General features: G+C 73.9%; 50 protein-coding genes and 2 pseudogenes (1 of these 52 cut by a window edge). 25 read left to right on the forward strand and 27 right to left on the reverse strand.

Features of this window, described 5'->3' with window-relative positions:
• The 10 genes from AB0H75_RS27235 to AB0H75_RS27280 form a co-directional block, all read right to left on the reverse strand.
• A partial coding sequence (locus AB0H75_RS27235) for a hypothetical protein (protein ID WP_367800825.1) occupies positions 1–235 on the reverse strand: 235 nt, incomplete at its 3' end.
• Positions 236–599: 364 nt separating this feature from the next.
• Positions 600–1,187: a single-stranded DNA-binding protein gene (locus tag AB0H75_RS27240; RefSeq protein WP_367800827.1), complete on the reverse strand. Its 588-nt coding sequence runs from the start codon at positions 1,185–1,187 to the stop codon at positions 600–602.
• Between the two features lie 329 nt (positions 1,188–1,516).
• Positions 1,517–3,145: a GTPase gene (locus AB0H75_RS27245; protein WP_367800829.1), complete on the reverse strand. Its 1,629-nt coding sequence runs from the start codon at positions 3,143–3,145 to the stop codon at positions 1,517–1,519.
• A complete protein-coding gene (locus AB0H75_RS27250; protein ID WP_367800831.1) occupies positions 3,142–5,910 on the reverse strand; it encodes an AAA family ATPase in 2,769 nt (922 codons plus the stop codon). Before AB0H75_RS27250 ends, AB0H75_RS27245 begins: the two co-directional genes overlap by 4 nt.
• Before the next feature lie 47 nt (positions 5,911–5,957).
• Positions 5,958–7,190: a uroporphyrinogen-III C-methyltransferase gene (cobA, locus tag AB0H75_RS27255; protein WP_367800833.1), complete on the reverse strand. Its 1,233-nt coding sequence runs from the start codon at positions 7,188–7,190 to the stop codon at positions 5,958–5,960.
• 79 nt (positions 7,191–7,269) lie between these two features.
• On the reverse strand, positions 7,270–8,283 hold the full coding sequence (gene speB / locus AB0H75_RS27260; RefSeq protein ID WP_367800835.1) for an agmatinase: 1,014 nt from the start codon (positions 8,281–8,283) through the stop codon (positions 7,270–7,272).
• A gap of 25 nt (positions 8,284–8,308) precedes the next feature.
• On the reverse strand, positions 8,309–9,379 hold the full coding sequence (gene cobT / locus AB0H75_RS27265) for a nicotinate-nucleotide--dimethylbenzimidazole phosphoribosyltransferase (protein ID WP_367800837.1): 1,071 nt from the start codon (positions 9,377–9,379) through the stop codon (positions 8,309–8,311).
• A gap of 26 nt (positions 9,380–9,405) precedes the next feature.
• The gene (locus AB0H75_RS27270) at positions 9,406–10,245 is read right to left on the reverse strand and encodes a sirohydrochlorin chelatase (protein ID WP_367800839.1); all 840 of its coding nucleotides are present in this window, start codon (positions 10,243–10,245) and stop codon (positions 9,406–9,408) included.
• Positions 10,246–10,315: 70 nt separating this feature from the next.
• Positions 10,316–11,494 carry a precorrin-6Y C5,15-methyltransferase (decarboxylating) subunit CbiT gene (locus AB0H75_RS27275; protein ID WP_367800841.1) on the reverse strand — a complete coding sequence of 393 codons (1,179 nt, stop codon included), beginning with the start codon at positions 11,492–11,494 and terminating at the stop codon, positions 10,316–10,318.
• A gap of 85 nt (positions 11,495–11,579) precedes the next feature.
• Entirely contained in the window at positions 11,580–12,668 is a 1,089-nt protein-coding gene (locus AB0H75_RS27280; RefSeq protein ID WP_367800843.1) for a GNAT family N-acetyltransferase, read from the reverse strand.
• 77 nt (positions 12,669–12,745) lie between these two features.
• Between AB0H75_RS27280 and AB0H75_RS27285 the strand changes: the two genes are divergently transcribed.
• Together AB0H75_RS27285 and AB0H75_RS27290 are read left to right on the forward strand one after the other, a co-directional pair.
• Entirely contained in the window at positions 12,746–13,153 is a 408-nt protein-coding gene (locus tag AB0H75_RS27285; RefSeq protein WP_367800845.1) for a DUF2795 domain-containing protein, read from the forward strand.
• A gap of 3 nt (positions 13,154–13,156) precedes the next feature.
• Positions 13,157–14,167 (forward strand): Vms1/Ankzf1 family peptidyl-tRNA hydrolase, encoded by a 1,011-nt coding sequence (locus tag AB0H75_RS27290; protein WP_367800847.1) that lies wholly within the window; start codon positions 13,157–13,159, stop codon positions 14,165–14,167.
• On the opposite strand, the gene AB0H75_RS27295 is transcribed toward AB0H75_RS27290, so the two are convergent.
• Genes AB0H75_RS27295 through AB0H75_RS27305 form a run of 3 tightly spaced genes read right to left on the reverse strand, consistent with a single transcriptional unit; the run spans position 14,157 to position 16,874 of the window.
• On the reverse strand, positions 14,157–14,765 hold the full coding sequence (locus AB0H75_RS27295) for a lactate utilization protein C (RefSeq protein WP_367800849.1): 609 nt from the start codon (positions 14,763–14,765) through the stop codon (positions 14,157–14,159). The two genes, AB0H75_RS27290 and AB0H75_RS27295, sit on opposite strands and share 11 nt — an antisense overlap.
• A complete protein-coding gene (locus tag AB0H75_RS27300; protein ID WP_367800851.1) occupies positions 14,752–16,146 on the reverse strand; it encodes a lactate utilization protein B in 1,395 nt (464 codons plus the stop codon). Before AB0H75_RS27300 ends, AB0H75_RS27295 begins: the two co-directional genes overlap by 14 nt.
• A complete protein-coding gene (locus tag AB0H75_RS27305) occupies positions 16,143–16,874 on the reverse strand; it encodes a (Fe-S)-binding protein (RefSeq protein ID WP_367800853.1) in 732 nt (243 codons plus the stop codon). The genes AB0H75_RS27300 and AB0H75_RS27305 overlap by 4 nt, the downstream gene beginning before the upstream one ends.
• A gap of 86 nt (positions 16,875–16,960) precedes the next feature.
• On the opposite strand from AB0H75_RS27305, the gene AB0H75_RS27310 reads away from it, so the two are divergent.
• Positions 16,961–17,647, forward strand: coding sequence for a FadR/GntR family transcriptional regulator (locus tag AB0H75_RS27310; protein WP_367800855.1), 687 nt, complete (start codon positions 16,961–16,963; stop codon positions 17,645–17,647).
• 110 nt (positions 17,648–17,757) lie between these two features.
• Here AB0H75_RS27310 and AB0H75_RS27315 read toward each other — a convergent pair whose 3' ends face one another.
• Entirely contained in the window at positions 17,758–19,116 is a 1,359-nt protein-coding gene (locus AB0H75_RS27315) for a sulfatase (protein WP_367800857.1), read from the reverse strand.
• 153 nt (positions 19,117–19,269) lie between these two features.
• Between AB0H75_RS27315 and AB0H75_RS27320 the strand changes: the two genes are divergently transcribed.
• Positions 19,270–20,271, forward strand: coding sequence for an LLM class F420-dependent oxidoreductase (locus AB0H75_RS27320; RefSeq protein ID WP_367800859.1), 1,002 nt, complete (start codon positions 19,270–19,272; stop codon positions 20,269–20,271).
• A gap of 98 nt (positions 20,272–20,369) precedes the next feature.
• Positions 20,370–20,507 (forward strand): hypothetical protein, encoded by a 138-nt coding sequence (locus AB0H75_RS27325; protein WP_367800861.1) that lies wholly within the window; start codon positions 20,370–20,372, stop codon positions 20,505–20,507.
• Here the strand turns inward: AB0H75_RS27325 and AB0H75_RS27330 are convergent.
• On the reverse strand, positions 20,474–20,983 hold the full coding sequence (locus AB0H75_RS27330; protein ID WP_367800862.1) for an NUDIX domain-containing protein: 510 nt from the start codon (positions 20,981–20,983) through the stop codon (positions 20,474–20,476). The genes AB0H75_RS27325 and AB0H75_RS27330 overlap by 34 nt on opposite strands.
• Entirely contained in the window at positions 20,980–22,341 is a 1,362-nt protein-coding gene (locus AB0H75_RS27335) for a hypothetical protein (RefSeq protein WP_367800864.1), read from the reverse strand. The genes AB0H75_RS27330 and AB0H75_RS27335 overlap by 4 nt, the downstream gene beginning before the upstream one ends.
• Positions 22,342–23,430: 1,089 nt before the next feature.
• Here AB0H75_RS27335 and AB0H75_RS27340 point away from each other — a divergent pair.
• Positions 23,431–23,952 (forward strand): annotated as a pseudogene (locus AB0H75_RS27340) (SUMF1/EgtB/PvdO family nonheme iron enzyme); the annotation flags it as partial.
• Between the two features lie 342 nt (positions 23,953–24,294).
• Here the strand turns inward: AB0H75_RS27340 and AB0H75_RS27345 are convergent.
• Positions 24,295–24,732: an NUDIX domain-containing protein gene (locus AB0H75_RS27345; protein ID WP_367801366.1), complete on the reverse strand. Its 438-nt coding sequence runs from the start codon at positions 24,730–24,732 to the stop codon at positions 24,295–24,297.
• A gap of 48 nt (positions 24,733–24,780) precedes the next feature.
• Between AB0H75_RS27345 and AB0H75_RS27350 the strand changes: the two are divergent.
• Positions 24,781–25,602 (forward strand): annotated as a pseudogene (locus AB0H75_RS27350) (hypothetical protein); the annotation flags it as partial.
• 229 nt (positions 25,603–25,831) lie between these two features.
• Here AB0H75_RS27350 and AB0H75_RS27355 read toward each other — a convergent pair.
• Both AB0H75_RS27355 and AB0H75_RS27360 read right to left on the reverse strand, forming a co-directional pair.
• The gene (locus AB0H75_RS27355) at positions 25,832–27,766 is read right to left on the reverse strand and encodes an FtsX-like permease family protein (protein WP_367800866.1); all 1,935 of its coding nucleotides are present in this window, start codon (positions 27,764–27,766) and stop codon (positions 25,832–25,834) included.
• Positions 27,763–28,443: an ABC transporter ATP-binding protein gene (locus AB0H75_RS27360; protein WP_367800868.1), complete on the reverse strand. Its 681-nt coding sequence runs from the start codon at positions 28,441–28,443 to the stop codon at positions 27,763–27,765. Before AB0H75_RS27360 ends, AB0H75_RS27355 begins: the two co-directional genes overlap by 4 nt.
• A 93-nt stretch (positions 28,444–28,536) precedes the next feature.
• On the opposite strand from AB0H75_RS27360, the gene AB0H75_RS27365 reads away from it, so the two are divergent.
• Both AB0H75_RS27365 and AB0H75_RS27370 read left to right on the forward strand, forming a co-directional pair.
• Positions 28,537–29,187 carry a response regulator gene (locus tag AB0H75_RS27365; RefSeq protein ID WP_367800870.1) on the forward strand — a complete coding sequence of 217 codons (651 nt, stop codon included), beginning with the start codon at positions 28,537–28,539 and terminating at the stop codon, positions 29,185–29,187.
• A 67-nt stretch (positions 29,188–29,254) separates the two neighbouring features.
• Positions 29,255–29,941, forward strand: a complete 687-nt coding sequence (locus AB0H75_RS27370) for a DUF4328 domain-containing protein (protein ID WP_367800872.1) — start codon at positions 29,255–29,257, stop codon at positions 29,939–29,941.
• Positions 29,942–29,975: 34 nt separating this feature from the next.
• Here AB0H75_RS27370 and AB0H75_RS27375 read toward each other — a convergent pair whose 3' ends face one another.
• From AB0H75_RS27375 to AB0H75_RS27385, 3 genes are read right to left on the reverse strand one after another with little or no spacing between them, the layout of a single operon-like run.
• A complete protein-coding gene (locus tag AB0H75_RS27375) occupies positions 29,976–33,557 on the reverse strand; it encodes a DNA polymerase III subunit alpha (protein WP_367800874.1) in 3,582 nt (1,193 codons plus the stop codon).
• Positions 33,557–33,823: a DUF6504 family protein gene (locus tag AB0H75_RS27380; protein WP_367800876.1), complete on the reverse strand. Its 267-nt coding sequence runs from the start codon at positions 33,821–33,823 to the stop codon at positions 33,557–33,559. Before AB0H75_RS27380 ends, AB0H75_RS27375 begins: the two co-directional genes overlap by 1 nt.
• 58 nt (positions 33,824–33,881) lie before the next feature.
• Positions 33,882–34,712 (reverse strand): GntR family transcriptional regulator, encoded by an 831-nt coding sequence (locus AB0H75_RS27385; protein ID WP_367800878.1) that lies wholly within the window; start codon positions 34,710–34,712, stop codon positions 33,882–33,884.
• A gap of 112 nt (positions 34,713–34,824) precedes the next feature.
• Between AB0H75_RS27385 and AB0H75_RS27390 the strand changes: the two genes are divergently transcribed.
• The 7 genes from AB0H75_RS27390 to AB0H75_RS27420 all read left to right on the forward strand — a co-directional run bounded on the left by AB0H75_RS27390 (position 34,825) and on the right by AB0H75_RS27420 (position 41,481).
• The gene (locus tag AB0H75_RS27390; RefSeq protein WP_367800880.1) at positions 34,825–35,979 is read left to right on the forward strand and encodes an ABC transporter substrate-binding protein; all 1,155 of its coding nucleotides are present in this window, start codon (positions 34,825–34,827) and stop codon (positions 35,977–35,979) included.
• Complete coding sequence (locus AB0H75_RS27395) at positions 35,976–36,812, forward strand: ABC transporter permease (protein ID WP_367800882.1); 837 nt, start codon at positions 35,976–35,978, stop codon at positions 36,810–36,812. Before AB0H75_RS27390 ends, AB0H75_RS27395 begins: the two co-directional genes overlap by 4 nt.
• Positions 36,800–37,657, forward strand: coding sequence for an ABC transporter permease (locus tag AB0H75_RS27400; protein WP_367800884.1), 858 nt, complete (start codon positions 36,800–36,802; stop codon positions 37,655–37,657). Before AB0H75_RS27395 ends, AB0H75_RS27400 begins: the two co-directional genes overlap by 13 nt.
• On the forward strand, positions 37,654–38,805 hold the full coding sequence (locus tag AB0H75_RS27405; protein WP_367800886.1) for an ABC transporter ATP-binding protein: 1,152 nt from the start codon (positions 37,654–37,656) through the stop codon (positions 38,803–38,805). The genes AB0H75_RS27400 and AB0H75_RS27405 overlap by 4 nt, the downstream gene beginning before the upstream one ends.
• On the forward strand, positions 38,795–39,517 hold the full coding sequence (locus tag AB0H75_RS27410) for an HAD family hydrolase (protein ID WP_367800888.1): 723 nt from the start codon (positions 38,795–38,797) through the stop codon (positions 39,515–39,517). The genes AB0H75_RS27405 and AB0H75_RS27410 overlap by 11 nt, the downstream gene beginning before the upstream one ends.
• Before the next feature lie 48 nt (positions 39,518–39,565).
• Complete coding sequence (locus AB0H75_RS27415) at positions 39,566–40,843, forward strand: ATP/GTP-binding protein (protein ID WP_367800890.1); 1,278 nt, start codon at positions 39,566–39,568, stop codon at positions 40,841–40,843.
• 62 nt (positions 40,844–40,905) lie between these two features.
• Positions 40,906–41,481 carry an RloB family protein gene (locus AB0H75_RS27420; protein WP_367800892.1) on the forward strand — a complete coding sequence of 192 codons (576 nt, stop codon included), beginning with the start codon at positions 40,906–40,908 and terminating at the stop codon, positions 41,479–41,481.
• A gap of 48 nt (positions 41,482–41,529) precedes the next feature.
• Here AB0H75_RS27420 and AB0H75_RS27425 read toward each other — a convergent pair whose 3' ends face one another.
• The gene (locus tag AB0H75_RS27425) at positions 41,530–42,123 is read right to left on the reverse strand and encodes a TetR/AcrR family transcriptional regulator (protein WP_367800894.1); all 594 of its coding nucleotides are present in this window, start codon (positions 42,121–42,123) and stop codon (positions 41,530–41,532) included.
• Positions 42,124–42,254: 131 nt separating this feature from the next.
• On the opposite strand from AB0H75_RS27425, the gene AB0H75_RS27430 reads away from it, so the two are divergent.
• From AB0H75_RS27430 to AB0H75_RS27455, 6 genes are all read left to right on the forward strand, one after another.
• A complete protein-coding gene (locus AB0H75_RS27430; RefSeq protein WP_367800896.1) occupies positions 42,255–43,820 on the forward strand; it encodes an ABC-F family ATP-binding cassette domain-containing protein in 1,566 nt (521 codons plus the stop codon).
• Positions 43,814–44,704, forward strand: a complete 891-nt coding sequence (locus tag AB0H75_RS27435; protein ID WP_367800898.1) for a virginiamycin B lyase — start codon at positions 43,814–43,816, stop codon at positions 44,702–44,704. The genes AB0H75_RS27430 and AB0H75_RS27435 overlap by 7 nt, the downstream gene beginning before the upstream one ends.
• Before the next feature lie 110 nt (positions 44,705–44,814).
• Positions 44,815–45,762, forward strand: a complete 948-nt coding sequence (locus AB0H75_RS27440; RefSeq protein ID WP_367800900.1) for a quinone oxidoreductase — start codon at positions 44,815–44,817, stop codon at positions 45,760–45,762.
• A complete protein-coding gene (locus tag AB0H75_RS27445) occupies positions 45,759–46,448 on the forward strand; it encodes a LysE family translocator (protein ID WP_367800902.1) in 690 nt (229 codons plus the stop codon). Before AB0H75_RS27440 ends, AB0H75_RS27445 begins: the two co-directional genes overlap by 4 nt.
• 337 nt (positions 46,449–46,785) lie before the next feature.
• Positions 46,786–47,631, forward strand: coding sequence for a patatin-like phospholipase family protein (locus AB0H75_RS27450; RefSeq protein ID WP_367800904.1), 846 nt, complete (start codon positions 46,786–46,788; stop codon positions 47,629–47,631).
• 45 nt (positions 47,632–47,676) lie between these two features.
• Positions 47,677–48,696: a 1-acyl-sn-glycerol-3-phosphate acyltransferase gene (locus AB0H75_RS27455; RefSeq protein ID WP_367800906.1), complete on the forward strand. Its 1,020-nt coding sequence runs from the start codon at positions 47,677–47,679 to the stop codon at positions 48,694–48,696.
• On the opposite strand, the gene AB0H75_RS27460 is transcribed toward AB0H75_RS27455, so the two are convergent.
• Positions 48,641–50,128 carry a cobyric acid synthase gene (locus AB0H75_RS27460; RefSeq protein ID WP_367800908.1) on the reverse strand — a complete coding sequence of 496 codons (1,488 nt, stop codon included), beginning with the start codon at positions 50,126–50,128 and terminating at the stop codon, positions 48,641–48,643. The genes AB0H75_RS27455 and AB0H75_RS27460 overlap by 56 nt on opposite strands.
• Positions 50,129–50,263: 135 nt before the next feature.
• Between AB0H75_RS27460 and AB0H75_RS27465 the strand changes: the two genes are divergently transcribed.
• The gene (locus tag AB0H75_RS27465; RefSeq protein WP_367800910.1) at positions 50,264–51,592 is read left to right on the forward strand and encodes an MFS transporter; all 1,329 of its coding nucleotides are present in this window, start codon (positions 50,264–50,266) and stop codon (positions 51,590–51,592) included.
• A gap of 63 nt (positions 51,593–51,655) precedes the next feature.
• Here the strand turns inward: AB0H75_RS27465 and AB0H75_RS27470 are convergent, their stop codons facing one another.
• Positions 51,656–52,003 carry an antitoxin gene (locus tag AB0H75_RS27470; protein ID WP_367800912.1) on the reverse strand — a complete coding sequence of 116 codons (348 nt, stop codon included), beginning with the start codon at positions 52,001–52,003 and terminating at the stop codon, positions 51,656–51,658.
• Between the two features lie 63 nt (positions 52,004–52,066).
• A complete protein-coding gene (locus AB0H75_RS27475) occupies positions 52,067–53,422 on the reverse strand; it encodes a lanthionine synthetase LanC family protein (protein ID WP_367800914.1) in 1,356 nt (451 codons plus the stop codon).
• A gap of 65 nt (positions 53,423–53,487) precedes the next feature.
• Between AB0H75_RS27475 and AB0H75_RS27480 the strand changes: the two genes are divergently transcribed.
• Positions 53,488–54,435 carry a sulfotransferase gene (locus AB0H75_RS27480; protein WP_367800916.1) on the forward strand — a complete coding sequence of 316 codons (948 nt, stop codon included), beginning with the start codon at positions 53,488–53,490 and terminating at the stop codon, positions 54,433–54,435.
• 85 nt (positions 54,436–54,520) lie between these two features.
• On the opposite strand, the gene AB0H75_RS27485 is transcribed toward AB0H75_RS27480, so the two are convergent.
• Positions 54,521–55,417, reverse strand: coding sequence for a hypothetical protein (locus AB0H75_RS27485; protein ID WP_367800918.1), 897 nt, complete (start codon positions 55,415–55,417; stop codon positions 54,521–54,523).
• 122 nt (positions 55,418–55,539) lie between these two features.
• On the opposite strand from AB0H75_RS27485, the gene AB0H75_RS27490 reads away from it, so the two are divergent.
• Positions 55,540–56,473, forward strand: the 5' portion of a protein-coding gene (locus AB0H75_RS27490) for an LLM class flavin-dependent oxidoreductase (protein WP_367800920.1). 182 nt of this gene lie beyond the right edge of the window; 934 of the gene's 1,116 nt are visible here — the first part of the coding sequence; the start codon lies at positions 55,540–55,542; its stop codon lies beyond the right edge, outside the window.

Here is a 56,473-nt window from a genome sequence, read left to right on the forward strand (position 1 = left end):
TCGGACTGATCTCTTCGAAGATCTCCTCAAGGCCCGACTGGGTCGGGACGTCCTTGCGCCCGGCCTGACGAGCCGCCTCTACCCGGGCCTTCCACCTCTCGTTGCCGAGCAGCCAATCGAAGGACTCGGTCTGCACAGCGAGAAGATCAGGAACTTCGAGCGGCTCCTGGATACGCGCGAAAGACACGCGACGGGGACCAGCGGGTACGGCGGAGGCGTTGCGCGAGGCTGCCAACAGATGTCCTTCCGAGGGCTCGCGGCGGACTGACTACACGCACGCCAGACAACCTCGCGATGTGAGCGAGCATCGTGGGTCGCCGAAGAAGGCAGCGTGGAAGCATGAGCGTACTCGCTCTTTCCTCATTTGTCTATGAATCTTTCCACGCTAACGCAGACCCATATCCCTCGGTCGCATTTTCATGATGACGCACGGTGCTCCTCCTGTCAATCTCCCAGTCGGTTGGTGGAGGGTTGCCTCGCTGCCCGGCACGGCTGATGGTCCTGGTGGGGACGGGTGGGCGGGACCGGGGCGCGGGGCGGGAGCCGGGACTGTGACCGGCGTGTCCCCACACCCACCCGACCGCCGCCGGAGCGCGGGGCTACGCCGCTGCTCGTTCTTCCGCGAGCAGCGGCTCGGGCTGGTGGTCGTGCTCGCCGGCCGGTCGTTCGCCGTCGTGCTCGGGGCCCGCCGCGCCGAGGACGCGGACGGCCGGGTGGTCGGTGGCCAGCGCGGAGCGGCGGGCCGGCTGGGTGGCCATGGCCCAGTCTTGGGTCTCCTCGTCGAGGCGGTCGCGCATCTCCTTGCTCATCGAGGTCGCTCCGGCGCCCCGCTCCGGCTTGGTGAAGACGCCGGTGCCCCAGCGCAGGTCGTGGCCCACGGCGCTGGCCTCGATCTCGGGCATGAAGCGGCGCTCACCCTCGGCGCCGAACTCGCGGATGCGCAGCCGGCCGGAGACCACGACCGGCTGCCCGGCCCGTACGGACGTGGCGACGTTGTCACCCAGGGCGCGCCAGCAGCGGACCGTGAAGCAGACGCGCTCGCCGTCGGTCCACTGGCCCGCCTTCCTGTCGAAGTAGCGGTGCGAGGTGAGGACCTTCAGCGAGGTCACCCGGAGGCCGTCCTCGAAGGTGTACTGCCTGGGCTCTGCCGCGACGTTGCCGGTGAGCGTGATGTGGATGTCGTTCATCTCGTGCCTTCCCCTGCGGCCGGCGGGCGGGGTGCCCGCGCTCTGGCAACAAGGTGCCGCAGAAGGCGGTCGGCGCGAGCGGGCGAACGCGATTCTGTGGATGACGGTGTCCGGGCGGGGCGAGCCTGTGGACAAGGGACGGCAAGGGACGGGCAGAGGACGGACAAGGGACGGCAAGGGACGAGCAAAGGGCGGACCAGGGCCAACGAGGCGGACAAGAGGCCGCATCGGGCCCGCGGGCGGGACACGTCGGAGGACAACCCGCGGGCGGGACACCTCAGGACAGCCCGCGGGCGGGGAACCTCAGGACAGCCCGCGGGCGGGGAACCTCAGGAGGACAGGTCGCGCAGGGCCGTGTAGAACGCGTGATGGCGGGTCAGCTCGCGTTCGACCGGCTCGACGACCATCGTGGCCGACACGGCTGCGACGCGGCGGCGCATCTCGCGTTCCAGGCGCTCGCGTTCCCGCGAGGCCCCCAGCTCCACGAAGTTGCGGGACGCGATGCCCGACAGCGCGCCCAGCCCCAGGACCGAGGCCATCATGAGGCCCACCCACGGCAGCGTGGCACTGTCGCCCAGGAGCTCCAGCGACGGCGGCAGCGAGCCGGGCACGAGAAGGCCGGCCGCCAGCCAGACCACCCCCGCCAGGAACATCGCGACCAGCACGTACTGCCACACCTTGAGCGCCCACCACCAGCCGGGCACCCGGTCGAGCCGCGGCGCCACCTCCGCGAGATCCTCGGTCAGCGCCTTGGGCAACTGCTTGGCCTTGGACCTGGCGGCCCGGTGTACGGCCGTGCGCCACACCGGGTGCATGCTCATGGACAGGCCGTCGGCCAAGGCGTGCACCGCGTTGGCGACCTCGGCCGACTGCGCGCTCACCGAGCCGGTCGTGATGCCCCGGATCTCCTGGCGCACGTCGTCCAGGCGCAGGCTCTTGAGCGGATCGGCGCGGAACCTGCCGGCCCAGCGCGGGTAGGGCCATCCGACCCAGCGGGCGGAACGCTCGGCGTAGACGTTCTCCAGGGCGTCGCCCACGGCCGGCACGCCGACCGCGTCGCACAGCGCGTCCGTCAGGCCCATTCTGCGGGCCTCGTCCACGGCGCTCGGCGCGGACAGCGCCTCGCCCAGCGGCATGACCTCGGCGATGCGCTGCTCCAGCCGGTGCAGATCGGCCTCCAGCTTCTGGATGGCGGCGCGGCGGCGGGCGACGGCGGTCGCGATGACGCTCTTGAGGCTCTCGATGCCGCGCCCGGTGACCGGCGAGGTCGGGACCACGCTGGGATGCTCGACGCCCTCGCGGCGCAGCAGGTCGTTGAGGTCGATGAGCAGCTCGGCCAGCTCCTCGGTGGCGAGCTTGTCGGCCTGGTTGAGTGCGAACACGGTCACCGCGTCGTGCCCCGCCAGCTCCGTCACGTAACGCCGGTGCGTGGAGGCGTCGGCGTACTTCTGCGGGTCGAGCACCCACACCACCAGGTCGGCCTGGCCGATGAGCCGGTCGGCCTCGGTGTCGGCGAGCGCCCTGATCGAGTCGTGGTCGGGCAGGTCGAGCAGGATGAGCCCGTTGAGCTGGGTGTCGCCCTTGTCCAGCGCGCTGACCCGGGAGAAGCGGTGCCGCGACTGGACGCGCAGCCAGTCGAGCAGCGGCGCCGAGCCCTCCAGCCCCCACACGCAGGCGTGGGTGCGCCCGGTGGTCGGCCGGCGCACGCCGGTCGGCGACAGCTCCAACCCGGAGATGGCGTTGAACAACGACGACTTGCCGCTGCCCGTGCCGCCCGCGAGGGCCACGACGGTGTGGTCGGGAGAGAGCTTCAGGCGCTCGCCGGCCCGTTGCAGCAGCGCCGTGGCGTCGTCGAGCAGCTTCTGGTCGAGCCGGCCCTGGCCCAGCTCCACCACCTTGGTGAGCGCGGTCAGCCGCGAGGCGAGCCCCGGCCTGGGAGTGGTCGTGGTCGTGGTCATCGGGCGACCTCGAGGTTGTACGCCGCCTGGTAGAGGCGGGTCGCGACGGACTCGTCCGGTACGCCCGCGGAGTCGAGCGCTTGCACGTAACGCATGGCTTCCTCGTCGAACAACATGCTGATCCTGGCCCGCAGGTCGCTCAGCGCCTTGGCGCCGATGCCGCGCAGCGACTCCGCGCCGAGCAGGGCGTTGACCAGGCGGTGCGGCACGCCCTCGCCGTTCGCGCCGCTGAACATCGCCACGGTGAAGATCAGGGAGAGCGAGTCGGGGTCGAACGACACCACCTTGGACACCGACCGCTTGGCCACACCCTCGGTCCGTACGAGCTCGCTCAGGTGATCCTGCCAGGACGCGATGGCCCGGCCGGCGTTGCGCACGAAGTCGTCCGAGGGCCGGTCCAGCCTCTCGCCGAGCTTGCCGCCCAGCTCGGCGCGGTGCCGCCAGCGCGCCACCACCTCCTCGGTGGCCCGGTTGGCGGCGGCGACGATCACCGACTCCAGGCCGGCGCGGATCGCCGCCTTGAACGCGATCACCCGCTCGGGCGCCTGCCTGGCCGACCGGCCCCGCCTGCGGAGCTGCAGCGAGCGCATGAGGTCGCCCGAGCCGGCGAACTCCTGCCACCGGGCCAGCACCTCGCCGTGGAGCAGCGAGCCGCTCTTGGCCGCCTTGTCGATGTCGCTCAGCGCGCCGAAGAAGGCCGCCTCCACGTCCTTGCGCAGCTCCGCCCGGAACGCGACCTGCGCCTCCAGATGTTTGGCCAGCGCCGGTACGCGGATGCGGAAGCTGTTGAGCACGCCGTTCAGCGTCTCGCGGACGGCCTGGGCGCGGCGCTCCTCGTCCACCGACAGCTCGGCCAGCCACAGGCGCAGGTCGGTGACCTCGCTGTCGGGCAGCCTGCCGTCGGTGACCGTCGACTCGTGGATCACGAACCGGTCGATCTCCCCCATGCCGTACTCGGTGAGCATGCGGACGAAGTGCTTCAGCACGACATCGACCGACTTGCGCTGCACGCGGGACAGGACGATGGCCAGCCGGGCACCGCGCTCCTTGGCCAGCTTGAGCAGGCTCCAGGCGGGCGCGTCGGCGTAGCGGGCCGCCGTGGTCACGAAGATCCACAGGTCGGCGGCGTCGAGCATGCGGTGGGCGATCTCATGGTGCTCCTCGACGACCGAGTCGATGTCGGGGGTGTCGAGCAGTGCCACGCCCTGCGGGAGCTTCTCGGTCGAGACGAGGACGAGGCCGTTCATGCCGGTGCCGGGGCCGCCGGTGCCCGCTCCGGCTCCGATCCCTGCTCCGATTCCTGCTCCGGCTCCCGCTCCTGTCGGGACGATCGGGCCGGGGGTGGGCTGGTCGAGGCGTTGCAAGGTGCCGAGCAGCTCGCCCTCGGCGAACCACTCGCGGTCGTCCGGATGACACACCAGGACGGGGGTGCCGGTGGTCGGGCGGCGGATGCCGGTGCGGGAGACGTTGCGCTCGGCGAGGCTGTTGACCAGCGTGGACTTGCCCGCGCCGGTGGAGCCGGCCACCACGATCAGGGCGGGGGCCGTGCTGGTGCGGACCCTCGGGAGGACGTAGTCGTCCAGCTGGGCGAGGAGGTCGAGGCGGGCCTGCCTGGCTTCCTTGACGCCGGGGAGGTCGAGGCCCAGGCGTACGTCGGCGACGCTCTCCCTGAGCTGGTCGAGTGCGGTCGTGAGCGCTTCCACCAGCTCCGGGGGCAGGGCTTCGGCGCGTGGGGGGTCGCCGCCGTCCTGGGGTGATGCGGCCCCAGTGCCGGTCTCGGTGTCGGTGTTGGTCTCGGCGCCGGTGTCGGTGTCGGTGTCGGCGGGTGGAGGGTCCTCGTCGAGGGTGGACTCGCCGTCCGGGGTGGATTCGTCGGCGGGAGTGGCGGAAGCGGGCTTCTCCTGCGGTGTTTCGTCCGGGTCGCCGGCTTCGGCTCGGGGCTCGGGCTCGTCCGTGGGCGGGTCGGCTGGGGACGGGTCGGCTGGGGACGGGTCGGCAGCCGGCGCGTCGGAGGTCAGCTCGGGCTCGGTCTCGCCGGCGTCGGTGGCAGCGGTGGCGGGCTGCTCGGTGTCGGAGGGGGTTTCGTCACCGAAGGCCGGGGGCTGCTCCTGGTCGGCCGGGGGCTCGGGGTCGGCCGGGGGCTCAGGGTCGGCCGGGGGCTCGTCGGTGAGGGGGGCGCTCGGTGAGGCGGGCTTCGTGAAGAGGGAGGGGCCGCCGGTAGCGGTCGGGGCGGCGACGACGGCGGGCCCGGGAGCGTCGGTTGACAGGGGGGCGTCCGCGGGCGCGGGGGCGTCCGTAGGCGCGGGGACGGCTGCGGGGGTGGCGGCGGGTGCGGGGCCGGTCGGGGCGGGGGCTTTCGGCTCGGGGCGGGAGGTGGGAGGGGTCACGGGGGTGCGAGGGGTGAAGAAGTCGAGGTGGTCGGCGGGTTCGCCCGGGTTGTCCCGTGCGACGCGGCCGGGCCGGGTGCCGGAGCGCTTGGGCAGGGGCTCGCGGGCCTCTTCCGGTGCACGGCCGTCCCCCGGCGCGCCGGACGCTTCGGAGACACGCGGCTCTTCGGCGGCACCGGACTCTCCGAAGGCGCGGGGCTCCCCGAAGGCGCGCGGCTCTTCGGCGGCGCGGGGCTCTTCGGAGGCGCGGGGCTCTGAAGGGCGCGGTTCCGGGGCGCGCTGCTTCGGGGTGTGGGGCTGGGGGGACTTCCTGGTGTCGCCGGCGGGGGTGAAGGCGTCGAAGGTGTCGTCGTCGTCGCGTACCGGGGGGAAGCTCAACGTCTGCTCCCCCGGCGATTCCGGCTGCCCGTCATCCATGGCCGTGTTCACGGCAGGCGCTCCGCTCGAACCATCTCGACCTCCTGGCCGACCCTGACGACGTCCCCGACGACGACGATCGCCGGCGGTCGTATCCCAGCCGCGGACACGCGGTCGGCCACGGTGGACAGCGAGGCGGTGACCGCCCGCTGGGTCGGAAGGGTACCGTCCTGCACCACCATTACGGGAGTCTCCGGCGAACGTCCGTCGCGAACCAGCGCCTCGGCCACCTTCGCCAGCCGTTCCATGGCCATCAGCAGCACCAGCGTGCCCTGGGAGCGCGCCAGGGCGGGCCAGTCGACGGTGGATCTGGGGTCGTCGGGCGCGACGTGCACGGAGATCACGTGGAACTCCTGGCTGACCCCCCGATGCGTCACCGGCACCCCGGCCGCCGCGGGGACGGCGACGGCGCTGGTGATGCCGGGAACGACCAGCACGGGGATGCCGGCCTCGGCGCAGGCGATCATCTCCTCGCCGCCCCGCCCGAAGACGAAGGGGTCGCCGCCCTTGAGCCGTACCACGAACTTGCCCTGCCTGGCGCGGTCCACGAGCACGTCGTTGATCGTCTCCTGCGACAGCGAGCGGCCGTAGGGGACCTTGGCGGCGTCGATCAGCTCGACGTCGGGGGCGAGCTCGTCGAGCAGGGGGCGCGGCGCGAGCCGGTCGGCGACGACGACGTCGGCCTGCGCCAGCAGCTGGCGCCCGCGTACGGTGATCAGCCCGGGGTCGCCGGGGCCGCCGCCGACGAGGGCGACGCCGACCGGTTTGGTGCGGTTGCGGCGGGCATCGACGGTGCCGTCGCGCAGGGCCTCGACGACGGCGTCGCGGATGCCGGCGGCCCGCCGGGGGTCGCCGCCCGCGGTGACGGCCACGCTGATCTCGTCGACCCGGCCGGCGGCGGGTGTCCAGGCGGCGGAGGCGTCCTTGTCGTCGGCCCGCACGCACCACACGCGCTTGGCCTCCGCTTCGGCGGCGACCGCGGTGTTGACGGACCTGTCGTCGGTGCAGGCCTGGACGAGCCAGGCGCCGTCGCAGTCGCCGACCTCGTACGGCCGGGCGTGCCAGGTGATCCGCCCGGCGGCGATGAGGTCGTCGAGGGCGGGGGTCACGCTGGGGGACACGACGGTGACCTCCGCACCGGCCTCCAGGAGCGCGGGCACGCGCCGCTGCGCGACGTGGCCGCCGCCCACGACGAGCACCCGGCGGCCGGAAAGCCGCAGGCCGAGGAGGTAGGGACCCATGAGGGGAATCTCCCGTTCGCGCAGGTTGTGTTAAGAGGTAAACCTACCGGCTCCGCATCCGTCATTTGCTGCGCACGGGTCAACGACCATCGAGGAGAGGCTGCCTGGGGTCCCAACGTGGGCCGCCCTCGTCGTCCTTGCGGCGTCTGGCCATCGCCGACAGCGCCTCCAGGACGACCCGGTTGCCGAGGTAGGCGGTGATGTCGGCGTGGTCGTAGGGCGGGGCCACCTCCACCAGCTCCATGCCGGCGACGGGCAGCTCGTAGCAGATGCGGCGCACGGCGTCGAGGAGCTGGCGGGCGCTCAGGCCGCCGGGCTCGGGCGTGCCGGTGCCGGGCGCGTGGCCGGGATCGCAGACGTCGATGTCCACGGACAGGAAGACCTGGTCGCACTCGTCGAGCGCGATCCGGAACGACTCGGTCAGCACCTCCTCCAGCCCGCGCGCCACGATCTCGGTCATCTCGTACGAGCGCATCCGCTGACCGGCCATCCACGACAGCGTCTCCGGCTCGGGCCAGTAGCCGCGCAGGCCGATCTGCAGGAACCGGTCGCCGCGGATGGCGCCGGACTCGATGAGCCGCCGCATGGGCTGCCCGTGGCCGTAGAGGTGGCCGAAGGCGATGTCGCCGGTGTCGGCGTGCGCGTCGAAGTGGATCATCGAGGTACGGCCAGGCGCGTACGCCCGGGCGGTGCCCCGCGCGTCGGGCAGCGCGATCGTGTGGTCGCCGCCGAGCACCAGCGGCACCGTCCCGGAGGCGGCGACGCGGTGCACCGCCTCCTCGATGGCCCGCAGCGAGCCCTCGACGTCACCCGAATAGCACTCGACGTCGCCGGCGTCGAGCACGCGCAGGTCCTTCAGCGCGTCCACGCGCAGCGCCAGGCTCGGACGGGAGCCGTCGTGCGGCAGGTAGCACGCCTGCCGCAGCGCCTGCGGCCCGAACCTGGCGCCCGGCCGGTTCGAGGTGCCGCCGTCGAAGGGGGCGCCGAGGATGACGACGTCGGCGCCCGCGTAGGACGCAGGATCGCCGAGGTCGCAGCGCTCGACCCCCAGGAACGTGTAGTCGGGACCGTACATCGCGCCGTATCGGGACACGGCTCACCTCCCATGAGCGACATCCTTACACGGGCTTCTCCGTGACCCCGGCACTGTCGAACGTCGCCACGTCGTGCATGACCCGCACGGCCGCGCACAACATGGGGTGGGCCAGCAGCGCGCCGGTGCCCTCGCCGAGCCGCAGCTCCAGGTCCACCAGGGGGCGCAGCCCGAGGTGGGCGAGGGCGGCGGCGTGGCCGGGCTCGGCCGAGCGGTGGCCGGCCACGCAGTGGTCGAGCGCGGCCGGGTCCAGGGCGGCGGCGGCGAGGGCGGCGGCGCCGGCGATCACGCCGTCCAGCAGCACCGGCACGCGGGCCGCCGCGCCGCCCAGGATGAAGCCGGCGAGGGCGGCGTGCTCGAACCCGCCGACCGCGGCCAGCGCCCGCAGCGCCTCGCTGGCCGAGGAGGTGTCGGCGGGCAGCCCGTTGACGCGCAGCGCCTCGCGGACGATCCGGACCTTCCGCTCGTAGGTCTCGTCGTCGATGCCGGTGCCGCGGCCCGTCACCTCGGCCGGGTCGGCGCCGGTGAAGACGGAGACGAGCGCGGCCGAGGCGGTGGTGTTGGCGATGCCCATGTCGCCGGTGACCAGGCAGCGCGCGCCGCCGGCGACCAGGTCGCGGGCCACCGTGATGCCCGCCTCCAGCGCCCGCACGGCCTGGTCCACGGTCATGGCGGGCCCGCGCGACAGGTCGGCGGTGCCGTAGCCGATCTTCCGCTTGACCAGCGCGGGCGCGTCGGGCAGGTCGGCGGCGACGCCGACGTCCACGACGGTCACCGACACCCCCGCCTGGGCGGCGAAGGCGTTGGCGACCGCGCCGCCGGCCAGGAAGTTGGCCACCATCTGCACGGTGACCTCCTGCGGCCAGGGCGTGACGCCGGCGGCGTGCACGCCGTGGTCGGCGGCGAAGATGGCCAGCGCGGCGGGCGCCGGCAGGGGCGGCGGGCAGGCGCCGGCCGCACCCGCCAGGCGGACCGCGACGTCCTCCAGGACGCCGAGCGAGCCGCGTGGCTTGGTGAGGCGGTCCTGGAGGGCACGGGCCTCGGCGATCGCCGCCTGGTCGGCTGCGCGGATCGCGGCGAGGGTGTCAGCCAGCACGGCGTACCTCCGATGGGTTCAGGTGCTTACGGGACGAGCTGGAGGGCTTCCTCGTAGCGGTCGATCACGACGTCGGCCAGGGTCTCACAGTCGCCGATGACCTCGGCGCAGCGGATGTCGAGGTCGGGGTGCCCCGCGCCGTACGCCAGCGCCTGCGCCCACACGCGCTCCAGCATGCCGCCCGCGAACAGCAGGTACGGCACCACGATCACACGCTTGGCCCCCAGGCGGCGGCAGCGTTCGAGCCCGCCGGGCACGCCGGGCGGCGTGACCGACACGAACGCGGTCTCGACGGTCATGAAGTCGTAGGCGTGGGTCTCCCAGAACAGCCGGGAGACGCGGTGGACCTCGGCGTTGGCCACCGGGTCCGTCGAGCCCTCGCCGACCAGCACGATGCCGGTCTCGCCCGGCTCGACGCGCGGCTCCTCCACGACGAGGGCGTCCACGGCGCGCAGCCGGGGGCGGGCGCCGGCGAGCTCCAGCGGGCGCGGCCTGGAGAGGTCGGCGGCGGCCTCGGCGAGCCGCTCGGCCAGCAGCGAGAGCACGCGCGGGTCGGGGCCGAGCGGGCGGCCGTGGTCGTACATCAGGGTGGGGTGGCGTTGCTGCTCGCGTTCCAGGGCGGCGCCGAAGTCGTCGCCCGTCCTGCCGAGGCTCAGCGGCAGCGCGACCAGGCGGTGGTGGCCCCTGGCGACCAGGGAGGCGACGGACTCGCTCAGTCGCGGCGTGGCGCGCTCCAGGTAGCCGCCCGACACGTCGGCTCCCGTCTGGTCGAGGCGGCAGCGGAGCCGGTGTACGAACCTGCCGAACTCCGCGGCGTAGGCGTCATCGTGCGAGCCCTGCCCGATCAGCAGGAGCGGCGGCTTCATCGTGAGGGATTCTCCGGTGCGGTGGACAAGGACACGCGAGGATAACCGATGCGCACCGGTAGGGAACAGGTCACGAGGAGTGTACGGGCGTCGCGTGCACCACGAAGACGGGGTCACAGGCGGTCATACGGTGGGATCCGTCGGGATTGAGGCTCAGCCCGGAGGCCAGGATCTGGGTGCCCTCGCCCCGGTAGCCGTGCTCGCGCAGCCGGTCGAGCACGGCCGAGACCTGCTCGACGGTACGCAGCGCGCACACCAGGGAGCGCGGGCGGCGCGCGGCGCAGGCCACCACCACGTCGGTGCCGCCGCCGCCGACGAACACCGCGTCGGGGTCGGGCAGGGGCTCCAGCGCGGGCGGGGCCTGCCCGCGGGTGAGCGCCACCTTGACGCCGTGGTGGAGCACGTTGGCGCGCAGCGCGGCGCAGCGGCCCTCGTCGCGCTCGACGGCCACGACGGCCGCGCCGTGCCTGGCGCACTCGACGGCGATCTCGCCGACGCCCGCGCCGACGTCCCACACCATGTCGCCGAGGCGCGGGCCCAGCTTGGCCAGCACGTACGCCCGCACCTCGGACGGCAGGCGCGCCCCGTCGAACGCCAGCGCCCACTCGGCCGGGCCCGGCTGCGCCCCGGCCACCCAGCTCGGCTCCTTGGCCCGGTGGAGCGGGTCGAGGACGAGGACGACGTCCGGGTCCTTCCACGGCCGGGTGGTGGCCTCGCCCATGCGGCTGTGCGTGACCCGCTGGTCGGGGCCGCCGAGGTCCTCGCAGACGATGAGCGCGCGGGGCGTGGTGGGGGCCAGCTCCCTGGCGATCTCGCCGGGGCCGACGCCGGGCGCGACCAGCAGCGCGACCTTGGGGTGGGCGCGGCAGGCGTTGACGACCCGATGGAGCTGGTGGGGGCCGGAGGGGGCGACGACCAGCGCGTCCTCCCAGTTGAGCCCGGCGCAGCCGAAGGCCCGGGTGACCAGCGAGGTCACGGGCAACACGTCCGGTTTGAGGCCGTGTGCCCGGAGAGTGCGTACGACGCCGAAGAAGCCGGGGTCGCCCTCGGCGATCACGACGGCGGGGCCGTCACCGTGTTCGAGGTGGTCGTCCAGGGTCTGCAGCAGCGCCCCGTCGGGCGCGGTCGCCCCGGCGAGCTTGAGCCGGCCGAGCACGGCGTCCGGCCCGACGACGAGCCCGGCCTCGCGCAGCCGTGCCGTCGCCGCCGCCGAGAGCTCCGTCCCGTCCCAGCCGACAACCGTGATCATCCTGCCTCCCGCTCTTTTCCTCAAGGGTGACGGTTGCGGAGGGGTTTCACAAAGGGTGCGAGGGTCAGTCCGGCGTGCCTCCGGGCTACGACGGAACGGCCAGGTCGGACGGGAGGAGGCTGTAGACCACCAGGTCCACGCCGGCGAGGGCGGAGCGGGCCACGCCCTCGCGGGTGAAGCCGGCCTTCTCGGCCACGCGCCGGGAGCGCGGGTTGTCCACGGCCGCGCGCAGCTGGAGCCGGCCGAAGCCCTGCCGCTCGAACAGCCAGCGGGCGACCGCCAGGACGGCCTCGCCGGCGTAGCCGTTGCCACGGGCCCAGGGGGCGGTCATGTAGCCGACCTCGGCGGTGCGGTTGGTCCAGTCGAGGTCGCGCAGGTCCACGTTGACGGCGAAGCGGCCGGTCAGCGTCTCGACGGCCGACCAGGCGATGCCGGCGCCCCGGACGCGCATCCGCTCGGCGCCCTCGATGAAGGCCAGCGCGTGCTCGACGCCGTAGCCGCGCGGCACGCCGGTGCTGGCCTGGGTGAGCGGGTCGGCGCCGGTGGCGGCCAGGTCGGCGGCGTCGGCGGGCTCGGGGGCGCGCAGGAGCAGGCGCGGGGTGCGCAGCTCGGCGCGCGGCAGGGTGGCGGCGGGGGCCCGGCCGTCGCCGCGCAGCAGCCCGAACACCACCAGGTCGTGCGGGCCGTCGTCCTCCATGACCGCGCCGCGCAGCACGCCTTCCCAGGTGAAGCCGGCTTTCTGGGCGACGCGCAGCGACGGGAGGTTGTCCAGGTTGGCCGTCAGGTCGATCCGGCGCAGCCGCGTCGTGCCGAAGACCCACTCCACCAGGCCGCGCACCGCCTCGGTGGCCAGGCCGCGGCGCCGGTAGAGGGGGTGCACGCCGTAGCCGACCTCGGTCGTGCCCGCTTCCCACGAGGTCTTGAACAGGCTGATGGCGCCCACGATGACGCCGTCCACGTCGGTCATGGCCAGGTGCAGGCCCTGCCCGGACCTGCGCAGCTCGTGCGCGCCCCGGGCGAGCCACTGCGCGACGCCGGACGCCTGCGCGGGGGCGCCGGGCGGGAGGAACCGGGCGCCGGACTCCACGATGAACCGGACGCGCGCCGCGTCCCCCGGCCCGAACGGCCGCAGGGTCAGCCGCGCCGTGGCGATGGAGACGTCGGGATCGAACACCCTCGGCAGGGTACACAGCCGCGATGTTTGCCCACGAAAGCGGGGGTAGGGGCGCTGAGGAGAGGAGTGAGAGAACTATGGAACGTGGGAGCGACAAGCACGGACCCCGCCTGGACAGCCAGCAGAAGCACGAGACCGAGGGCCTGGTGCGCGGTGGCGGAACGACGCACGCCCAGGAGTGGAAGGAGCCCGAGTCCATGCCGGCGGTGGGTGAGGAGTCGGTGCGGTCGTACCCGCCCGGTCACGAGCCCGGCGTCCCCGAGGGCATGACGCAGGGTGACGTGGACGTCCGCGCGGACCTGGCCAAGTGGCTGAGCGACACCCACTGGCCCAAGTCCAAGGCGGACCTGCTGCGCCAGGTCGAGGAGTCCGGCGCCCCCGACCGGGTGACGGGCATGGTGCACTCCCTGCCGGAACGCGAGTACACGAACATGGCCGACGTGGGCGAGACGCTCGGCCTCGGCGTGGAGAAGCGGAGGTGGTGAGCCGTGCGGCTCGACTTCATCCGGCCGCTGTACGAGCGGCGGGGCCCGTACGCCTCGGTCTACCTGGGGGCGCTCACCGGCCCGGAGCGTGAGACGCACTGGCACAGCGTCCGCGACCGGCTCGACGGCGTCGACCCGGCGACCGTCGGGGCGCTGGAGGCGGCGGCCGGGCAGGCGGCCGCGGGGCAGGCGCTGTTCGCCACGCACGGCGAGGTGGTGCTGGCCGAGTCGCTGCCGCGGCGGCCGTACGAGCTGGCCACCTGGTCCCCGCTGCCGCACGTCGTGCCGATGCTGCTGGAGCGCGGCGAGAACGTGCCGCACGTGCGGGTGATCGTGGACCACGCGGGGGCGGAGCTGACGGCCTACGGCGGCGGGGCGCCGCGCCGGCAGACGGTGCAGGCCGCGACGTGGCCGCTGCAGAAGACCGCGCAGGGCGGCTGGTCGCAGCGGCGCTACGAGCTGGCCGTGGAGAACGCCTGGGAGAAGAACGCGCAGGCGGTGGCGCAGGAGATCGACGACCAGGTGAGCCGGCTCGGCGCCGAGCTGGTCATCGTGGCCGGCGCGCCGAAGTCCCGCTCGTTCCTGCTGCACCACCTCGGCACCAAGTCGGCCGACCGGGTGGTGATGGTCGAGCACGGCAGCCGCAGCCAGCACGGCCAGTTCGAGGAGGACGCCGAGCGGGCGCTGGACGACTGGCTCGACCGCCGCCGCGCCGAGCTGCTGGAGCGCCACCAGGAGAGCGCCGGCCCGGTGGGCCTGGCGGAGGTCTCGCGGGCCCTGCGCGACGGCCGGGTGCACGCGCTGCTGCTGCCCGGCGAGCTGCCCGAGCAGGTCTGGATCGGCGAGGGCGGCACCCAGCTCTCCCCCGGCGAGGACGAGCTGCGCACCCTGGGCGTCGAGGAGCCGGTCCGCGAGCGCGCGGACGCCGCCCTGGCCAGGGCCGCCGCGATGACGGACGCCGAGCTGTGGTTCACCGACGCCGTCAAGGACGTGGCGGCCGTGGTCAGGTACTGATGATCACTTCGAGGGTGCGGGGGCCGTGGACGCCCTCCACCCGGTTGAGCTCGATGTCGCTGGTGGCCGACGGGCCGCTGATCCAGGTCAGCGGCCTGGACGGGTCGAGCTTGGCGATCGCCTCGGGCACCGAGGAGACGATCTGCTCGGCCCGCACCACGCACAGGTGGTAGTCGGGCACCAGCGTCTGGGCCCGCGTGCCCTGGCCCGGGCCGTGGTCGAGGACGATCGTGCCGGTCAGGGCGATGCCCACCGCGCAGCCGGTGACGACGCCGTCGGCGGTGTGGAGGTCGTCCGTGATGTCCGTGATGGGGAGGGCGCCAGCGGCGTGGAGGGCGTCCCGGCCGTCGTGCCCAGGCAGGCCGAAGCCGTCGGGGACGATCACGCGGCGGCCGGCCGCGCACTCCGCGACCTTGGCGGGCACCTCGGCGGCGGGCAGCACGTGCACGACGGCGCGGTAGTCGTCCACCCGCTCGGCGAACAGCCCGACGAGGTCGTCCGTCACGGCCGTGGTGCGGTAGCCGCGGGGGATCTCCACGTCCTCCGCGCCCGCCACGGCCCTGGCGATCCTGGCGAGGATCTCCTCACGCGCGCTCATTCCGCTCCCACCAGTCTCTGAACGATTCTTCCGGGATCTCCGGGACGTCCCGGGTGTCGGTCCACGCCGACAGCGGCCCCGGCAGCCGCTTCTTCGGCACCAGCCCGCGGACTCTGGTCGCCGCGCGCTGGGCGGCCGCCAGCCGGTGGTGGTCGTCGAGGATCCAGCCGGCGACCTTCATGCCCGCCCGCTCGGCCGCCGCGTGCGGCGCCTTGGCGCGCAGGTCCACCAGGACCTCCGGGATGTCGATGGCGACCGGGCAGACCTCGTAGCAGGCGCCGCACAGGCTGGAGGCGAACGGCAGCGAGGCGTCCAGCTCGGAGCCCATGCCACGTAGCTGCGGAGTGAGGATCGCGCCGATCGGGCCCGGGTAGACCGAGCCGTAGGCGTGGCCGCCCGCGCGCTCGTAGACCGGGCAGACGTTGAGGCAGGCCGAGCAGCGGATGCAGCGCAGCGCCTGGCGGCCGACCTCGTCGGCGAGCACGGCGGTGCGGCCGTTGTCGAGCAGCACGAGGTGGAAGTCCTGGCCCTCGGTGGCGCCGGTCCACATGCTCGTGTAGGGGTTCATCCGCTCGCCCGTGGAGCTTCTGGGCAGGAGCTGGAGGAACACCTCCAGATCCCGCCAGGTGGGCAGGAGCTTCTCGATGCCGACCACGCTGATGAGCGTCTCGGGCAGGGTCAGGCACATGCGGCCGTTGCCCTCGGACTCCAGCACGACCAGCGTGCCGGTCTCGGCCACCATGAAGTTGGCGCCGGAGATCGCGACCTTGCTGCGCAGGAAGCGTTCGCGCAGGTGGAGCCGGGCGGCCTCGGCCAACGCGGGCGGGTCGTCGGTGAGGTCGGCGGGGGCCTCGGGCATCCTGTCCAGGAAGATCTCGCGGATCTCCGAGCGGTTGCGGTGGATGGCGGGGACCAGGATGTGGCTGGGGAGGTCGTCGCCGAGCTGGACGATCAGCTCGGCCAGGTCGGTCTCGTACGCCGTGATGCCCTCGGCGGCGAGCGCCTGATTGAGCTCGATCTCCTGGGTGGCCATCGACTTGACCTTGACCACCTCGCGCTCGCCGGTGGCCTTGACCAGGCCGGCGACGATGCGGTTGGCCTCGGCGGCGTCGCGCGCCCAGTGGACGGTGCCGCCGGCCTCCCGCACGGCCCGCTCCAGCTGCACGAGGTAGCGGTCGAGGTTGCGCAGCGTGTGGTCCTTGATGGCCTTGCCGGCGGCGCGCAGCTCCGGCCAGTCGGGCAGCTCGCCGACGACGTTCGCGCGCTTGCCGCGGATGGTGTGGGTGGCCTTGCGGAGGTTGTAGCGGAGCTGAGAGTTCTGAACGGCCTTCTGCGAGTTTTCCGGGAAATTTCCAGGCATGCCGAGGAATGTCGCGCTCATTGGCTCTCCTCCGTGGACGCCAGGATCTCGGCCAGGTGCATCGTCCGCACCCCGGTCTTCTGCCGGCGCAGCGTGCCGCCGATGTGCATGAGGCACGAGTTGTCGGCCGCGCACAGCACCTCGGCGCCGGTGTCCATGACGCCGCGGGTCTTGTCGGCGCCCATCGCCGCCGAGACCGCCGGGTTCTTCACCGCGAACGTGCCGCCGAAGCCGCAGCACTCCTCGGCCCCCGGCAGCGGCACCAGCTCCAGGCCGCGCACGTTGCGCAGCAGCCGCGTGGGCCGGTCGCCGAGGTGCAGGCCGCGCAGCGAGTGGCAGGTCGGGTGGTAGGTGACGCGGTGCGGGAAGTACGCGCCGACGTCCTCGACCTTCAGCACGTCGACGAGGAACTCCGACAGCTCGTGGACCCGGGGCGCCACCTCGGCGATCGCCGCCGCCCCCTTGCTGCCCGGCCTGGCCAGCTTCGGGTACTGCTCGCGCACCATGGCCGCGCACGAGCCGGACGGGGCCACCACGGCGTCGTACCCGGCGAAGACCTCGGTGAAGCGGCGCGCCAGGCGCACGCCCTCCGCGCGGTAGCCCGTGTTGACGTGCATCTGGCCGCAACACGTCTGGGCGGCCGGGAAGTCCACCTCGCAGCCGAGCCTGCGCAGCAGGGACACCACGGCCTTGCCGGTGCCGGGGAAGAGCGTGTCGTTCACGCACGTGATGAACAGGGCGACTCGCACGGCTCTCCTCTCCAAAGGTATGGTCTGACCACAGTATGGTCAGACCATAGCAGGAGGCCCGGTTGGACGGCAGTGGGTGGCGTCCGGTGAAGCGGACACGGACATTCGAGGACGTTCTCGCTCAGATCGAGCGGCGCATCACCGAGGACGGCCTGACGGCCGGCGACCGCCTGCCCGCCGAGCGCCAGCTCGCCGAGCAGCTCGGCGTCAGCCGCTCCTCGGTCCGCGAGGCCATGCGCGTGCTGGAGACGCTGGGCGTGGTCTCCTCCCAGGTCGGCCGGGGCCCCGACGCGGGCGCGGTGCTGACCGCGCGCCCCGACTCGGCGCTGACCGGCCTGCTCCGGCTGCACCTCGGCCTGGCCACCCTGGAGCCGCGCGAGGTCATCGACACCCGGCACATGATCGAGCAGTGGGCCGCCTCCCGCGCCGCCGCGACCCGGGCGGGCACCGAGGCGCTGGCCACCGCCCTGGCCGGCATGGACGCGGCGCGCACCGCCGAGGAGTTCGTCGAGCACGACATCGCCTTCCACCGGGCGATCGCCGACGCCTCGGGCAACCGGCTCGTCGCCGCCATCATGCGCTCGCTGCGGGACGCGATGCGCAGGTTCTCCGTCGAGGCGGTCGAGCGCCTCGGCGACACCACGGTCCTGCGGGCCGGGCACGTCCGCATCCTGGCCGCCATCGAGGCGGGCGACCCCGGCGAGGCCGCCGCCGCCGTGTCGGACCACCTGGCCGACGCCTACCCCTCGCTGTTCCCGCGCCCCTCGGACTGACGGCCCTCAGGCTGACGGCCCTCAGGCTGACGGCCCTCAGGCTGACGGCCCTCAGGCTGACGGCCCCTCAGGCTGACGCCCCTCCGGCCGGTCGCCCCCGGCCGGTCGCCTCACTGGCGGGCGTCGGCCTGGCGGCAGCTCGCCCCCGAGCAGGCCGCCAGCGCGTCCAGTCGCGCGTCCAGGCTCGCCAGCAGCCCGGCGTCGGCGGTGGCCGCGAGGTTCTGCAACTGGTAGGGGTCCGTCCGCAGGTCGTAGAGCTGCTTCTCGCCGGTGTCGTAGCGGACGTAGGTGTGGTGCTCGGTGCGCAGCGCCTTGTAGCCGGGCACCGGCGTCTGCCGGGCCGAGGCCCGGTTGGCGGGCCGGTTGAACTCGATCAGCGCGTTGTGCCGCCATCGCCCCGGCTTGCGGCCCTTGAGCAGCGGCACCAGCGACCGCCCCTCCGCGAACCCGGGCACCCTGGCCCCGCCCAGCTCGGCGATGGTGGGCGCGAGGTCCACCGTGGCCCCCATCTGCCCGATGGTCGAGCCGGCCCGGACGCCCGGCCCCCGCACCACCAGCGGGATCCTGATCGCCTCCTCGAACGGCGTGGTCTTGCCCTGCGCCAGCCGGTGCGTGCCCAGGTGGAAGCCGTTGTCGGAGGTGAACAGGATGTAGGTGTCGTCGAGGTGGCCGCTCTCGCGCAGCGCCTCGACGACGGCGCCGACCAGGTCGTCCACGCCGAGCATCGCGCGCAGCCGGGCGCGGTGGCGCTCGTCCACCTGGTCGATCTGCTCCTGCGACAGCGGCAGCAGGCTGCGCAGCCACAGCGGCTCGCGGCTGACGTCCACCTGGTTGAACGACGGCGTGCGCGCCGCGGTGACCAGCGGGAACGCCTCCTCGTGCCGCCAGGCGGGATTGGCCGGGTTGTGCGGCGCGATCGGCGTCAGGTAGAGGAAGAAGGGCTTGCCCGAGGCCCGGATGAAGGCGCGGCTCTTGTCGGCCAGCACGTCCGACAGGTAGTCCTCCTGGCTCCAGCCGTGCTCGGTCAGGCGGCCGTTCTCGTTGAGGCGGTAGCCGTACTCGTCGTAGAGGTTGGTCACCGGGACGGCCCACTCGTCCCAGCCGGGCGGCACGTAGGTCTCGGCGACGCCGCGGCCCGGGTAGTGGTTGAGGAACTTGCCCATCAGCGCGGTGCGGTAGCCCGCGGCGCGCATCCAGGTGCCGATCGTGGAACGTTCCAGGCCGAGTGCGTGGAAGCGGTCGAAGCCCCCTTCGGGGGCGGTGTTGGTCAGCACGCCGTGGCTGTGGACGTACTGGGAGCGCAGGATCGACGCCCTGGACGGGCAGCACCAGGAGTTCGTCACGAAGAACCGCTCGAACGAGGCCCCCTGGCGGACGAGCTGCCGGGAGATGTTCGGGAAGTAGGCCAGCGTGCCCGCCTCCAGGTCGTCGGCGACGATGAGGACGATGTTGGGGCGGGACGCGCTCACGGCCACCAAAGGCTCGGCCGCCGGCAACAGCAGAAGCAGGAGGCATGCTACGCGACAGAGACCTTTGACCACGGACTGTGACTTCCCGGAAGATCCTCCATTGACACCCGCCCCTGGCGCCGCCGTAATAGAACTTAATTCCGGAGGTGTCACATGAAGCTCGGGCTCCAGTTGGGCTACTGGCAGCGCAACGCCGACGACGCGACCGCATCCGTGCTGGCGGCCGAGCGCCTCGGCTACGACTCGGTCTGGACGGCCGAGGCGTACGGCAGCGACGCGTTCACCCCGCTGGCCTGGTACGGGGCGCGTACCAGCCGCATCAAGCTCGGCACGTCGGTCGCGCAGCTCTCGGCGCGGCCGCCCGTCACCACCGCCATGACCGCCATGACCCTCGACCACCTGACCGGCGGCCGGCTGCTGCTCGGCGTGGGCGCCTCTGGCCCGCAGGTCGTGGAGGGCTGGTACGGCCAGCCGTTCGCCCGCCCCCTGGCCAGGACCCGCGAGTACGTCGAGATCATGCGCAAGGTCTGGCGCCGCGAGGAGCCGGTCACCGCCGACGGCCCCCACTACCCGCTGCCGCTGCCGGGCGGCCTCGGCAAGCCGCTCAAGCTCATCACCCACCCGCTGCGCCCCGACATCCCGGTCTACCTGGGCGCCGAGGGCCCCAGGAACGTCGCCCTCGCCGCCGAGCTCGGCCAGGGCTGGCTGCCGCTGTTCGCCTTCCCCGAGAAGATCGAGGAGATGTACGGCGACGCGCTGGCCGGCGCTCCCGCGGGCTTCGACGTGGCCGCCATGGTGACGGTCGTGGTCTCCGACGACGTGCGGGCCGCCCTCGACGGCGTGAAGCTGATGCTCACCCTCTACATCGGCGGCATGGGCGCCCGCCACCGCAACTTCCACGCCGACATCATCGGCCGCATGGGCTACGCCGAGGCCGCCGAGCACATCCAGGCGCTCTACCTGGCCGGGCGCAGGGACGAGGCGTTCCGGGCGATCCCCGACGAGCTGGCCGACGGCATCTCGCTCGTCGGCCCGCCCGGCCGCATCAAGGAGCGCCTGGAGCTGTGGCGCAAGAGCCCGGTGACCAGCCTGCTCGTCATGGGCCCACGCGACGAGCCCACGCTGAGACTGGTCCGCGACCTGGTCATGGGCTAACGGAGGGCGCGGGAGCGCGTCGCGGCGGCCGGATCGTCCTTGCTGGTCCTGGACCCTCAACCGGGCGACCGGATCCTGGAGATCGGCACCGGTCGACCGTGTGCACGCCAGAGGAAGCCCTGGCCGTCCGGACGGAGGGAGAGGACGAGTACGCGCTGCACGAGCTGGGAGACCGGCCGGTGTGGGACGAGGCCGTCGACGTCTACTTCCCGCGGGTGCGCCGGGCGGGGCGGTAGATGGTCCCACCCTGCTCCCGCGCGGCCAGCGCCGCCGGCACCCGGCCTGCGACCTGCGCCGACAACCGTCTCACGGCCTCCTCGACGGGCAGGAACGCGACGTCGTCCAGCTCGTCGTCCTGCGGACGGGGCGGCTCGCCGGTCACCACGCCGGCGTCGAACAGCAGATAGAGGATGGGACGCCGCCGGTGGCCGGCGGGCGGCGCCCAGTCCACCACCAGCAGCGGTCCGACGGGGAGCTGCAGCCCGAGCTCCTCGCGGAGTTCGCGGGCACACGCCGTCTCGGGCGGCTCGCCATCGTCGGCCATCCCGCCGGGGATCAGCCAGTGCGGCCGATAGGTCGGCTTGACCAGCAGGATCCCCCCTTGGGGGTTGGTGATGAGCGCGCCAGTGGCGACGTGCACGGATGCCAGCCGGGCGTAGTAGAGCTCGGGCTCGACCCAGGTCCGCGGCTGGGGGTCGTGGGGATGGGTCATGGTTCGGTGAGCGTTTCCCGGGATTGCTCGATGTAGTCGCGCACGCATCGTACGTCCTGGTACGGCCGCAGCCGGCGGTTGATCTCGCGTAGCCGGGCTTCGAGCCGTGCGGAGGTCAGGTACGGGTAGGCGGCCAGGGCGTGTCGCGCGGCCTGGCAGGCGGTGTCGAGGTCACCCCGGCCGGCATGGACGGTGGCGAGCAGCACCTGGTGCAGGGCTCGGGTGCGGACGTTGGCGTGGGGCAGGTCGAGCGCGAGACCGGCCTGCCGGGCGGCCTCGCGATACAGGCCGAGGTCGCGCATGGCGTGCATGACCGACCCGGCGTAGTGCGCCGGGGTGAAGGTCGCCAGCCAGGCGGGGTCGCCGTCCGGGTCGGACCGCTCCATCGCCTGGCCGGCGCGGCGGGTCGCCGCCCGGGTCTCATGGCGGTCGCCGGCCAGCGCCCAGCCGCGCGCTTCGACGACCGCCAGCCGCGCGGCGAGGGTGGCCGAGCAGGCGCGGCCGGCTCCGGAGCGGGCGGCGCGGGCCAGCTGGGCGGCTTCGGCCCCGTGGCCGAGGAACAGCGTCTGCGTGGCCAGGTTGGACAGGACGTGCGCGGCGTAGGCGCGGTCGCCGGCCTGGCGGGCGAGGCTGAGCGCCTGGATGAAGAACCGCTGCGCCGTCCCTTGGCCGTAGGTGTGGTGCTGGTCGAACGCCATCCAACCGGCGAGTTCCGTCAGGGAGGCGACGGCGGCGAACAACTCCCGGCCGACCACCGCGGTGTAGCGGCCGGCCAGCAGGGGGGCGGCTGCCCGGTCGAGGTGGTCGACGAGCCAGGCGAAGGCGTGGCCGCCGCCGTTGGCGCGGTCCAGGGCGACGAACTCGGCGCGAGCCTGGTGGAGACGTTCCACGTCGGTGACGCTCACCGCTCGTCTGCCTTCAGCGCGGCTGGGCGCGCAGTGTGCGGGCGAGAAATGCCAGGCGAAGCCGGCGCCGACCGCGGCGCTGAGGATGAACGCTGAGCCGGCACCGCGCCGCTGGACGACCTGCCGCCACAGACCGGACACGGCCTCGGCCACCTCTTCGCCGCCGGCAGCGACGGTGAGAGCAAGCCGGGAGCGGTCGGTGAACCCGAGGTCATCAACCGCGACGGGCCGCCCCAGCCACTCCTGGAAGATCTCTGACAGGAGGCCGGGCACGGGCGGCTCCGGGACGCGGCCTCGCAGCCACCAGTAGACGCTCGCCTGGTCGTAGCGCAGCTCCACATGGTGACGGCGCGCGGCGAGCAGGTTGACCTTGCGGGTGAGCGCGCCGTGGGAGCGTCCGCAGGCGGCGATGAGCGCCGCCAGGTCGTGGTTGGTGACAGCACGTCCCTGCATCGTGTCCGTCCTCCCGCCTGACGAACCCGCCGTCCTCCAAGCCGCGCCACCACCATAGGAGGTGGTGCCCGCCCTCCGCCGCGAAATGGGATCTGCGCAAGGCCGCGCAAGGGCGCAATGCCGGCGGGCGGGCCGCGCAACCACACGCATCTGCCGCCCGGCGGCGGCGACGGGTCTCCTGGGCCAGGACCGTTCGCGACGAGACGAGGAGAGCGCGAGATGCACGAGACGAGCGAGATCCTGGCCGAGATAGACGCACGGGTGGCGGCCAGGTGGGCGGCCACCCAGGAGGGGGACGGGGCGCCGCTGCGGGCCCCGCTAGTGATGCTGGGCACGATGGAGCGGGTCGGCTCCAACTGGCTGTCGGACACACTGCGCGTGCTCATGGACCAGCACAACGAGCCGCTGCGGCAACAGCTCGCCGCCGATCATCCGCTGTCGCCGCTCAACCCGGCCGGGGCCGGCTTGGGCGAGGCGGGGGCACGGCTGACCCCGTACAGCAGGCATTGGCTGGTGTCGTTCGCCGTGTCGAAGTACAGCCGGACCCGCCAGGTGATCAAGGAGACGAACCTGTTCTTCGCACTGCCGAACGTGCTGGCGCTGTTCCCCGACGCGCCGGTGGTCGTGCTGACGCGCAGCCCGCTCGGCGTCGCCTCCAGCTTCGCCCGCGGGAACCTGTTCGAGCGGTGGGGCTACGGCGACCGCTACCGGCGGCTAGTGACGGCCACGCGGCATGTCGACGCTCCACTGTCGCAGGCGGCGGCTCTGCTGCCGGACGACGACCCCGCCGAGCTGGTCGCGCTGGCCCGCCTGCACACTCTGAACACGGTCCTGATCGCGGCGGCGCTGGACTGCCGGCCCCGCCAGGGCGAGATCGCGTGCGTCCCGTACGAGGCGGCGGTGCGCAGTTCCGCCGGCTGGCGGACGCTGGCGCGGCTGCTGCCCGAGCTGGCCGATGTGATCAGGCCGTCTCTCGCCGCCGGCGGCAGGCCGGCCGCAGCTGAGGACACGTTCGTCACCACGGTGCCGAAGACGGTGTTGACCGCCTACCTGGAGCCAGCGGCGGCCGAGCAGGTGCGTGAGGCGGCGATGTCGAGCCTGGCGACGGCGCAGCAGGTATTCCCGCCTCGCGTCGCCGCGCTGGCGGGCGAATGGCTGGCAGGTGATCATCTGTACGAGCTGGCGCCTCCTCCTACGGTCGGGAGCAGCCGCCGCCCGCGTGCCTCGACCGAGGGGCGGGTGGAGGCCCGGTTCGTGTCCCGCGCCGGCGTGCAGTGGTGCACACTGCTGGTGTCGAACGCCGAATACGCGGGATTCCTCAACGAGCTCGCCGAGCACGGTGTGCACAACACCTGTGGCGGCTCCTACTTGCTGTGCTGCCAGATGCCGCACGAGCGCGGCGGCCGCCTGCACCACGACCCGCGCGACGGCCGGTGGACGGTCAGCCCCGGCTTCGAGGACCATCCGGCGTACTGGGTGACCTGGATCGGCGCCGCCGCCTACGCCGCCCGGCATGGGGCGCGGCTGCCGCTGCTGGAAGAGATGAAGGCCGCGATGGCGGGTGTCACCGCGTCCAACGCCGACTACCTGGTCGGCGACACCGAGCCGGTGGTCCAGCAGGGCCTGGCCGCCGGAGACATCCACCATCTAGTCGGCAACGTGCAGGTGTGGTGCGGCGACGGGCCCGATGAGGAGGGCGCACCGGTGGCCAGATGGCTGACCGGCGCCGCGTGGAACACGCCCGGCTCACCGCGGGAGGTGACGAGGCGGCGGCATCGGCATCTCGCCGGCAGCTCCCGGGGCGTCGGCATCCGGTTGGTGCGCGACGTCGGGCTGCGGGCGGTGCCCGCGCGGGAGCTGGCGGTCCTGCTGGCCGAGTGGATGGACGGCCTGGCCGAGCGGAGCCTGCCGCTGCAGGCGCTGGACTGGCGGCTTATCGACGCGCTGGAGCGGTCACAGGCCGATGTTGGCCTTGGCGCCCATGTAGGAGCCGGCGCCTGGCCAGCCGGCCCGGGCGAGATCGAGGAACCGCTGGGAGAAGCCGAGCGTCGGCAGGTCGGCCAGCCGCACGAAGCAGACGCCGCGAATGGGAGTGGTGTCGGCACCGTCGGCGACCGCGCCCACGGTGCCACCCATCCTGGTGGCCTCGAACGTCATGTGGACGACGTGGACACCGCCACCGGGCAGGTGGTCGCACACGTACAGCAGCCGGCCCACCTGGATGTCGATGCCGGTCTCCTCGCGCATCTCCCGCACCAGCGCGTCACCGATGGGCTCGCCGGGCTCGACTTTGCCGCCGGGCAGCGACCAGGAGCGGCCACTGTCGGTGTCCTGGTCCAGGAGGAGGACGCGACCGTCCTCGATGACCACGCCGGTGACTCGCACGTGCATGGCGGCACCGTATCCCAGCAGCGGTCGGCCCGGGTGGTCATTGCCGCAGGAGGACTAGGGACCCGGGTCGCGTCGTGGACGCGTTACCTGCCGAAGGAATGGCTGCCGGTGGAGGGCCGGCCCGGCATCGCCCATCTGCTGCAGGAGGTTGCCGAGGCAGGGCCGGCGCATGTCGTGGTCGTCTACCACCCGTACTACGAACGGTTCGTGTCGTGGGCGCGCCAGGCGCTGACGCCGGGCGGGCAGATCCGCTACGCGCGGGCGGCGGGTCTGCCCGCGCCCGCCGAGAGCCCGCATGAGGTGCGAATCGACTGGGTGGCGCAGCGGGGCTGCTACGCGGATCTGACGTCGCTGTTCAACGGCGCCGACCACTTCGCCTGCCAGGGCGTGGCCGGCGGCGGTGACCTGTATGTGGCGTTCGGCGACAACCTGTATCTGCCGTGCGCGTCGTACAACGCGTTGGCGGCGTTGCGGCAGGCGCCGGACGGTGTGGCGGTGCTCGGGCGTGATTTTCGGCAGGAGCTCGCCGGTCGACGTGGCGTCATCGTCACCGAGCCCGGCGTGGGAGGCACGCGCATGGTGGACCTGGTGGAGAAGCCGGACCCGGAGGCCACGAGGGCGTTGCAGGCGCGGTACGGGGCGGCGAACCTGATGCTGCTGGAGGGCCGTGCTCGCCTCGACGACGCTTTCGTCGACTTCGCTCGTCGGCAGAGCGCCGGGGCGGGGGGCGAGCCGAAGCTCGCCGTCGCGCTGGGCGAGTGCGCGCGCCACCGGCCGGTGTGGGTGGTGCCGACGCGGGCCCACGTCGTCGACCTGGGCTCGCCGGTCACCGCGTGCCTCGGGATTACGGCCAGCCGCGGCGCCCGGTGATGCGCACCGTGAGCGTCTTCACCCGCTCGTACTTCTCCGCCATGTCGTGGCCGTCGAACGCGGCCCGGCGTCGTCGTTCCTGCACAGCGTGGACGGGTAGGCGCGTTGGCGTTCGGCCCGGGTCGGCCGCGCTCGAACAGGCCCTGGTCACGGACTCCGTGACCAGGGCCTGCACGGTGGCGAGCGGCTACGGCCGGCAGCGGAACGCCCTCAGGTGGCCGGCTTCTTCCTAGTCGGGGCGCGGGGCCGGGTCGGTGGTCACCGACCTGAGCAGCGGCCTGCTCAGCGCGCCCGCCCCGATCACCCCGGCGAAGCCGAGCACCACGCACGCCACCAGCGTGGCGACCCCGGCCACGGAGACCCCGCCGATCATGAACGGCACCGCGCAGAACGCCCCCACCAGGATCGCGCCGCCGCCCATCACGGCGAGCGGGATCAGCGTCTCGGCGCGCCGCGCCCGGTCCAGCACCTCCAGCGGCGTGCCGGCCAGGCGCAGCAGCCCGTACGTCTGCCGCCGGTCCAGCACCGACGAGGCGGCCGTGATGCCCGCGCTGGCGATGGCCACCAGGAACGACACCGACAGCACCACGATCGTGCCCACGCGCACGTCGGCCAGGATCTGCTCGCCGAAGCGTCCCTCGTCGGCCTCGGTCGTCGGGGTGCGCCCGGGGACCAGCCCGGCCAGCGCGGTACGCGCCCGGTCCACCGCCGGGGCGTCCGGCGAGCCGTCCAGGGCGGCCACGACGGTCTGCTTGACGACCGTCACGCGGGCCGGTGCCCCGGCCGCCGCCAGCCGCTCGCGGGCCTGCCCGGCGACCTGCTGGGCCTGCCCGGCGGGCGCGACGACGCGCAGGTGCGCCGGGCCGGTGTCCCCGGTGAACGCGCCCGGGCTGAGCAGGCCGAGGAACCCGGCCACGAACCCGGTCAGCGCCACCCCGCTCACCGTCCGCCAGGCCGAGCGCGGGTCGTCCACCAGCCTGCGCCCGGCCAGCAACGGGGCGGGGCCGCGGGCGGCGCCCGCCGTGATCCTGCCGATGAGGCCCACCACCCACGGGCCGGCCAGGTTGAGGCACAGGAACGCCAGCCCGAGCGCCACGGCCACGATCGCCACGCTCGTCCCCCTGGTCAGCAGCGGGAAGACGGCCAGCGCGGCGAGCAGCGCGAGCACCCGGACGAACCGCATGCCGGGCGGGGTCTCCCGCCTGGCCACCCCGAGCGGGCTCACCACGACCCGCCGCAGCCCCACCACCGCCGACGCGCCCACCAGCAGCGGCACCGCCACCAGCACCCCGGCCAGGACCGCCACGTCCGGCAGCAGGTCCGCGGTGAACCAGCCGCCGCCCTGGATCTCGATCCCCGCCAGCAGCGGCACGGCCAGCGCGAACGCCACGGCCCCGGCCAGCGCCCCGGCCAGCGCCACGAGCACCGCCTCGGCCACCGTCATCCGCACCACCTGGCCCGGCGTCGCACCGACCAGCCGCAGCGCGGCCAGCCGCCGGTCGCGCCTGGCCACCGTGAGCCGGGCCGCCGCGCCCCCGAACACCAGCAGCGGCACGACCATGAGCACGCTCGCGATGACCGCGAGCACCTGGTACGCCTGCGCGTCCTCGCTCGGCGCCCCGGCCAGGCTCGCGACCCGGACCGGCGGCTTGCCGACGATCCAGTCGTCGCTGCGCGGCGCGGTCATCGCCGGCGCGTCCGGCTCGTGGCCGACGACCGCGACCAGCTCGCCGGGGAACACCAGCGCCTCCTCGCCGAGCACGCCCGCCCGGTGCGGGTAGCGCTCGCCCAGCTCGGCGGGGGGCAGCTCGCCGGCCAGGGCGGCGAGGGCGGGCGACAGCCACGTCTCGCCGGGCCTCGGGAAGCGCGGCATGCCCGGCGGCGCGGGCACGCCCTCCTTCAGCGCGGCCAGGTCCACGACGGTGATCACCCGGTCGCGGACGTAGTCGAAGCGGGACGCCTCCACCGCGACCGCGTCCCGCGCGGCGGGGACCGGGTTGCGCCAGGCGCCGCGCTCGGCCCTGGCGTCGAAGGCCACGTTCGCGGCCACGGCGAACAGCAGCAGCGCCGTGGACACGGCCACGGCGCCCAGCGTCAGCCAGGTGCCCAGCAGGCCCTTGCGCCCGCCGCCCCTGAGCAGCCGCCAGGTCAGGTCGAGGTTCACGCCGGCACCGTCCCGTGCGCCATCAGGTGGCCGTCGCGGACCTCGACCGTGCGGTCGCACCAGGCGGCCACGTTCGGGTCGTGGGTGACCACGACGATCGAGGCGCCGTTGTGCCGGGTGGCCTCCACCAGCAGGCGCATCGTGTCCTGGCCGGTGCGCTGGTCGAGCGCCCCGGTCGGCTCGTCGGCGAACACCACGGCCGGCCTGGTCACCAGCGCCCTGGCGATGGCCACCCGCTGCGCCTGCCCGCCGGACAGCTCGCCCGGCCGGCGCGTCTCCATGCCCTGCAGGCCGAGCGGCGCGAACCACTCGCGCGCCTGCCGCACCGCCTGCGCCCGGGGCACGCCGCCCAGCATGAGCGGCAGGGCCACGTTCTCCTCGGCCGGCAGCTCGGGCAGGAGCTGGCCGAACTGGAAGACGAAGCCGAAGCGGGTGCGCCGCAGCGCGCTGCGGGCGCGCTCCCCCAGCGCGTCGATGCGCTGCCCCAGCAGGTGCACCTCGCCCTGGTCCGGCCGCATGATGCCGGCCAGGCAGTGCAGCAGGGTGGACTTGCCGGACCCGCTCGGCCCCATGATGGCCACGGCCTCGCCGGCCCGTACCGCGATGTCCACGCCGCCGAGGGCGACCGTCTGCCCGAACCTCTTGGTCAGGCCCCGTCCAACAAGCACGTCGTTCATGCCCCTCAGCCTTCCGCCCGGCCTCCGGGCGGCGGATCGGCCGAGCGGTCATCCCGCCTCGGCCGAACGGCCGATCTGCCTAGAGTTGGGGCCGTGACTATTCGGGTTCTCATCGCCGACGATCAGCAACTGGTGCGTACCGGCTTTCAGATGATCTTGGACGCGCAGCCGGACATGGAGGTCGTCGCCGCGGTCGCCGACGGCGCCGAGGCGGTGGCGCAGGCGCGGCGGCTGCGCCCCGACGTGTGCCTGCTGGACATCAGGATGCCCAAGCTCGACGGGATCGAGGTGACCCGGCTGCTGGCCGGCCCCGGAGTGGACAATCCGCTGCGGGTGGTCATCGTCACGACGTTCGACCTGGACGAGTACGTCTACGGCGCGCTGCGCTCGGGCGCGACCGGCTTCCTGCTGAAGGACAGCGGCCCCACGCTGCTCATCGAGGCCGTACGGGCGGCCGCCGCCGGTGACGCGCTCGTGTCGCCGTCGGTCACCGTGCGGCTGCTGCAACACCTGGCCCAGCCCCGGCGGGCCGCGCCGCCGCCCGTGAACGACCCGCTGACCGACCGCGAGCTGGACGTCGTGCGCCTGATCGCCAGGGGCCGCACCAACCAGGAGGTGGCCGCCGAGCTGTTCGTCTCGCTGTCGACGGTCAAGACCCACCTGGGGAGCATCTTCGCCAAACTCGGTGTCCGCAATCGGGTTGAAATCGCAGCTTGGGCGTGGGAATCCGGCGTGGTGAGCTGATTAACGGCGGCGCTGCCTGGATACAAGAGAATCAGAACCACAGCGCATGGCCCGGGGGGAGAACATCGTGCGCTACACCCAGGCAGCACCACCGACCAGAGCAGCTTCGGCCGTCCACGTCACGCTCACCGCGCAGGTCCTCTCCCTCGCCGCGCTGGTGATCTTCGAGCAGACCCGGGGGCGGCAGCTCGCCGCCCAGCTCGCCGCGTTCGGCGGCCGGCCGCAGGGGGCCGCCGCGGAGGCGGTCGTGGGGGCGGTCACCGTCTTCGCGGTGCTGATGATGCTGGTGGCGGGCACCTCGATCGCGGCGGGGGCCGCGTACGTGACGTGGCTGGTGCGGGCCAGGCAGGCCAACGACCGCTCGGCCGCGACCGGGCCGGTGGCGGCCGCCTGGCTGATCCCCGGCGTCAACCTGGTGGCGCCCGCGGTGCTGGTGGACGAGATCTGGCGCGGCACCCGGCCGCCCGCGGGGCGGCGCGGCCGGTGGCTGGCGCTGCTGACCGGCTGGTGGCTGAGCTGGCTCGCCACGCTCGCGCTGGTCACGATCCGGCTGCCGCTCGCCTCCTCGGCGGGGGGCCTGACCGGGGTGGGGGTGCCTGAGCTGCTGTTCGCGGCGCTGGCCGCGCTGCTGTGCGCGGGCACCGTCCGCGAGCTGACCCGCCTCCAGCACACCGCCCGCTCCCCGCTCGCCTCCCTCCGCACCCTGCCCGCCGAGCCCGCCCCCGGCTCGACCCCGCTCACCCGCCCCACCTGACCACCACCCTCCCCAGCGAGGTGCCGTGGGGGGGTCAGGCGGCGGTGGGGCCGGAGCTGCCCGGGCTGGCGTGCCACAGGCGGCGCGGCGGGGTGACGACGGCCGGTCCGAGATCGGAGTAGGGCGACAGGCGGAAGCCGTTGGCGTACTCGACGCGCCGCCCGCCGGCCTCTCCCGCCGCGCCCGTGCCGCCCGCCGTCCCCGGTGTCCGGCGCAGCAGGGCGCGGGCCGCGTCGATGCCCCGGGCGCGCCACACGCCCTCCACCACGGTCAGGTCCCAGCAGTCCACGGCCCGCAGCGACACCGCCCGCCCGCCGGTGCGCCGCACCACCCCTCTGGCCAGCATGAGCCACGCCCCGAAGACGGTGGAGGCGCAGTGCCCCTGCACCGACTCGAAGAAGGTCAGGTCGATCGGCCCGGTCGAGTCCTCCAGCGTGGCGAAGACCACCCGCTGCCCGGAGCGCACCGCGGGCGTCTGGGTGGCCACCTTGACCCCCGCCACCAGCACCTCGGAGCCGTTGCGCCGCCGCGGCAGGTCGCGGGCCCGCACCACGCCGAGCAGGCCGAGCAGCTCGGCGTGGAAGCTGATGACGTGCCGGCTGACGTCGATGCCGAGGATCTCCAGCTCCGCCTCGACCATCTCGGCCTCGGTCATCTCGGGCAGCTCGCCGGGCGGCAGGCGCTCGGTGAACCCCAGCGGGAGCTGCGCGCCGGCGGCCGGCGACCGCTCCAGCACGCCGATCCTGGCGATCAGGTCGCGCCGGGTCAGCTCGCCGGGCCGCCAGCGCGGCCCGCCCGGGCGCAGGCCGTGCAGCGCGTCCAGGCCGCCGACCTGGACGATCCGCTCGATGGTGGGCCGCGAGGGCCGGGCCCGGTCCCAGAAGTCGGCCAGCGACGTGTACGGCTGCCCGGCCACCATGCGCTCGACCTCGGCCCCGGTCACCCCTCTGATCGCCGAGAACGGCACCCGCAGCGCGTACCCCTTGCCGATGTCGCCGGCCCGGAACTCCCGCCGCGGCGCCTCCGGGGAGCCGCCGGGCCGCGGCGGCCGCACCCGCACCGGCACGCGCGGCCCGAGCCGCTCCACCCGCCAGTGCTCGCCGGACCTGTTGATGTCGAGCGGCAGGATCCTGACCCCGCACTGCCGGGCCTCGTCGATGACGACCCGCGCCGGGTACATGCCGGGGTCGTGGGTGAGCACCCCGGCGAAGAACGCCGCCGCGTGGTGCCGCTTCAGCCAGGCCGACTGGTAGGTGGGCAGCGCGAACGCCGCCGCGTGCGCCTTGCAGAAGCCGAACCCGCCGAAGGCGTCCAGCACCCGCCAGACCCGCTCCACGTCCGCGTCGGCGAAGCCGTTGGCCCTGGCCAGGGGGACGAACGCGGCGCGCACCCGCTCCCGCCCCTCGGGCGTGGCGAGCGTGCGCCGCAGCGTCTCGGCGAACGACAGGTCGCGCCCGGTCATCACCGAGATGATCTTCAGCACCTGCTCGTGGAACACCACGACGCCGTGCGTCTCGCGCAGCGCCTCCCGCAGCCGCTCGTGGGGGTAGGACGGCTGCCGCCACCCCTGCCGGGCCTCCAGGTAGGGGGTGATCATGTCGGAGTTGACCGGTCCTGGCCGGAACAGCGAGATGTCCACGATCAGGTCGTGCATCGTGCGCGGCTCCAGCTTGGCGACCAGCTCCCGCTGGCCGGGCGACTCGATCTGGAAGCAGCCGATCGTGCGGGCGGCGCGGATCAGGTCGTAGGTGTCCTGGTCGTCGTGGGGGACGTACTGGACGGCGGGGTCGTCGCCGCCGGGGGTGTCCAGCTCGACGGTGACGTCGTCCACCCGCTTGATCTCGCTCAGCGCGTACGCCATCGCCGACTGCATGCGCACGCCGAGCACGTCCAGCTTGAGCAGCCCGGCCTCCTCCACGTCGTCCTTGTCGAACTGCGACATCGGGAACTCCAGCAGGCTGCGCTCGACCGGCGTGCGGTCCAGGAGCCCGGCGTTGCCGACGAGCACGCCGCACGGGTGCAGCGCGACGTGCCGGGGCAGCCCGTCGAGCTTCTCGGCCAGCCGGAACACCCGCTCCAGCCCGGCCTCGCCGAGCCGGCTGTCGCGCAGCTCCGGCAGGTCGTTCAGGGAGGCGGTGATCTGCCCTGCGCGGACGTGCGGGAACGCCTTGGCGATCGTGTCGATCTCGTGCGGCGGCAGGCTCATCGCGGCGGCGACGTCGCGGACGGCGCTGCGTGCCCGGTAGGTCTCCATCATGGACACGCAGGCCACGCGGTCCTCGCCGTACCGCTCGAAGATCGCCCGGTAGCAGTCGAGGCGGCGGGCGGACTCGACGTCCACGTCGATGTCGGGCAGCCCGATGCGGCCCTCGGACAGGAAGCGCTCCATGAGCAGGCCGTGGTCGAGCGGGTTGATCTCGCCGATGCCGAGGAGGTAGGTGACCAGGCTGCCGGCGCCCGAGCCGCGGATGGCGCAGCGCACGCCCATGCCGCGGATCAGGTCGGTGATGCCGGCCACCGCGATGAAGTAGCCGGACAGGCGCCTGCGCTCGATGATCGCCATCTCCTCCCCGAGCCGGCCGCGGGCCGCGGCGTCGCGGCCGAGACCGCGCCGGAGCAGGCCGTCCTCGACGCGGTGGCGCAGCAGCGGCACCGGGTCGCGGCCGATCTCGGGCAGCAGCAGGCGGGGCGGGTCGCCGCGGAGGGCGAGCAGCCGCGCCGGGTCCATCGCGCACGCCTCGGCCAGCCGCCGGGTGGTGTGCAGCAGCCGCGCCACCCGCTCCTGGTCGGCGGCGCAGACCTTGGCCGCCACCCGCCCCATCTCCTCGGTGCTCTTGAGGTAGGCGTGCGAGGTGGTGCCCTCCGGGTGGCGCGGGTGCAGGGGGACGCGCCGGCGGGCCGCGTCGAGCACGTCGCCGACCTGGTGGTCGGCCGGGTCGAGGTAGCGCACCGCGTTGGTGAGCACGGCGGGCACGCCCATGGACTCGGCCAGGCCGAGCATGCGCACGGCGGTGGTGGCGTCGCGGAAGCCGTACTGGTCGACCAGCTCGATCACCGTGCCGGGCACCGCGGCCCGCCACCGGCCGAGCAGCGCGCGGGCGTGCTCGTCGCGCCGCTCGGCCACCGCGCGGCCCACGTCGGAGCGGGGGCCGAGCAGCACCACCAGCCCGTCGTGGGAGCCGAACCCGTGGTCGCCGCCCGGCTCGCCGGCCCACGCGCCGACCAGCTCGCGGGTGACCCTCGGCGCGCCGCGCTCGCCGGCCCGGTGGGCGGCGGTGACCAGGCGGGCCAGGCGCGACCAGCCCTCGCCGCGGGCCAGCACGGTGACGCGGTCGGCGGCGTCCCGGCCGGTGCGGGGGCGCGCGGCGGGCATGCCGGGCGCCGGGCCGGCCGGCGGGGCGTCGAGCGCCAGGCTCACCCCGACGACCGGCGCGATCCCGGCCTCCGCGCACGCCTGGACGTGCTTGACCGCGCCGTAGAGGCCGTCGCGGTCGGCCAGGGCGAGGATGTCCATGCCGTGGTCGGCGGCGCGGCGGGCGAGGGCCCGGGGGAAGGCGGTGCCGTAGCGCATGGAGTAGGCGGAGCACACGTTGAGGTGCGGGAACGGGGGCGCCATCAGTCCCACGCCCTCAGCAGCAGCCAGCCGTCGCTCGCGGTGTCGTAGCGCAGCTCGTAGGAGCCGACCTCGCGGCCGGGGGCCGCCTCCACGCGCCAGAACCAGCGCTCGCCCGGATCGCCCTCGTTCGTCTTCCACCACTCGCGCGCGACCACCCAGTGGTCGAGGACGCGGCGGACCAGGTAGAGCCGGTCGCGCCAGACGAACTGCGTGGGCTCACCGTCCCTCGTCCACACCTCTATCGGATCGCCATAGAGTCTGCTCAAGACGCTTCTCCCCGCGGCTCTGGTCGTTGTTCGTGAGCCACCCGGGGGAAGGCGGGCGCTATGAATCGAACATATGTTCTCCGCGCCCGGAACGCAAGTCGAGAGCCTGCCGCGCGAGCGGGTTCGCGCCGATCGAGTTGCGGATGCTGAAGGCCACGCTGCCTGCGCGGTAGCGGTCGTCGGAGGACTCCACCGGGCGGCCCTCGTGGGTCGTGGTGGTGCGGCGCTGGCGCAGCAGCGGGCTGCCGCGGCGCACCCCCAGCAGGCGGGCGTCCTGGGAGCCGGCGGCCACCGCGTCGATGAGGTGCTCGCCGTAGGCGAACACGAGCCCGATGGCGTCGTACAGGGCCTGGGTGACCGACTCGCAGTCGGCGGGCAGCGCCTCGACGGCGGGGGCCACCCAGGCGGCGTACACCGTCCGCTCGACCAGCACCGGCTCGCCCTCCAGCGTGCGCAGGCGCAGCACCTCCAGCACCTCTCCCCCGCCCAGCCGGGCCGCCTCGGCGGCGCCGGCCCGGCGGCGGCGCTGCTCGATCACCCGGCCGCCGAAGCGGTGGCCGCCCGCGCGCGCCCACTGCGCGAAGCTGTGCAGCTCGGCGAAGCTCTGGCTGCGCGCGGCGCCGGGCGTGCCGCCGGGAGCCGCGCTGGGAGCCGCGTCGGGCATCGTGCCGGGCACCGTGCTCGGCAGCACGACGCGCCGGGCGCCCTGCCGGGAGCCCACCAGGCCCTCGGCGGCCAGCACGGCCACGGCTTGGCGTACGGTGCCGCGTGCCACGCCGTACCGGCCGGCCAGCTCGGCCTCGCTGGGGAGCTGCGAGCCGGCCGGACGCGCGCCGGACAGGATGCCCTCCCGCAGGTCATCGGCGATCAGTTCATAGCGCGCAACCACGCCCGCCCCTTCCCATTCATGAAAGAGCAACATTCGTGCGACTAACTGATGCTCGCTTGTTTGTACAAGTTCGCCTACTTTCATGCCATACCCCCAGCACAGTGGAGGCGTCGTGTTCTCACCTCGCGCCCGCGCGGCCGGAGTCGCCGCGGCCCTGACCCTCGTAACCGCGGCGTGCGGCGCCGCCCCCGGCACCCAGCGGACCGGCCAGACCTCACCCGGCGGGGTGAACGCCGCCACCGCCACCTCCGCCGCCGACTTCGGCGGGCTGGACAAGCTCGTCGAGGCGGCGAAGAAGGAGGGCACGCTGCACGTCATCGCCCTGCCGCCGGACTGGGCGAACTACGGCGAGATCATCGAGAAGTTCCAGGCCAAGTACGGCATCAAGATCGAGAGCGAGACCCCGGACGCGTCCAGCGCCGACGAGATCAACGCCGTCAAGACCCGCAAGGGCCAGGACCGCGCCCCCGACGTGCTCGACCTCGGCCAGTCGTTCGCGCTCAGCGGGGCGGGCGAGGGACTGTTCGCGCCCTACAAGGTGCAGGGCTTCGACAGGATCCCCGAGGGCCAGAAGGAGCCGACCGGCCTCTGGGTCAACGACTACGGCGGCTACGTGTCCATCGGCTGCGACGCCAAGAAGATCACCACCTGCCCCACCAGTTACAAGGACCTGCTCAAGCCCGAGTACAAGGGCAAGGTCGCGATGAACGGCAACCCCACCAAGGCGGGCTCGGCCTTCGCCGGCGTGTACGCCGCCGCCCTGGCCAACGGCGGCTCCTTCGACGACATCCAGCCCGGCATCGACTTCTTCAAGAAGCTCAAGGACGCCGGCAACTACAACCCCGTCGAGACCACCCCGGCCACCATCGAGAAGGGCGAGACCCAGATCAGCATCGACTGGGACTACAACAACGCCGCCTACGCCCCCCAGATGGCCGGCAAGGGCATCGACTGGAAGGTGAACGTCCCCACCGACGGCAAGTACTTCCAGATGTACGCCCAGGCCATCAACAAGGACGCCCCGCACCCGGCCGCCGCCCGGCTGTGGCAGGAGTACCTCTACAGCGCCGAGGGCCAGAACCTGTTCCTCAAGGGCTTCGCGCGGCCCGTGCTGCTGCCCGCCATGACCGCCGACGGGACCGTGGACAAGGCGCTGGCGGGCAAGCTGCCCCAGGTGGAGGGCGAGCCCACGTTCCCCACCAGCCGGCAGGTGGACGCGGCCAAGGCCAAGCTGGCCGGCGGCTGGGACGCCGCGATCTCGGGATGAGCCGCCCCCGATCGAGCGGCCGGTCTGGCGGCTGGCTGGGCGCGCTGCCCCTGCTGGTGTTCTTCGCGCTCGTCTTCGGCGTGCCCGCCGTGGCGCTGGTGGCGGGGGCGTTCACCGCGCAGGGCCGGCCGAGCCTCGACAACCTGGCGCTGAGCCTGCGGGGCGGCTACCTGACCGCCCTGCTCGGCAGCGTGAAGCTGTCGGCCGTGGTGGCGCTGTCGGGGGCCGTGCTCGGCACGTTCCTCGCCCACGCCGTCGTGACCTCCCGCTTCCGGCTGCTGCGCGAGGCGGTGCTGACCGCCTCCGGCGTGCTGGCCAACTTCGGCGGGGTGCCGCTGGCCTTCTTCTGGATCGCCACGCTCGGCAACTCCGGCGTGGTCAGCGGGCCGGCCGGGCTGCCGTCGGGCGCGCTGTACACGTTCTGGGGCCTCGCCGTGGTCTACCTGTACTTCTCGATCCCGCTCATGGTGCTGGTCATGGCGCCGGCGCTGGACGGGCTGCGGCCGCAGTGGCGGGAGGCGGCGGCCAACAGCGGCGCCACCGCCTGGCACTACTGGCGCTACGTGGCGCTGCCGGTGCTGGCCCCGGCCATGCTGGGCGGGGTGGTGCTGCTGTTCGGCTCGGCCTTCTCCGCCTACGCCACCGCCAACGCCATGGTCGGCACCGTCGTGCCCCTCGTCACCCTGAAGATCGCCGCCGCGCTCACCGGCGACGTGCTGATCGGCTACGAGAACATCGCGCTGGCCCTCAGCCTCGACATGATCGTGGTGGCCGGCCTGGTGATGGCGGTCTACCTGCCGCTGCAGAGGAGGACGTCCCGATGGTTGCACTGACCGGGCTGGAGCCCGCCGCCCCCACGGCTCCCGCCGCCCCCGCCGCCAGGGCTCGGGTGTGGCGCGGCGTGGTGTTCCTGCTGGCCGCGCTCTACTTCCTCGTCCCGCTCGGGGCCTCGCTGTGGTACACGCTCTACACGCCCGCGGCCGGGGTGTCGTTCGCGCCCTACGGCGAGCTGCTGGCGGCCGAGGGCTTCGCCCGCTCGCTGCTGCTGTCGCTGGGCCTCGCGGCGGCCACGATCGCCGTGGTGCTGCTGCTGGCGCTGCCGGCGATGCTGGCCGTGCGGCTGTTCGCGCCGCGGCTGCGGCCGGTCATGGAGGTGCTGTGCACGTTGCCGCTGGTGGTGCCGCCGATCACGTTCGTGGCGGGGCTGGCCACGTCGTTGCGGGCCGGGACCGACGTGCTCGCGCCGACGCCGTTCTGGGCCACGATCATCGCGGTGCAGGACCCGGGGTTCCCGGTCGTGCTGGTGCTGGCGTACGTGGTGCTGGTGCTGCCGTTCGTGTACCGGTCGCTGGACGCCGGGCTGCGCACGATGGACGTGCGGACGCTGGTGGAGGCGGCCCGTAACCTGGGGGCCTCGTGGCCGTACGTGCTGCTCCGGGTCGTCGTGCCCAACCTGCGCCCGGCCCTGGCCAGCGCGTCGTTCCTGACGCTGGCGCTGGTGCTGGGCGAGTACACCGTGGCGAGCCTGCTGGGCTACCAGCCGTTCGCGGTGTGGATCGTGACCGTCTCCGGGTCGAGGGGGCAGCTCTCGGTGGCCGTCTCGATCCTCAGCCTGCTGATCATCTGGCTGCTGTTGCTGGCCGTGTCCACCGTCTTCGGTAGGGAGAGGAAATCATGACCGCTCCGGCTGCTGGGCCGGCCTCCGGGCCGGCTCCCGGGTCGGCCTCCGTGGAGTTCCGGGGGCTGCGGCGCGCGTTCGGCAGGACGGTCGCGCTGGACGGCCTCGACCTGGTCGTCGCGCCCGGCGAGCTCGTCGCCCTGCTCGGGCCGTCGGGCTGCGGCAAGACGACCGCGCTGCGGTGCGTGGCCGGCTTCGAGCGGCCCGACTCGGGCGCGGTGCTCGTGGACGGCGAGGACGTCACCGCCGTGCCCGCCAACAAGCGCGACGCCGGCATGGTGTTCCAGTCGTACTCGCTGTTCCCCAACCTCAACGCCCGCGACAACGTCTCCTTCGGCCTGCGCGTGCGCAAGGTGCCCGCCGCCACCCGGCGGGCCCGCGCCGACGAGCTGCTGGAGCTGGTCGGCCTCCCCCAGCACGCCGACCGCTACCCCCACCAGCTCTCCGGCGGCCAGCAGCAGCGGGTCGCGCTGGCCCGCGCGCTCGCCCTGGAGCCGCGCGTGCTGCTGCTGGACGAGCCGCTGTCGGCGCTGGACGCCAAGGTACGCCTCACGCTGCGCGAGGAGATCCGGCGGCTCCAGCTCGACCTCGGCATCACCACCATCTTCGTCACCCACGACCAGGAGGAGGCGCTGTCGATCGCCGACCGGGTGGCGGTGCTGCGGGACGGGCGGCTGGAGCAGGTGGGCGCGCCCGCCGAGGTGTACGACCGGCCCGCGACGCCGTTCGTGGCGGAGTTCGTCGGCACCATGAACCATCTGGCCGGGCGGCTCGACGGCGACCGGGTGAGCGTGCTGGGCCGGCTCCTGCCCGTGGACGGGCCCGTCCCCGCCACCGGCGAGAGGGACGTGGACGTGCTGGTCCGGCCGGAGGCCGTCCGGGTGTCGCCCGCCGGGGACGGCGCCGCCGGGGAAGGGCCCGCCGGGGAAGGGGTCGCCGAGGTGGTCGCGGCGTCCTTCCGCGGCGCCTCCGTCCGGCTGCGGCTCGCCGTGGACGGCGGCGAGGTGCTGGCCGACGTGCCCGGCCACGAGGCGGCCCGGCTGGGGCCGGGGACGCGGGTCACGGTGCGGCTGGTGGAGCGGCCCGTGCTGGTGGCGGCCCGTACGGCCCCGGTGCCCGCCCCCGTCGTGGCCGCCGATGCGCTCTGACCCCGACGCCGTCCTGCTGGACCTGGACGGGACCCTGGTGGACACCGAGGGGTTGTGGTGGGAGGCGGTCGCGGCCGTGGCCGGGCGGCTCGGGCGGCGGCTCGGACCGGACGACGTCCCGCACGTCCGCGGCCGCACCGCCATCGACACCGCCGCCCACCTCCTCCACACCACTCCCACTCCTCCCGCCACCGCCCTCCCCCCGGACACCGCTCCTCCCGCCACCGCTCCCCTGCCGGACGCCAAGGCGCCGGACGGCGGGGCGCCGGACGACAGGGTGCCGGTCGAGTGTCTGGCCGGTCGGCTGGTCGACGCCTTCGCCGAACGCCTCGCCCGGGACGTGCCCGTGCTGCCCGGCGCCCGCGAGCTCCTCGCCGGGCTGGCCGCCGCGTCCATCCCGACGGCCCTGGTCACCGCCTCCCCGCGCCGCGTGGTCGACCTGGTGCTCCCCCGCCTGCGCCACTCGTTCCACCTGGTCATCGCCGACGGGGACACGGCGCGCGGCAAGCCGTACCCGGACCCGTACCTGGAGGCGGCCCGCCGTCTCGGCACCTCACCCGCACGCTGCGTGGCCGTCGAGGACAGCCCGGCGGGCATCGCGGCCGCCACGTCGGCGGGCTGCCGCGTCCTGGCGGTGACCCCGCGAAGCGGCCTCCCCTCAGCTCACCACGTACGCACTTTCGCGTCCCCCCGCGGAGAAACTCTTCGTTAGAGGACCTGAAAGTGTAGGATCCGAGCAGGATCCATGCGAGGAGAGAACATGTGGCTACGCTTCAGGGTCGCCAATCATCGGTCGATCCAGGACGAGCAGACGCTCTCCCTGGTCGCCGTTCCCCGCCGTGGAGAGCCGAGGGGAACGGCACCGTTGCGAGTGGCCGGGATCTACGGCGCCAACGCCTCGGGAAAGTCCAACGTCCTCGATGCGCTCCACTGGATGATCGACGCGATCCGGTCGTCCCACACCACGTGGAGCCCCAACGGAGGGGTGCCGAGGGCTCCCTTCAAGCTGTCCGCGTCCGGGTCCGGCAGCCCGTCGTTCTTCGAGCTGGATTTCCTGCACGAGGACGTGCGCTACTCGTACGGCTTCGAGGTGGACGACATGCAGGTGACGGGCGAGTGGCTGAACTCCTTCCCCAAGGGGCGCGCGAAGCGGCTCTTCGAGCGTGACGGGCCGGCCGACATGGTCTTCGGACGCGGCCTCACCGGTGAAGTCCAGCGCATTCGCCGGCTCACCCGTCCCAACTCGCTCTTCCTCTCCTGCGCGGCGTCCAACAACCATCCGCTGCTGAGCTCTCTCTACAAGCACCTGACGCGGAGAATCCTTTTCGCCCGTCTCGGCGAGGAGGACGAGGGCTTCCGGCTCAACCTCACCAAGTACCTGCTGGGAGAGGAGAGCATGGCTCCGATTCTCAACGGGCTGCTGCGGATCGCCGATCTGGGGATCGACCGGGCAGAGGTCGTGGAGGCGCCGCCGGAGGCTCCCCATGCCACCATGTCCGATCTGCCGCCGGAGACCCTTGACGACCCCACGAGCAAGGCCGCCCTAGAGATCATGATGGCCAAGCTCATCCTCAGCAGACCCGGAGACCTCACCCCACTGAGCTTGGAAGAGGAGAGTGCGGGGACGAGATCCTGGCTCTCCCTGCTTGGTTACGCCCTGTTCGCCTTCTCGGTGGGCGGGGTCCTGGTGTCCGACGAGATCGATTCCAGCCTGCACCCGCTGCTGAGCTCGACACTGATCCGGATGTTCAAGGACCCCGACATCAACCCGCGCGGCGCGCAACTGGTCTTCGCCTCTCACGACACCACGCTCCTCGGCCCCCTTCTCGAAGAGGAGATTCTGGCCAGGGACGAAGTGTGGTTCACGGAGAAGGACGCCTCCGGCGCCACGAGCCTCTACTCGCTCGCCGAGTTCCATCCCCGCCGGGACGAGAACGTCGAACGCGGCTACCTGCAGGGTCGTTACGGAGCGGTGCCTTATCTGAACTTCGAGAACGTCCGGGACATCTTCCTGGAGAGGATCCCTGAAAGATCATGAGCCCCAGGCGTAGTCCCCCACGCCTCGACCGCCCCACCAACCGGCGTGCCCCGAAGAGACGGGTGCTCATCGTCTGCGAGGGCGAGGTCACGGAGATCGAATACTTTGCGGGCATCCGCGATCATTTCCGCTCCCTCCCCGTGGAAATTCGTGACTGCAAGCTCATCGGCCTCGGACGCGACCCGGCCGCCATCGTCGGATACGCCGTCCGCGAGCGCGACAGGAAGAACAGGGAGGCGCGCTCTCAGCGGGACGCCGCCATCGCCTACGACGAGGTGTGGTGTGTCGTGGACGTCGATGACCACAAGACGCTCGACCAGGCCTTGACGACGGCGCACAGGGAACGAGTCGATCTCGTCGTCTCCACGCCCTGCTTCGAGTTGTGGATCCTCTACCACTTCGAGGAGTACGCCGCCGCCTGTGACCAGGAGAGAGTCCGGCGCAGGCTGGGGCGGCACATCAAGGACTACGACAAGCACCTGGGGCGCGATTTCCCTTTCTCCCGCCATGAGCTCGCCCGCGAACGGGCCGAACGCATGGATCCTGACCACTATGAGCCCAACCGGAAGGGCCGCAATCCGTCCACCAATGTCTGGCTGGTCGTGGACGCCATCCGGCGATCGGGAAGAGACCGCTGATTCCGTACGCCGCGGCTCCGGGACGCGAGGCCGGTCCCATGCCCGGAGTCACAGGACTCCGGCGCGGGCCGCGGCCAGGGCGGCGTCGGCGGCGCGGTCGGCGTCGCGTTCGCTGACCGGCTCGTGGGTCACGAACAGCCGGTAGTAGACCGGGGCGACCGCGATCCTGATCACCTCCCTGGCGTCGACCGGGCCGGGCAGCTCGCCGCGGGTGACCGCCCGCCGGACGACCTCGGCCGACTGGTCGTGCCTGGCGACGAAGAACTCGTGCAGTGCCCGCGCCGCCGCCTCGTTCTGCACGGCGGCCGCCACGAACGCCGACGACACCGGGCCCAGCTCCGGGTCGGCGAAGCCGGAGCGGACGAGCTGGACGATGCCCCGCAGGTCGCCCTCGATCGTCCCGGTGTCGGGGATGGGCCACGGCTCGTCCCTGGCCAGCTCCAGCGCGTCGGAGATGAGGCCCTCCACGTTGCCCCAGCGCCGGTAGACGGTCGTCTTGTGGACGCCGGACCGCTCGGCCACCCGCTCGACCGTCAGCCCGGCGTAGCCGTGCTCGGCCAGCTCGGCCAGCGTGGCCCGGCGTACGGCGTCGCGTACCCGGGCGCTGCGCCCCCCGGGGCGCTTGCTCTCGCCCGCTTCCAAAAACTACTCCAGTTGCGTTTGTGTCTTCGAGTGTGGCAGACTAAAGCTACAACAGTTGCGATTGGAGTTCCATCCTGATTCACCTGCACGGCGTTTCCAAGTCGTACGGCGAGCTGGTCGTCCTCGACGACGTGACCGTGTCCGTGAAGGCGGGCGAGCGCGCGGGCGTCGTCGGCGAGAACGGCTCGGGCAAGTCCACCCTTCTCCGGCTCCTGGCGGGCGTCGAGCGTCCCGACGACGGTGAGATCACCGTAGGCCCGGGCGGCGAGGCCGGTCACCCGGGGCACCTGGACGTGGGCTACCTCGGCCAGACCCTCGGCCTGCCGCCCACCTGCACCGTCCAGGAGGCCGTCGATGCCGCCCTGGCCGGGCTGCGCGCCATCGAGCGTCGCCTGCGCGACCTGGAGGCGTCCCTGGCGTCCGCGGACGGCCGGGACACCGCCGCCACGACCGAGGCCCTGGCCGAGTACGGCGAGTTGCAGACCCTCTACGAGTCCCGCGGCGGCTACGAGGCGGACGCGCGCGTGGACAAGTCCTTCCACGGCCTCGGCCTGGCCCACGTCACCCGCGACCGCACCCTGGGCAGCCTGTCCGGGGGCGAGCAGGCCCGGCTCGGCCTGGCCTGCGTCCTGGCCGCCGCGCCCCGCCTGCTGCTCCTCGACGAGCCCACCAACCACCTCGACGAGTCGGCCCTGACCTGGCTGGAGGGCCGGCTCCGCGAGCACCGCGGCACGCTCGTCGCGGTCTCCCACGACCGCGTCTTCCTCGACCGCGTCGCCACCGCCGTCCTGGAGGTCGGCGACGGCGCCGTCACCCGCTTCGGCGGCGGCTACCGCGGCTTCCTCGCCGCCAAGGCCGCGGCCAGGGCCCGCTGGGAGCAGTCCTACGCGGCCTGGTGCGAGGAGGTCCGCCACGTACGCGAGCACGCCACCACGACCGCCCACCGCGTGGCCGCGGGCGGCCGGATGCGCGACAACAACAAGGTGGCCTACGACCGCGACGCGGGGCGCGTCCAGAGCTCGGTCTCCAGCCGCGTCCGCAACGCCCGCGAGCGCCTGCGCCGGCTCCTTGACGATCCGGTCCCGCGCCCGCCGTCCCCGCTCCGCTTCCGCGGCACGTTCGCCACGGGCACCGCCGGCACCGCCGGCGGGGCGGGCGCGATCGAGCTGCGGGACGTCCGGGTCGGTGACGGCCGCCTGCGCGTCGATCGCCTGGCCCTCGCGCCGGGCGACCGGCTCCTGGTGCGCGGGCCCAACGGCGCGGGCAAGTCCACGCTGCTGGGCGTCCTCGCCGAGCACGCCTCCGGCGCCGGCCTCCGGGTCGGCCACCTGGCGCAGGAGGTGGCGTTCGATCCCGGCCTGACCGTACTGGCCGCCTACGGGCACGGCTACCCGGACGAGCGCGAGGCCGCCCTCCTGGACACCGGCCTCTTCGCCCCGCACACGCTCACGCAGAAGGTCGGCGAGCTGTCGGTCGGGCAGCGGCGCAGGCTGGCGCTGGCCCGGCTGCTGGCCGGCGAGCACGACCTGCTGCTCCTCGACGAGCCCACCAACCACCTCTCGCCGCTCCTGTCGGAGGAGCTGGAGCGGGCACTCGACCACTACCACGGCACGCTCGTCGTGGTCTCGCACGACCGGGCGCTGACACGGCGCTTCCGGGGCAGGCACCTGCACCTCACGGGGGGACGCACATGTTGACCATGATCGACGCCGGCGCGCCGTACGGCATCGCCACCGGCCCGGACGGAGCGCTCTGGTTCACCCTCGTGCACCAGGGCCGCATCGGGCGGCTGGAGCCCGGCCGCGCCCCGGAGATCCACCAGCTCGACCCGGCCGACGGCCAGCCGACCGTGATCACGCCCGGCCCGGACGGAGCCATGTGGTTCACGGAGGGCAAGGGCGGCCGGGTCGGCCGCATCACCGCCGACGGCCGGGTGACCGCCTACGCGGCGGACTCCCCGTTCGGCATCGCCGCGGGCCCCGACGGAGCCATGTGGTTCACCGAGATGCGGTCCGGACGCGTCGGCCGCATCGCTCCCGACGGCGGCCGTTCCGCGTTCGAGGTCTCCCCGGCCGGCGGCATGCCCGCCTTCATCGCCCCGGGGCCGGACGACGCCCTCTGGTTCACCCTCAACCAGGGCAACGCCATCGGCCGCGTCTCCTTGGCCGGCGAGGTGACCGTCCACCCGCTGCCCACGGAGGGCGCCGCGCCCGTGGGCATCACCCGCGGGCCCGACGACGCCCTGTGGTTCGTGGAGATCGGCGCCGGCCAGATCGGCCGCATCGACACCACCGGCAAGATCGACGAGTACCCGCTGCCCGACCGCGCCGCGCGCCCGCACGCGATCGTCGCCGGCCCGGACGGCGCGCTGTGGTTCACGCTGTGGGGCACCGGCCGCGTCGGCCGCGTCACCGTGGACGGCGCCATCGGGGAGTTCCCGCTCCCGGCTCCCGCGCCGCGTGCGGGCACCGAGTCCTGGAAGGCGGAGCCGCACGGGCTGGCGGTGGGGCCGGACGGCGCGATCTGGGTCGCGCTCGAAGCGGGCGCGCTGGCCCGCCTCGACGCGGGACCCGCCTCGTGACCGCCCGCGCGCGCCGCTCCGGCGCGGGACCCGTCTCGTGACCGCCCGCGCGCACCGCTCCGGCGGGGGGTGGGTGGCGGTGAGGGTTTCCGGCGGAGTTGACTAGAGGCATGCATGCCATCATCGTCTCCGCCCAGGGCGGCCCCGAGGTTCTCGAGTACGTCGAGCGTCCCGACCCCACGCCTGGTGACGGCGAGGTCGTGGTCGACGTCGCCGCCGGCGGGGTCAACTTCATCGACATCTACCACCGTTCCGGCGCCTACCCCCTCGACCTGCCGGCGGTCATCGGCTCCGAGGGGGCGGGCACCGTCGCGGCCGTCGGGGCCGGGGTGGAGGGCGTCGCCGTCGGGGACACCGTGGCCTGGGCCAACGTGCTCGGCAGCTACGCGGAGAAGGCCGTCGTGCCGGCCGGGCGGCTGGTGCCGGTGCCGGACGGCGTGCCGGCCGAGCTGGCGGCCGCGACGATGTTGCAGGGCATGACGGCCCACTACCTGACGCACTCGACGTTCGAGGTGAAGGAGGGCGACCGCGTCCTGGTGCACGCCGGGGCGGGCGGCATGGGCCAGCTGCTGATCCAGCTCGCCAAGCTGCGGGGCGCCACGGTGTACGCGACGGTGTCCACCCCCGAGAAGGAGAAGCTGGCCCGCGAGGCCGGCGCGGACGAGGTGCTGCGTTACGACGACTTCGCCGAGGCGCTGCGGGGCACGATCGACGTCGTGTACGACGGGGTGGGCAGGTCCACCTTCGACGGCGGGCTGGACGCGCTGCGCCCGCGCGGCCTCATGGCCCTGTACGGTGCCGCCAGCGGGCCGGTACCGCCCCTCGACCCCCAGACGCTGAACAAGAAGGGCTCGCTCTTCCTCACCCGGCCCACCCTCGTGCACTACATCGCCGAGCGCGCGGAGCTGCTCCAGCGGGCGTCCGACCTGTTCGGCTGGATCGCGTCGGGCGAGCTGCGCGTCGCCGTCTCGCACCGCTACCCGCTGGCGCAGGCGCGGCAGGCCCACGAGGACCTGGCCGGCCGCCGCACCACCGGCAAGCTGCTCCTCGTCCCGTGACGTCCTCCGTCCTCCCGCTGGCGGGGCAGCCGGCGGACCTCGGGCGGGCGCTCTGGTCGTTCGCGGCCGTGGTGGCGCTGCTGACCGTGACGCCCGGGCTGGACACGGCGCTCGTCCTGCGTACGTCGCTGCTGGACGGCAGGCGGGCGGCCTGGGGGGTGACCTTCGGCATCCAGCTCGGCACGCTCGCCTGGGGCGTGCTCACGGCGGCGGGGCTGTCGGCGTTGCTGGCGGCCTCGCAGCCGGCCTACACCGCGCTGCGCTGGGCGGGGGCGGCCTACCTGGTGTGGCTGGGGTCGCGCATGCTCCTGGCCCGGCGGCGCCGGGGTGACGCCGGGGACGGCGGCGGCGTCCAGGGGCCGTCCGGGCCGGGGCCGGGAGGCGGCGGGTTCTGGCGCGGGCTGCGGCGCGGGGCCACCACCAACCTGCTCAACCCCAAGGTCGGGGCGTTCTACGTGGCGATGCTGCCGCAGTTCATCCCGGACGGCGCGCCGCACGCCGTCACGGGGCTGCTGCTGGCCGGCGTCCACGCGGCGGAAGGGCTGGTGTGGAGCGCGCTGCTGATCGGGTTCGCGGCGCTGATGGGCGGGTTCCTGCGGTCGCCGGCGGTGCGGCGGTTCCTCGACCGGCTGTGCGGGGCGGTGCTCCTGGGGTTCGGGGTGCGGCTGGCGGTGGCCGGCGACTGAGGCCCGCTCGCCGCCGCCCTCCGGGGGGTTCGCCTCCCTGGGGCCGGGTGCGGGCGGGAAGCCGTTCGGCCAGTCGAGGAGGCGGGCGCCCAGCACCGCCGTCTCCAGGGTGAGGCGCTGGGCCGGGTCGTCCGGGGAGAAGCCGGTCAGGCGGCGGATGCGCTCCAGCCGGTACGTCACCGCGCGCGCCGAGCAGCGGGCTGAGCACGCTGGTCACCAGGTCCTCGATCGCGGTGCGGCCGCGCAGCAGGACGGGGAAGACCGCGCCCGCCTTGCCTTCCGGAATGCGCAAGCCGGTCGTGGTGCTCCCGGCCCGCGAATCGGGCAAGCTGCCCTAATGGAGCGAGGCAGGTACGGAGAGACGGCGTTCGTGCTCGGCGGCGGCGGGGTGCTGGGCGCGCACGAGGTGGGCATGTTGCAGGCGCTGGACGAGGCGGGCATCCGGCCCGGCCTGGTGGTGGGCACCTCGGTGGGGGCGCTCAACGGGGCGGTCGTCGCGGCCGGGCCGGGCGAGGCGGTGTCCAGGCTGACCGGGTTGTGGCGCTCCGACGTCGTACGGGCCGCGTTCGCCGGCTCGTGGATGGCCCGGCTGTCCACGTTGGCCAGGACCGGCACCCACCTGCACCCGATCGGGCCGCTGCGGGACGTCCTGGCCGCCACTGTGCGGGCCGGGCGCATCGAGGAGCTGGAGGTGCCGTTCCAGTGCGTGGCGGCCTCGGTGGAGCGGGCCGCGGCGCACTGGTTCACGGAGGGGCCGCTGGTGGAGGCGGTGCTGGCCTCGTGCGCGGTGCCCGGGCTGCTGCCGCCGGTGGTGGTCGGCGGCGAGCACTTCTACGACGGCGGGCTGGTGCACAGCATCCCGGTCGGCCGGGCGGTGCGGCTCGGCGCCAGGCGCGTGTACGTGCTGCACGTCGGCCGGATCGAGCGGCCGCTGACCGCCCCCCGGCGGTTCTGGGAGGTGGGCATGGTGGCCTTCGAGATCGCCCGCCGGCACCGCTTCGCCGAGGACATGGCCAGCCTGCCGCCGGGCGTCGAGGTGCACGTGCTGCCCACCGGGGCCGCCGAGCCGCTGTCGCCGCTGCGCTACCGGGACGTCTCGCAGGTCTCCGCCTGCATCGACCGGGCCTACGAGGCGTCCTCCCGCTACCTGCGCGAGCACTCTCTGCGCCGGCATGAAGGATGAGGGACTGGGCAGAGATGAGGCCGGACGACCGTAAGGGAGGCCGCGTTGCTCCCCCCACGCATCCTGCGCAGGCTGGTGCTGGCTCCGCTGGTCATCGTGGTGACCGTGGCCATGCTGGTGACGTTGCCGCTGTGGCTGGTCGTCGCGGCCGCCGCCTCGATGCGGCTGCCGCCGCCGCAGCGCCGGGGGCCGCGGTTCGTGTGGTTCGGGGTGGCGTGGCTGACGCTGGAGTCGCTGGTGCTGATCGCCTGCCTGTGGTTGTGGGTGGCGGGCGGGGCCCGCCGCCAGGAGCGGCACTACGGGCTGGTCAGGTGGTTCCTGTCGCGGGTGTACGCGGCCGCGGCGCGCATCTTCCGGCTGGCCGTGGACGTCGAGGGCCCCGCAGGCGGGAGCGCGGCGCCGTCCGGCCCGGTGATCGTGCTGTCCCGGCACGCCGGTCCCGGCGACTCCTTCCTGCTGATCCACCACCTGCTCGTGGCCTGCGACCGGCGGCCCCGCATCGTGATGAAGGCCGCCCTCCAGTACGACCCGATGCTCGACGTGGTGATCAACCGGCTGCCCAACGCCTTCGTGCCCCGCCGCTCCGGGCGCCGGCGCACCGTCGGGGAGATCCGGCGCCTGGCCGCCACGATGGACGGGCGCGACGCCCTGGTGATCTTCCCGGAGGGCGCGAACTTCACCCCGCGCCGCCGCCGGCTGGCGATCCGCCGCCTGGAGGCCAAGGGGCTGACGGAGGAGGCCGGCCGGGCCCGCGGCCTGGAGCACCTGCTGCCGCCCCGCCCGAACGGCGCCCTGGCCGCCATCGCGGCCTGCCCGGCGGCGGACGTGGTGTTCGTGGCGCACACCGGCCTCGACGACCTGATCACGCCGGGCGACGTCTGGCGCAGGCTGCCCCGCGCCGCGCGCGTCACCGCGACGTGGTGGCTGGTGCCGGCCGCGGAGGTGCCGCGCGGCCGGGAGGAGGGGATCGGCTGGCTCTACGACAACTGGGAGCGCATCGACGCCTGGGTCAGCGCCCGGCGGCTCCCGGCGCGAGAAGCGGGACCTCCGGCGGGCCGTCACTGATGAGGCGCAGCAGCGCGCCGGTGTCGAGGTGCCGCTCGACGAGGTCGCCGAGCGCGTCCAGCCGCCGCTCCCGCAGCGCGGCGAAGTCGGTGTCCGGCGCCGGGACGAAGTCGCGCCCGGCGCGGGCGGCCACGTCGGCCAGGAAGGCGCGGCGGAAGCCGTCGTTCTCCAGCGCGCCGTGCCAGGTGGTGCCCCACACGTCGCCGACCCGGCAGCCGTCGAGGAACGGCTCGCCGCCCTCCACGGTGGCCCGCCCGTGGTGGATCTCGTACGCGCGCACGGGCTGCCCGTAGGCCGTGCCCTCGGGCCGGGCCAGGCGCTTGTCGGGCGCGAACGCGACGCGTACCGGCAGCAGGCCGAGCCCTTCGACCCGGCCCGCGCCCGACTCGACCTCGTCCACGATCTCGCGGCCGAGCATCTGGAAGCCGCCGCACACGCCCAGGACCGGGCCCTTCCGCTCGGTGACGGCGGCGGCCAGGCCGGTCCTGCGCAGCCAGTCCAGGTCGCTGACGGTGGCCCGCGAGCCGGGCAGCACCACCAGGTCGGCGTCGTCCAGCTCGGCGGGGGCAGTGACGAAGCGCACGACGACGCCCGGCTCGGCGGCCAGCGCGTCGAGGTCGGTGAAGTTGGAGATGCGCGGCAGCCGGACGACCGCGACGCGCAGGGTCTGCCGGCCGTGCGGGGGGCGGGCGGCCACGCGGCGGGCGTCGAGGGCCAGGGAGTCCTCGACGTCCAGCCAGAGGCCGTCGAGCCAGGGCAGCACGCCGTACACCTGCCGCCCGGTCAGCTCGCGCAGCATGCCGAGGCCCGGCTCCAGCAGCTCCATCGCGCCGCGGAACTTGTTGACCACGAACCCGGCGACGAGTGCCTGGTCGGCGGCGTCCAGCAGGCCGACGGTGCCGTAGAAGGCGGCGAACACGCCGCCCCTGTCGATGTCGCCGACCACGATGACCGGCAGGTTCGCGGCCCTGGCCAGGCCCATGTTGGCGAGGTCGCCGCGGCGCAGGTTGATCTCGGCGGGGCTGCCGGCGCCCTCGCACACCACCACGTCGTACTGCTCGCGCAGCCGGGCCAGGGACTCCAGGGCGGTGGCGCGCAGCAGGTCCTTCAGCTCGCCGTACTCCATCGCGTCCACGTCGGCGACCGGGTGGCCCATGAGGACGACCTGGCTGCGGCGGTCGCTGCCGGGCTTGAGCAGGATCGGGTTCATGTCGGCGACCGGCTCCAGGCCGGCGGCCTGCGCCTGGACGGCCTGGGCGCGGCCGATCTCGGCGCCCCCGGCGGTGACGTACGAGTTGAGCGACATGTTCTGAGCCTTGAACGGCGCCACGCGCACGCCCTGGCGGGCCAGCCAGCGGCAGATGCCGGCGGTGACGACGCTCTTGCCCGCGTCGGACGTGGTGCCCGCGACGAGCAGTCCCCCGGTGACCATGCGATCACCGTACCGGAGCCAACTGCCGGAAATTTCCTGGTAACTCACCATTTACTCAAGGCTGTGACTTGTGCCACTCTGTCTAGAACGTTGCCCTAGAACGCAATTCTAGATTTACCTAGCGAAAGGGTGGGAATGGTCGGGACGTTGGGTTCGCCGCGCACCGGCGCCATCGACGTGACATCCCGGGCGCCGTTCGGCTGGGCGCCGCTGGTCGTCCTGTTCATCGTCGGACTCGTGGACCGCATCGAACACAACCTGCTCTCCGGCGTGCTCCCGGCCATCCAGGCCGAATGGGGCTTCAGCGACACCGCCGCCGGCTCGATCCCCACCGCGGCGGCGCTGGCCGCGGCGGTCGTCTCCCTGCCCGCCGGCTACCTGGCCGACCGGCTCAACCGCACCCGCATCATCACCGTCGTCGTCTTCGTCTGGGCCATCGCCACCCTCGGCAGCGGGCTGGCGACCGGGTTCCTGATCTTCTACCTCATGCGGGTGCTGCTGGCCGCGGCCGAGAACATCGACAACCCGGCCGCCGGCAGCCTGCTCGCCGACTACTACCCGCCGATCAGCCGGGCCAAGGCGTACGGGCTCACCCGGGTCACCACGTACCTCGGCGGCGTCGGCACCCTGCTCGGCGGGGTGCTGGCCGAGGCGTTCGGCTGGCGCACGGCGTTCCTCGTCATGGTGGTGCCCGGCGTGCTCACGGCCCTGCTGGTCTGGCTGCTGCGCGAGCCGCGCCGCGGCGAGCTGGACCGCCTGGTGGCCTCCGGGGCGGCGCCCACGGACCCGCCCGCGCCGGACCGGCCCGCCGGGAAGCCGCCGTTCTGGCGGCAGCTCCGGCAGATCGTCTCCGTCCCCACCCTGGTCTTCGTCTGCATCGGGCTGTCGTTCCTCACCCTGGGCCTGGCGGGGATCTTCTACTGGCTGCCCACGTTCATGGTGCGCACGCTCGGTGTCGGCGTCGGCACGGCCGGATCGCTGAGCGGCCTCATCACGATCGCCGGAACGCTGATCGGCACGCTGGTCGGCTCGTGGCTGGGCCGGCGCTGGCACGGCACCCGCAAGGGCGGGCGGCTGCTGGCCGGCGGCGGCGGCATCACCGCCGGCTCCGTGGTGCTGGCGGGCGCCCTGGCCGTGGAGTCGGCGGGCGCGTTCACCGCCCTGGTGCTGCTGGCCTGCTCGCTGATGTCGATCGCGATCCCCAACATGACCGCCTGCCTGGCCGACGTCATCCCGGCCTCCGCGCGCGGCCTCGGCTTCGCGGTGCTGCAACTGCTCACGACGGCCGGCGGCGCGTTCGGCTCGCTGGTCGTCGGGATCGCCTCCGACCAGCTCGGCTCGCTGCTGGCGGGGATGTACATCCTGGTGGTGCCGATGGTCGTCGGCGGGCTGGTGACGCTGGGGGCCAGGGCGTCCTTCGAGCGGGACGCCGCCAAGGTCCTCGACGCGGCCGCCCGCGGCTGAGCCCCCGCCCCGCTCCGCTCCCTCCCTTCCCGGACGGGAGGAGGGAGCGGGGCATGGGCGCCGTCAGCCGCTCAGCGGGCCGCGGCCGTCGCGCTCGCGTTCGGCGACCGGCGGCTCGACCGGTTGCCCAGTGGTCGGGTGCTCAGTGGCCGGGTGCCCAGTGGCCGGGTGCCCAGTGGTCGGGTGCCCAGTGGTCGGGTGCCCAGTGGCCGGGCGCACGGGTTCCTGGGCGCCCGGGACGTCCCCGCCGCCGTAGCGGCGCTGCACGGCGTCCACGCCCTTCTCGATCTGCTCGTCGTACTTGTGGCCGGTCCGCTCCTTGGCGAACCGCTCGGCCCGGTCCAGCACCTGGTCGGCCTGCTTGGAATGTCCCCGGGCCAGGTTCTCGGCCTTCCGCAGCCATTCACTCATCCGGCTCATCATCCATCTCCCGTATCCGGCTACCCGGTCCCCTTACCCGCCAGCAGGGCGTCCTCACGGCCGGTTGCCGTCCTCGTGGTCGCGCAGGTGGGTCGCGGGAGCCGGGATGGCGGGGAAAGGATTGTCAGGGAGGAGGATGACGCGGCGGGCCTCGCCGCCCTGCAGGGCGGCGTCGAGGTGGAGCAGGGCCGTGCCGATGCCGGCCGCGCCGACCATGTAGCCGGTGTCGGCGCTCACCTCGCCGGGCCTCAGCCGCCGGTACGCCTGGTACCAGCGGAAACCCCGCCCGTCGTGGTCGGTGGCCGCGCCGATGAGGTGGTGGGCCAGCTTGCGGGCGTAGGCGAGGTAGGTGGCGTCACCGCTCTCCGCCCACAGGCCGACGAACAGCTCCAGCAGCCCGGCCGACCCGCAACACTGGCAGGCCACGTTCCAGAAGCCCGGGGTGCGCCGCTCCGGCACGCCGCTGCGGATGATGCCGCCCGCCAGCCGCCGCACCCAGTCCAGGTGCCCCGGGTCGCCCGTCACCCGGTACAGCTCCTGGAACGTGCGCGCCACGCCCGCGGAGCCCGAGCAGAACCCCAGGTAGTGCAGGCCGCGGCCCTGCGGCACGTGGTGGGGCACCAGCGCGCACCGGTCGGTCACGTCGCTGACCTCGCGGACGAAGCCGGCCCCGCGGTTGGCCGCTTCGAGGAAGCCCCGGTCGCCGGTGACGCCGTACAGGCGGGCCAGCAGGAACGCCGTCCCCGCGGTCCCGGCCAGGAAGCCGGGCGTGACCGCGTCCACGGGCAGGTCGGGGCAGTCGCCGAAGCGGTGGCCGGGAACGGCGAGCCCGGCGATGCGCTCCCCGGCCGCCACCGCCACCTCCTCGTAGCGCGGCACGCCGAGGGCGGTGGCGGCGCGCAGCAGCCCGAGCACGATGCCGCCGTCGCCGCGCTGCGCGGGGTCGCCGGTCCAGCCGGGGCCGCCGCCGAACGGCCTGGCGGCCCGCACGACGTGCTCGGCGGCGGCCCTGGCCGCCGACTCCAGCTCCTCGTCGCCGAGCGCCCAGCCGGCCTCGGTCAGCGCCACGACGGTGCCGGTCAGGCCGTGGTGGAGCGTCAGGTCGGCCTGCTCCCGCCAGGTGGCCGCGAGCCGCCGGGCCCCGGCCGCGGCGTCCGCCAGGTACGCCTCGTGCCCGGTGGCGGCGGCCAGCTCCAGGAAGAACAGCACGATGCCGGCGGCTCCCGCGTAGAGGGAGCCGGGCTCGGGGGCGGCCAGCGCGGAACGGCCGCGCGCGTCCGGGTTGGCCTCCCAGGTGCGCCCGGAGGCGTCGTCCCTGGCCGCGGTGCGGATCCACCGGCCCGCCATGATGGCGGCGGTCAGGGGTGTCTCGGCACGCTCGCTCGGCGAGCGGGTCTTGTCCAAACCCATGCTTGAGTATCCCACACTTCCGGTAGGAAAATCAGGCTACTGTTCAAGACCCCCGGAGGAAAACGGTGGCACTGCCCGATTTCCTGATCGCCGGTGTGCCCAAAGCCGGCACCACGGCCCTGCACACAGCTCTGCAACAACATCCGGAACTCTATCTGTCCACGATCAAGGAACCGAAGTTCTTCCTCACCGACGGGCCGCCGCCCGAGCGCGGCGGCCCCGGCGACGCGGAGACCTACCGGGAGCACGTCTGGCGGCGCGAGGAGTACGAGGCGCTGTTCGAGGACGCGCCCCCGGGCACGCTGACCGGCGAGTCCACTCCGTTCTACCTCTACGACGCCGCCGCGCAACGCCGGATCCGGGCCCTGATCCCGGACGTCCGGATCGTCGTCACGTTGCGCGACCCCGTCGAGCGGGCCCACTCCAACTGGACCCACCTCTGGTCGGCCGGGCTGGAGCCGATCGGCGACCTCGTCCGCGCCTGCGAGGCCGAGCCGGAGCGGATCGCCGCCGGCTGGGCGCACTTCTGGCACTACCTGAGCCTCGGCCGTTACGGGGAGCAGCTGGCCCGCCTGTTCGAGCTGTTCCCGCGCGAGCAGGTGCTGATCCTCCGCTACCGGGACATCGTGGACCGGCCCGCCGAGACCCTCGACCTGATCTGCGCCCACCTGGGCGTGCGGCAGGGACTGCTGGCCGAGGTGCCCCGGCAGAACGTGACCGCGCACCCCGACCCGGGTGCCCGGCACGCCGTGCTGTCCACGCTCGCCCGCCGCCTGCCCGCGCTGGCCAAGCCGATCGAGGGCCTGCTCCAGCACCGCGGCCAGGCCCGGCGCCCGCTGTCGTGGGAGCAGCGGCGCCGGCTCATCCCGTACTTCGCCGAGGACGTCGCGCTGCTCCAGCGGGTCACCGGCGAGGACTTCAGCGACTGGCTGCGGCCCCGGGAGCGCTCCGGCGGCCTGGTGGGCTCCCGGCCGCCGGGCCAGCGCCAGGCGCGCAACGGCCGCCGCGACTGAAGCGCCCGCCGGGCCCGCCGCGCCCGAGGCGGCGGGGCCCGGCGGGCGCGGCGGGCGCAGCGGGCACGGTGGCCGCCGCGGCGGGTCAGCGCAGCTCGGTGCGCAGCTCGTGGGCCCCGTCCGGCCGGGTGTACTCGTAGTACAGCCGGGTCCGCCCGCCGGGCAGGTCCACCAGCTCCAGGTAGCGCAGGCCCCGGCCGCGGTGCGGCGACTGCGCGGCGGGCCGCTCGCCCACCGGGGCCAGCGCGGCCGGGTCGGGGCCGGTCGCGACGCCGGTGCGCTCCTCGTAGTTCTCGGCGGCGCTGGCCCGGCCGTCGTAGAAGGCCACCACCCGGTCGCCGTCGAAGCGCACCGCGCTCACCCGGACGCCGCGCGCGTCCCACAGCCCGGGCCGGCCGCTGAGGGCCGTGCCGTGCCAGGTCCACTCCAGGCCGTCGGCGCTGGTGGCGTAGTCGGTGACCATGCGGTCGGCCTCGTCGGGGTCGGCGAGGGGGTGGCAGGAGGCCCACAGGTGCCAGACGCCGCCCCGCCGGACGATCACCGTGTCCTTGACCCCGGTCTTGGGGTCGCCGGGCAGGACGGTGACGCGCGTGCGCGCGTCGAAGGCGGCCGGCTCGGCCGCCTCCAGCACCTCCACCCGCCAGTGCTTGGTGCCGGGCGTGGCGCAGCTCAGGTAGAGCCGCCAGCGCCCGTCGGGCAGGCGGACCAGCGCGGGCCGCTCCAGCGACTCGGCGTCCATCTCCTCGCGGGTGATCGTGGCCAGCGTCTCGAAGCGCTCGCCGTCCGAGGAGCGGGCGACGGCCACCGCGTAGCCGCGGCCCTGGCCGATCGGGCGGCGCAGCCGATAGGCGAGGTAGATCAGCCCGTCGGCGGCGACGGCGCTGGGCGCTCCCGCCCAGTACCCCGCCCCGGGGGACGGCGGCTCGACGGCCACGTGCGCGCGGTCGGGGTCGGGCAGGAAGGCGTTCTCGTCGATCGGCATGGGACCGAGCGTAGGGCCGGGCAGGCTACCGGACATCGCCACTTACCTCTCTTTGAGGTTTTCCTTATTACCTATAGACTTTACATAGATATGTGGCGTCGGGGAGAGGACCGATGAGTCATATGCGTTTCCATTGGTTCCTGCCGACGACCGGCGACGGCCACGACGTGCGCTCGGCCATCACCACCACCGACGCCTTCCGGCCCGCCGACCGCCCCGCGAGCCTCGCCTACCTGGCCCAGGTCGGCCGGGCGGCCGAGCAGGCCGGGTTCGAGGCCGCGCTCACCCCGGTCGGCGCGGGCTGCCCCGACCCGTGGATCGTCTGCGCCGCGCTGGCCCAGCACACCGAGCGGCTGAAGCTGCTCGTGGCCTTCCGCACCGGCTACGCGCTGCCCACCCTGCTCGCGCAGCAGGCGCAGTCCTTCCAGGAGATCTCCGGCGGGCGGCTGCTGCTCAACGTCGTCACCGGCGGCGACCCCGTCGAGCAGCGCGCCTACGGCGACTTCCTCGACCACGACGCCCGCTACGCCAGGACCGGCGAGTTCCTGCACGTGCTGCGCCGCTCCTGGGCGGGCGTGCCCTTCGACCACCACGGCGAGCACTACCACGTGGAGCGCGGCGGGCTGGCCCGCCCGCTCGACCCGGCGCCCGCGCTGTACTTCGGCGGCGCCTCCCCCGCGGCCGAGCGGGTCGCGGCCCGCCACGCCGACGTGGCGCTCATGTGGGGCGAACCGCCGCACGCCGTCGCCGAGCGGATCGCCCGGCTGCGCGCGCTGGCCGGCCCGCTCGGCCGCGAGCTCCGCCACGGCCTGCGCGTGCACGTCATCGCCCGCGACACCGGCGCCGAGGCGTGGGCCGCGGCCGAGCGGCTGCTGGCCGGCATGGACCCGGCCCGCGTCGCGGCGGCCCAGCGCCGCTTCGCCCGCTACGACTCGGTCGGCCAGCGCCGCATGGTGGACCTGCACGGCGGCTCGGCCCGGGACCTGGAGATCCACCCCGGCCTGTGGGCCGGGATCGGGCTGGTGCGCGAGGGCGCGGGCACCGCGCTGGTCGGCT

Origin of the sequence: Nonomuraea sp. NPDC050783, from assembly GCF_040802095.1 — a bacterium.
Classification (GTDB): domain Bacteria; phylum Actinomycetota; class Actinomycetes; order Streptosporangiales; family Streptosporangiaceae; genus Nonomuraea.

Coding starts and splice junctions, on each gene's coding strand:
- AB0H75_RS27295 (WP_367800849.1), bottom strand. CDS start 14,765: ATGAGCGCGCGTGAGGAGATCCTCGCCAGGATCGCCAGGGCCGTGGCG.
- AB0H75_RS27410 (WP_367800888.1), top strand. CDS start 38,795: ATGCGCTCTGACCCCGACGCCGTCCTGCTGGACCTGGACGGGACCCTG.
- AB0H75_RS27245 (WP_367800829.1), bottom strand. CDS start 3,145: ATGACCACGACCACGACCACTCCCAGGCCGGGGCTCGCCTCGCGGCTG.
- AB0H75_RS27335 (WP_367800864.1), bottom strand. CDS start 22,341: ATGCAGGGACGTGCTGTCACCAACCACGACCTGGCGGCGCTCATCGCC.
- AB0H75_RS27375 (WP_367800874.1), bottom strand. CDS start 33,557: ATGGCGCCCCCGTTCCCGCACCTCAACGTGTGCTCCGCCTACTCCATG.
- AB0H75_RS27485 (WP_367800918.1), bottom strand. CDS start 55,417: ATGCCGATCGACGAGAACGCCTTCCTGCCCGACCCCGACCGCGCGCAC.
- AB0H75_RS27270 (WP_367800839.1), bottom strand. CDS start 10,245: ATGAAGCCGCCGCTCCTGCTGATCGGGCAGGGCTCGCACGATGACGCC.
- AB0H75_RS27475 (WP_367800914.1), bottom strand. CDS start 53,422: ATGGGTTTGGACAAGACCCGCTCGCCGAGCGAGCGTGCCGAGACACCC.
- AB0H75_RS27440 (WP_367800900.1), top strand. CDS start 44,815: ATGCATGCCATCATCGTCTCCGCCCAGGGCGGCCCCGAGGTTCTCGAG.
- AB0H75_RS27275 (WP_367800841.1), bottom strand. CDS start 11,494: ATGATCACGGTTGTCGGCTGGGACGGGACGGAGCTCTCGGCGGCGGCG.
- AB0H75_RS27330 (WP_367800862.1), bottom strand. CDS start 20,983: ATGACCCATCCCCACGACCCCCAGCCGCGGACCTGGGTCGAGCCCGAG.
- AB0H75_RS27405 (WP_367800886.1), top strand. CDS start 37,654: ATGACCGCTCCGGCTGCTGGGCCGGCCTCCGGGCCGGCTCCCGGGTCG.
- AB0H75_RS27300 (WP_367800851.1), bottom strand. CDS start 16,146: ATGAGCGCGACATTCCTCGGCATGCCTGGAAATTTCCCGGAAAACTCG.
- AB0H75_RS27345 (WP_367801366.1), bottom strand. CDS start 24,732: ATGCACGTGCGAGTCACCGGCGTGGTCATCGAGGACGGTCGCGTCCTC.
- AB0H75_RS27460 (WP_367800908.1), bottom strand. CDS start 50,128: ATGGTCACCGGGGGACTGCTCGTCGCGGGCACCACGTCCGACGCGGGC.
- AB0H75_RS27435 (WP_367800898.1), top strand. CDS start 43,814: ATGTTGACCATGATCGACGCCGGCGCGCCGTACGGCATCGCCACCGGC.
- AB0H75_RS27465 (WP_367800910.1), top strand. CDS start 50,264: ATGGTCGGGACGTTGGGTTCGCCGCGCACCGGCGCCATCGACGTGACA.
- AB0H75_RS27450 (WP_367800904.1), top strand. CDS start 46,786: ATGGAGCGAGGCAGGTACGGAGAGACGGCGTTCGTGCTCGGCGGCGGC.
- AB0H75_RS27470 (WP_367800912.1), bottom strand. CDS start 52,003: ATGAGTGAATGGCTGCGGAAGGCCGAGAACCTGGCCCGGGGACATTCC.
- cobA (WP_367800833.1), bottom strand. CDS start 7,190: ATGGGTCCCTACCTCCTCGGCCTGCGGCTTTCCGGCCGCCGGGTGCTC.
- AB0H75_RS27400 (WP_367800884.1), top strand. CDS start 36,800: ATGGTTGCACTGACCGGGCTGGAGCCCGCCGCCCCCACGGCTCCCGCC.
- AB0H75_RS27395 (WP_367800882.1), top strand. CDS start 35,976: ATGAGCCGCCCCCGATCGAGCGGCCGGTCTGGCGGCTGGCTGGGCGCG.
- AB0H75_RS27285 (WP_367800845.1), top strand. CDS start 12,746: ATGGAACGTGGGAGCGACAAGCACGGACCCCGCCTGGACAGCCAGCAG.
- AB0H75_RS27360 (WP_367800868.1), bottom strand. CDS start 28,443: ATGAACGACGTGCTTGTTGGACGGGGCCTGACCAAGAGGTTCGGGCAG.
- AB0H75_RS27415 (WP_367800890.1), top strand. CDS start 39,566: ATGTGGCTACGCTTCAGGGTCGCCAATCATCGGTCGATCCAGGACGAG.
- AB0H75_RS27240 (WP_367800827.1), bottom strand. CDS start 1,187: ATGAACGACATCCACATCACGCTCACCGGCAACGTCGCGGCAGAGCCC.
- AB0H75_RS27320 (WP_367800859.1), top strand. CDS start 19,270: ATGAAGCTCGGGCTCCAGTTGGGCTACTGGCAGCGCAACGCCGACGAC.